Below are 57,671 nucleotides of genomic sequence, written 5' to 3'. Positions count from 1 at the left end.
TCCGTGCTATAGGCCATAAACATCTTTTTCCCTTTTTCGTCGGTATAAGATGTCATTTGATGTTTGGTATCATAACCATAGGCTGTGTTTTGGATTACGGCACGGTTTTTGTCTGTTTCTGCAAGGCCGGTCAAGTTTTCGTTTGAATCATAAGAATACTTATATTCTCGGTTTGCAGGGTCTACAATGGAGCTTACTTTCCCATTTGTGCCGTAGCTGATTGTCAGTTTTCGCCCGGATGGATCCGCTACAGAGGTGAGCTTCCCTCCTGTGTAGGCGTAGACAGTTTTATTATTATTTGAATCGGTTTCCGAAACCACCTTCCCGGCGGCATCAAAGGTTGTAAATGACTGATCTTTATCAATTAATTTAAATGTTCCGTCTGCATTTTTCTCTAACTCTAAATACACCCCGCTAGGAGATTCATATCCCCCTGATGTATTTTTGGAGAAATAATGTTCGGTACCATCTGCATCACGGTAAACGACTAGTTCATCTGTAGCAAATGTCAGTTTTTCATCGAGATTGGAACTCCAACCGTATCCAAAGATCCCTGAATCAGCTGAACGGCTATTGTACGTCCGATTAACCGTGATCGGCAAGCCTCTTCCGTTAATCGTAAAATCCGTTTCCTGAGTATAGAAGTTTCCATTATACGTATTGACGTTAGAACTAGCAGAGGTCCAGAAACTTTCAACCCCAATCGGTTCAATCGTGTATACAACAGTAAATTTTGGCTTTTTTAATGGATCAGAGGAGTAATCACTAGACCAGAACATTTTCCGGTTCACAGTTTCGTCCGTATGTTTTAACATGAAACCATAATTGGCTTTTTTACCGCTATACCAATCTTTAACGAGATTAGTAATATAGAACGTATAGTCACCGTCTTTTGTTACTTTTAGACTTGAAACTTGTGATTCTATAGTTGGTTGGTTGTTCCAATTCACCGTTTTGGTATTCCAAGCTTTGGATATTGGATAAACTCCAATACTGGCAGAATGATCATATCCATTTGTATTGGAATGTGAACTTAATCTAAAATTGGCTGAGGTAATTTTGGCTCCGCTTAACAGGTTCTTCAAATTAAATTTCATGAGTGTACGGGTCGTTCCATAGTACACCTGCTTCCCTGTATAAAGGGAAGGATCCAGCCAATAATTTGAAGTTGGATAAGCCGAAGAAATCATGTTGTCTTCCGTGGTGGCATCGTGAATGACGACACTAGGATCCAGGACAACCGGATATTTACGATCGGCTGATTTTAGCCATTCTTCATCTACTTCAACATCTACGAACGTTTTTCCTTTTTCTTCACGAAGCTTCATCGTTACATCATGAGATACAGCTTCAGATGCATCATAGAGGAAGGGTTTTGTCAGGATGAAAAATGATTTTCCTTTTTCGTCCTCAAAGACGATTTCACTGTTTTTTGTTTCCTTTGCTTTAAGTCCTTTTGTCTCTATTTGGTAAGAAAACTGGCTTTGTTCCGGTTGTTTATGAAAGACAAGCTCTTCTTTTACGGCATTATTATCGGAATAAAAAATCAAGTCGGTATTTGGAAATACCCCTGGATAGGTAACACGATTCTTTTCAGTTGTACCAAGTACCTTGTTCGCTCCAACTAGTCCTAAATCAATCTGCTTCTCCTTCCATTTTAGGCGGATGGTCCGCTTTTCCTTACTTTTCTTCGAAAATTTCACCTTGAATTTATTTGCTTTATTTTCGAGCGAAAGATCAGGATCATCGCTTCCCGCTTCTCCATTCACAATCGTATTCACAATATTTTCCCATTTTTTGTTTTTCTTAAAATGAATCGGTTCTGTGTATTCTTCCAATACATATTCACGTGTCTTGGTATCTAGATATGTTTTTGACTTTTCTGTCCTCAAGTCCGTCAATTCTTTTAATTCTTTTACATTTTTCGGTTCCTGTTTTTTCTCGGCAAAGGCTGTGTTCCCCTTTAAAGGAGGAATCAGTGTAAAGATTAACGTAAAGACTATGGTCCAAATAACAGATTTAATAAACAGGATTTTTCTTCGTCTCTTTATTTTTTTCAATGGTTTCTTCCCCCTAATTAATTAAGAATGATGGTACTAACTTTTCCTGCTTCGATGGTGACGTTATAAGATTTGTTATGGATCTTGACGTTATAACTTCCCGGTGTGAGATCAAGTAATTGAAAATCCCCGCTGCCATCTGTATAAACCTTCCGAACTTCCGGTCCGCTGACTTCAACAAGTTGATGATCTATTGCATTTGAAGTTGCAGATAAATGTCCCTTAGTCGGAGCTGTTTTCCATGGTAGTTCCGATACCGATACATATGATGGAAAGACAGGATTTTGACTGTGTGCAGAAGCAGAGCTTAAAGATTGATAAAACTCGCTGTTGGAAGCATTGTCCTTGTTCGTCACTGCGTAGCTGTAAATGCTAATACCGCCCAGTTTATTTCCAGTTAATGAAGTCTCCTGGGCCTTTCGAATTTGAGCCACACTATCTTGAATAGAGTTTAAATAAACACCCACCCCAGAAAGCGTCATTCTTTTCCCTTGGTTATTTTTCTGCCATTCAATCCAATGTTCATAATAGCTTTTTTGATTAGCATCATATTCTCTGAAATAATTCATGGGGACGGCCAAATCGATAGAACCTTCTTCTAACCAGCTCTTCCAATCCTGAAAGGCACTATTCATCGTTGAAGATTGATTCCAATCGTCCACAGTTTTCGGACCATCCCCCCATGCAATTGTTGCAGCAGAAACCGTAATGGACGGATTAACAGTTTGAACCGCTGTATAGATTTTTCGGACCATATTACTTACTTGGTCTCTTCTCCATTGTTTCCAGGTTGGATCGGAAGGTTGAGGCAATCCCGTTTTGTCATAAGCTCGGTTGTAACGTTGCACACTAATATCGTTATAGCCCCAATCTTCTCCCATATAACGGACAAGATCCATATGGACACCGTCCACATCATAATTACGGGCAACATGCTTAATGACGTCCCTTGTATAATTCACCGCATCTGGATGGCCGGGATCAATGACATAATCCGAACCACTTACATAACTCCCCGTATAAGTCTTACTTAACCAGTTAGCTTCACTCGGCTGTGTCATACCGTGTGCATTAAAAATGTGATTAGGATCTTTTGGCGGCGTTGTTTTATTCCAGATTGGCATCATTGCGAACCAGGCATGAACTTGAATTTTTGGATTTGCTGCATGTGCTTTTTGAATTAAATCTTTAAGTGGATCGTATCCACTTTGAAGGTATGGATCCTCCGTTTTTGGTTCAATTGAATTGGAGTAAAATGCATCCCCACGCCTCCTTATCTGAAGAAAGATGGTGTTTGCGTTACTTCTTTTAACATCTTTTATCAATTGATCGACTTGAGCAGGTGATTTCGCACCATCATGAAACATATCTACCCAGTATGCTCGGTATTCTTTCGGCGCTTCTTCCGGAATCGAATAGGTAATCGTTAACTTGGGTTTCAACTCTTCATATGTCAGATGATCATTCGAATAAAAGATCTTCGTTGCATTGGTTTCATCCCGAAATTGAACGACTACTCCATTATTTTCAGAACCGTTATACCAGCTCTTTACTAGATTCGTAATATAAAACTCATACCATCCGGGCTTTTGGACTGTTTGATTGGAAACACTGCTGCCTACCAGAGGTTTATTATTCCATGTAAGTGTTGCAGCATTCCATGGACTGTTTATAGGCCTTATATCAATGGTGACTTGATTCGTAGTATTGTAATATTGGTATAAACTTATTTTTGCAGAACTAATAATAGCGTTTTTGGGAATGTTAGGTAACTGAAATTTCAGAAAACTACGAGTAGTACCAAATGTATTATGATTACCTGTAACTAGATACTGGCTTTTAGAATAATTCGTTGATGGGCTTTGACTACTTATGAACGTATCTTCTAGTGTTGGGGAAGTGCTAACTTGGGTGTTAGATACAGAATTCGCTGCCCAAACAGTCTGGTTGAACACCCCCCATCCTAAAATGCTAGAAACGACAACTATCACAACTGCTACCGACATAATTATCCTCTTACCCATAAAATTCCCCCTTTTTCCCTATATTTCAATTAATTTTTACAAATTCATTATACAATGGGCAGTGTTGGAAGGAATGGGTATTAACTACTAAATAACTACTAGGAGCAAAGTAATAATTTTTTATTCCAAATCAGGAATAGGGTATACAAGGAGAAAGGAAATCACTTAAAGTAATTTCCCTTGTTGTATGAAAATGTATGGACGATCTTATTAATCTGATTGCTACAGCAATTCCATTCGCAACTTCTTCAGGTGATTATTTTCCTTTTATAAAGCCGGTATTGATAAAGATACGATGACCAGGATGTACTGCCACAACCAGATGAGAATTCCAAATGAAAGCAAAATGCGGTATGTGAATGTTTAATCAGTGGGAAGAAAGGGAAGTTATTCGGAAGGAATATGTGATGTTTGAAAAAGTATACTAAAAATGGTTAAAAAGGCAGGAAATAAGGTTGATACACATCCGTAAATAAATGACTAATTTTTTTGTTAAAAAGAACCAAAAGAAATACATATGACTAAGCTTTCGAAAACCGTAATTCCCTCACCCCCTTTCCTTTAAATCAAAAGGGAGTGAGCACCACCCGTTACACATTAAAAAACCCCTTCCCGAGAAGTCGAGAAGGGGTTTTAGACGTTGATATATAAATAATATTAACGTTTTGAGAACTGAGGTGCACGACGAGCGCCTTTAAGACCGTATTTCTTACGTTCTTTCATACGAGCGTCACGAGTTAATAGTCCTGCACGTTTTAAAGTTGTACGGTATTCAGGATCAGCTAGCAATAATGCACGAGCGATACCATGACGGATTGCTCCAGCTTGACCTGTGAAACCACCACCATTAACGTTTACTAAAACATCATAGTTACCAAGAGTTTCAGTAGCGTTTAATGGTTGTTTAATTACTTCGATTAAAGCCGCAAATGGAATATAGTCTTCTACTTCACGACCATTAATAACGATACGACCGTTACCAGGAACTAAGCGTACACGAGCTACAGAGCTTTTACGACGTCCTGTTCCGTAATATTGAACTTGTGTCAAAATAATACCCTCCCTTAATGATTATCCGCGAAGTTCATACACTTCTGGTTTTTGTGCTTCATGTTTATGTTCTGCTCCAGCATAAACATGTAATTTTTTAAACATTTGACGTCCTAAAGAACCTTTTGGAAGCATGCCTTTAATAGCAAGTTCTAACATTCTTTCAGGATATTTTGTACGCATTTCGTTTGCTGTACGAGTTTTTAAACCACCTGCATATTGTGTATGACGGTAGTAAATTTTGTCAGTTAATTTCTTACCAGTTAATTCAATCTTAGATGCATTAATGATGATGACATAGTCACCTGTATCAACATGTGGTGTGAATGTTGGTTTGTGTTTACCGCGTAGAATAGATGCTACTTCACTTGATAAACGACCTAAAGTTTTACCTTCAGCATCCACAACGTACCATTTACGTTCTATATTATTTGCATTAGCCATATACGTAGTACGCATTAGTTACCCTCCTATAAATAAAAAATTCAATTGTTACGTATTTATTATTATCACGAATAAGTTTCCGGGGCTTATTTGTGGGGTTAAATAACATACCATAGGTAATAATATCTTTTTATGACGTCAATGTCAAGACAATGTTACACCTGGATTAGTTGTTATGATAAAAATAAAGCGACAAGTTCACTCTGACAATACAAAATACACTAGTCATAATATACCTTCCATAAATACAACCCTTCAGCAGGAGCTGTTTTTCCAGCATTTATACGATTTCTTTGTTCCAAAATCGAAGGGATCTCCTCGGATTTCCTTTTTCCAATACCTACCTCTAATAATGTCCCCATTAAAATGCGAACCATATTATATAAAAATCCGTTTCCAATAAACTGAACTTCTAGTTCGTCATTGCTTTTCACAAAACGAATATCCTCAATCGTACGAACTTTGTCTGCTACTTCTGTTTTCGCAGAACAAAAACTGGTAAAGTCATGTGTCCCGATGAAATGTTTGCTTGCTTTCTCCATCTCGTCTAGGTTCAATGGGTATGGGTAGTGATAAGCATAAACATGTTTAAAGGGATCTCGATATGGACTCGTATATACCTTGTAACGATACTCCTTTTTCACAACAGAAAAACGCGCATGAAAGTTTGCATCGACTAGTTCAGTTTGTTTAATAGATATATCATTTGGCAGCATGCTATTTAAAACAATCGGCCAGCGGTTAAGTGGAATATGTAGTGGTGTATCGAAATGGATGACCTGTCCTGTCGCATGTACACCTGCGTCTGTTCTTCCCGACCCTACAACTTTCACTTCCTCACCTTTGTGTATCTTTTTAAGAGCAGCTTCAAGTTCTCCTTGTACTGTTCGGCCATTCGGCTGTACCTGATAACCGGAAAAGTTTGAGCCATCGTATGCGACGACGCATTTATATCGAAACATGTTTAGTCCCTCACGCTTTAAAAAGTATTAAAAGAATGGTTATACATAATAAAAAAATGAGTGCAATCGTATCAGCCGTTTTCCAATCTAATAGTCGATATTTCGTCCTTCCTTCTCCCCCGCGGTAGCCTCTCGCTTCCATCGCAATGGCTAGTTCTTCCGCCCGTTTAAATGAGCTAATAAACAAAGGGATAAGTAAAGGGATAATTGCCTTGATTCGATCTTTAATCGGACCACCGGAAAAATCGACCCCTCTAGCCATCTGAGCCTTCATAATTTTATCCGTCTCATCCATTAAGGTAGGAATAAAACGCAAGGAAATCGACATCATCAAAGCTAATTCATGGACAGGAAATTTAAGTTTCATTAACGGCTTTAATAATGTTTCTAAGCCATCCGTTAATGAAATAGGTGTCGTTGTTAATGTCATAAGGGATGTCACAAAAATAAGCAATAGAAATCTTAACGATATAAAAATTCCTTGTCTTAGTCCCTCTTCATATATTTTCACAAAACCTAAATGGAATATTAAACTCCCTTGTTTCGTAAAAAACAAATGTAAAACTAATGTAAATAAAATTAACCATAAAATCGGTTTTAAACCATTTATAAAAAAGCGAAAAGGGATTTTCGAAATGAACACTAGTGATAAGGTGAAAATCGCTAATATACCATAAGTAATTGTATTATTAGCCAAAAAGACAATACAAATAAAAGCAAAGACGAATATTAGCTTTGAACGCGGGTCTAACCGATGTATAACAGAATCAGTCGGAACATATCGTCCAAAAATCATTTTCTCCATCATGTCCCTTCACCCACTGTCTGCAGTTCCATTATAGCTTCTGAAAGTTCATCAATCGTTAAACATGTTTTCCCAATCGGTTCACCCATTTTTTCTTCCAATAAATATTGAAAATTCACGACATCGGGAACATTTAATCCTAGTTCAAGTAGTTCTTTCGGCTCCGAAAAGATTTCCCTTGGCGTACCCTTCCTCTTAATCTCACCTTCATGCATGATAATAATTTCATCAGCATATATCGCAGCATCTTCCATACTATGTGTGACAAGAATCGTTGTTAAGCCTTTTTCTTTATGAAGACGATAAAACATATCCATCACTTCTCTTCGTCCTCTAGGATCCAATCCAGCGGTCGGTTCGTCTAAAACGAGCACCTCTGGTTCCATTGCTAATACGCCAGCAATAGCTACCCGTCTCATCTGTCCACCGGATAAATCAAATGGTGACTTGTCCAATACCTCTTCTGATAAACCTACTTGAAGTACGAGTTCTTTTGCACGTTTCTTTGCTTCTTCCTTATTGACGCCAAAGTTCATCGGCCCAAAGCATACATCTTTCTCAACCGTTTCCTCAAAAAGCTGATGCTCAGGAAATTGAAAAACAATTCCTACCTTCTGACGAACTTTTCGTAAATTCTTTTCCTTTTTATCTGAATCAATTGTAAAATCGCCAATATGAACTTGCCCTTTTGTCGGCTGAAGCAAGGCATTTAGGTGTTGGAGCAATGTTGATTTCCCTGAACCCGTATGACCTATAATAGCAATAAATTTCCCCGAAGGAATGATTAAATCAATATTTTGTATAGCTAATCTTTCAAAAGGGGTATTTGCCTGGTATCGATATTCTACTTGTTTAAGTGTAATGTCCATAATGCATCCACCAATTCTTCTTCTGTTATGTACGTATTTGGAAAATTAAACCCTAATTGTGTAAGTTTTTTCGTCATTTTTATCGTAAAAGGAATATCTAGACCTAGTTCAACTAATTCATCTTCCAATTGAAAAATCTCAATGGGCTTACCTTCTTTGAAAACTTCGCCTTTATTTAATACAATCATTCGATCTGCTCTTGATGCTTCTTCTAAATCATGAGTAATAGAAATCACGGTCAAACCAAGTTTATCTTTTAATTCTCTTATTGTTTCTAAAACCTCTTGACGACCTTTTGGATCTAACATTGATGTTGCCTCATCCAAAATAATAACTTTCGGCATGATTGCAATTATACCCGCGATGGCAACTCTTTGCTTTTGACCTCCGGATAAATGGTGCGGCTCTTGATCGAGAAACGAGAGCATATTCACTCTTTCCAAGGCATCTTTCACACGCTCAGCCATAATTTCTTGTGGGACTCCGCTATTTTCCAAACCAAAAGCCACATCATCTTGTACGGTTGTTCCTACAAACTGATTATCAGGGTTTTGGAAGACCATTCCTATTCTTTTTCTAATCTCCCAAACAGTCTCTTCCGATAATGGAAGTTGGTCAACCGTTACATTCCCCTTTTCCGGATAATGTAGACCATTTAACATTTTTGCTAAAGTGGATTTCCCTGAACCATTGTGACCAACAATGGCAAGCCACTCCCCTTTTTGAACCGATAACGAAATATCATTTAAGACATATGGATCTTGTCCCGGATAACGAAAATATACATGCTCTATCGAAATAATCTCCTCCGGCATCTCCAAGCCTCCTCTATGCAAAGCGAGTAATCATGCTACTTTTCAACAAACGTATAAAACAAAAAAGCCTGCACCCCTCTCCTGGGGAAGTAAGTACGTTCCCTGGTCACAAAATCCTCTAGTCATTAGAGTTGGAGAGGGATGCAAGGAGCTAGACGGGATAGATAATAATATACTACCCATCGTAACACTCTATTAGCTTCAATACATCACATATATAAAAATTTCAATTGCGCTTACGCTGGCCTTACATTTATAAATGATGGCCTGTATTTACAAAAAAAGGGCATAGAAGCAGTTATAACTAACTGTCCTGCCCTCATTGTAAATACCTATTAAACTAATTCAATAATTACTACCGGTGCACCGTCACCACGACGAGGTCCAAGTTTCATGATACGAGTATATCCACCTTGGCGCTCTTGATAACGAGTAGCGATGTCAGAGAATAATTTTTGAACAGCATCTTGTTTCGTTTCAGCATCAGCAATTTCATGACGGATGAATGCAGCTGCTTGACGACGTGCGTGTAAATCACCACGTTTACCTAGAGTGATCATTTTTTCAACAACTGAACGTAACTCTTTCGCACGAGCTTCAGTAGTTTCGATGCGCTCATTGATGATAAGGTCAGTTGCTAAGTCACGAAGCAACGCTTTACGTTGGGCACTAGTACGTCCTAGTTTTCTGTATCCCATGAAGTTTCCCTCCCTTGTTGAATATTATTAAGTTTTATAATCAATCGTCTTTTCTTAAGCCTAAGCCAAGTTCTTCTAACTTCGCTTTAACTTCTTCTAAAGACTTACGACCTAAATTACGAACTTTCATCATATCTTCTTCAGTCTTATTCGCTAATTCCTGAACAGTGTTGATTCCGGCACGTTTTAGGCAATTATAAGAACGAACGGAGAGATCTAGTTCTTCAATCGTCATTTCAAGAACTTTTTCCTTCTGATCTTCTTCTTTTTCAACCATGATTTCAGCATTTTGTGCTTCATCAGTTAAACCTACGAATATATTTAAGTGCTCTGTTAGAATCTTTGCACCTAGAGAAATAGCTTCCTTTGGTCCAATACTTCCATCAGTCCATACATCTAGTGATAGCTTATCAAAGTTTGATACTTGACCAACACGAGTATTTTCAACTTGATAGTTTACACGTTGAACCGGTGTATAAATAGAATCAATTGGAATAACCCCAATCGGAAGATCTTCACGTTTATTCTGTTCAGCAGGTGTATAGCCACGACCTGTTACAGCTGACATACGCATACGGAAGTGAGCATTTTTCCCTAATGTTGCGATGTAAAGATCTGGATTAAGAATTTCCACGTCGCTGTCATGTGTTATGTCAGCAGCAGTGACAACTCCTTCTCCTTGCACATCAATTTCTAACGTTTTTTCTTCGTCAGAGTAGATTTTCAATGCTAGCTTTTTAATATTAAGAATAATTGATGTTACATCTTCTACGACGCCTTCAATTGTTGAGAACTCATGCATGACCCCATCTATTTGTATAGAAGTGACAGCTGCACCTGGAAGTGAGGATAATAGGATACGACGTAAGGAGTTACCCAAAGTTGTACCATATCCACGCTCTAGTGGTTCTACGACGAACTTTCCGAAACTTGCGTCATCGTTGACCTCAACCGTTTCAATTTTTGGCTTTTCGATTTCAATCATTCAAATTTACCCTCCTTCAAAACGTCGAAACCCCGGTAGAAAATTTAATCGATCTAACCGAAATTCCCCATGTTTACATTCCCATTTGTGCACAACAACTGGATTAATCATTTCTGTCTTGTATTTGTTGTCATATCATATCCCATTATTGACATGGATACAAATTCTATACAGAAAAAATTAAACACGACGGCGTTTAGGTGGGCGGCAACCATTATGTGGTACCGGTGTAACATCTTTAATAGCTGTTACTTCTAGACCAGCAGCTTGAAGCGCACGAATAGCAGCTTCACGACCTGCACCAGGTCCTTTAACAGTTACTTCAAGAGTTTTCATTCCATGTTCCATAGATGCTTTAGCTGCAGTTTCTGCCGCCATTTGCGCTGCAAATGGAGTAGATTTACGTGAGCCTTTGAAACCAAGAGCACCGGCACTAGACCATGCAAGAGCATTACCATGAGAATCTGTAATCGTTACAATTGTATTATTGAATGTAGAACGAATGTGTGCAATACCTGTTTCTATATTCTTTTTCACACGACGTTTACGAGTGTTTGTTTTACGTGCCATACTACTATGAAACCTCCTTTACTAATTATTTCTTTTTACCTGCTACAGTCTTACGAGGACCTTTGCGTGTACGAGCATTGTTCTTTGTATTTTGACCGCGAACTGGTAAACCACGACGATGACGAAGACCACGGAATGATCCAATTTCCATTAAACGTTTAATGTTTAAAGAAACTTCACGGCGAAGGTCACCTTCAACCTTTAATTTGTCAATGATATCACGGATTTTATTTAATTCATCCTCAGTTAAGTCGCGAACACGAGTATCTTCAGATACGCCTGCTTCAGCTAAAATCTTTTGGGCTGTTGGCTTTCCAATCCCAAAGATATATGTTAAAGAGATCACTACACGTTTATCACGTGGAATGTCTACACCTGCAATACGTGCCATATTAAGAGCGCACCTCCTTTAAAGATTATCCTTGTTTTTGTTTATGTTTTGGGTTTTCACAAATAACCATTACTTTACCATTTCTGCGAATGATTTTGCATTTCTCACAAATTGGTTTTACTGATGGTCTGACTTTCATCTCTTTTACCTCCTTAATAGTACGGAGTGCATTATTATTTGAAACGATACGTAATTCTTCCGCGCGTTAAATCATATGGAGAAAGTTCAACTGTTACTTTATCCCCCGGTAAAATACGAATGAAATGCATTCTAATTTTTCCGGAAACATGTGCAAGAACAGTATGGCCATTCTCTAATTCTACCTTAAACATTGCATTAGGCAATGTTTCACTAACAGTACCTTCAACCTCGATAACATCGTCTTTCGCCACCTGTACCCATCTCCCTTCTTCTTACATTTATGGACTACAAACTTATACCACTTTTACGCGAGTGCCTATGGTAGGCGGTCCATAATGAGATATTAGTGGGTCTTCATGTAATTCTTGACCAATCCCATGTCCTGCATACTCGCGAACGATAGAAAAGCCATGATTTTTTTCAAAGATTTGAATCGCATGAGAGATGTTCGAAAGACGCACACCAGGCCTTCAATCATTTCAGCCATGATAGAGAGAGATCTCTTTCACATCCGCGAGCCTTTTCGCGTCTCTTCATATATTTTAACAATAAAATATAAATATCTATTGTTAAAATGTTCCCTTCATCTTATGGTAGATTTCCGAGAATTACTTTAATGACAAAAGCCACGAAATCCATTATACCCTTAATATGAAGGAATTGCATCAAACTTGCGAATAAATTTTTCAGTAATTACATCCAATTCTTAAGAGTACTAGAAGTAATTTCAATTAGTGCTTGATTGTAGCAAGCAATTTATCGATATCAGCAAACACTTTGTTAATATCTTGTTCACCATCAATCGTTTGTAAATAGCCTTTTCCTGCATAAAAATCAAGAAGGGGTTTTGTTTGTTTGATGTTAACATCTAAACGATTTTGAACCGTTTCTTCATTATCATCGGCACGTTGATATAGCTCACCGCCACATCGATCACAAGTACCGGCTTCTTTAGGTGGATTAAATACGAGATGATACGTTGCCCCACAATTTTTACAAATGCGGCGTCCAGTAAGTCTTCCCATCAAAATTTCTTTATCCACATTAATGTTTATACAGTAGTCAATTTTTTTATTCAGATCGCTAAGGATTGCTTCAAGCGCTTCTGCTTGTGGAACTGTTCTTGGGAAACCGTCCAATAAGAACCCCTTCTCGCAATCGTCTTTGCTTAAACGTTCACGAACAATACCAATTGTCACTTCATCAGGGACAAGTTCGCCTTTATCCATAAACGATTTCGCCTTTAAGCCGAGTTCTGTTCCTTCTTTCATAGCAGCACGGAACATATCTCCAGTTGAGATATGAGGGATTGCATACTTATCTACGATTCGTTCGGCTTGTGTTCCTTTACCGGCACCGGGAAGGCCCATTAAGACTAAATTCATTAGTACTTCCCCCTCAAGACTCATTTTAGTTTTAGGAACAAATTGACTGTCCCTAAAACTAACAATTATTTAATAAAACCTTTATAATGACGTTTCACAAGTTGTGATTCTAATTGTTTCATCGTATCAAGTGCAACCCCCACAACAACTAGCAAGCTAGTTCCACCAATTTGTGCAGATGGTGGTAACCCAGCTAAATTCGTAAACAACACTGGAAGAATAGAAATAACGGCTAAGAAAATTGAACCAACAAATGTTAATCGATACAGAACAGATGTTAAGTATTCCTTAGTATTTTTACCAGGTCGAATTCCAGGAATATAACCACCTTGTTTCTTGAGGTTATCAGCCATTTGTTCGGGATTTACTTGTACAAACGCATAGAAATATGTGAAAGCTATAATTAATGCAACATAAATGATCATTCCAACTGGTTTCGTATAATCAAAGATCCAAGTGATCGTGTCTGTGACACTATTTGATCCAAAGAAGGATGCAATTGTTCTTGGAGCGATAATAAACGATACAGCAAAGATAACCGGAATAACACCTGCTGCATTTACTTTTAATGGTAAGTGTGTTGATTGGCCGCCAACAGGATTTTTTCCTGCTAAACGTTGTGCATATTGAATAGGAATTTTTCTTAATGCTTGTTGAATAAATACGACAGCAACAACAATTGCAATTACCACTAATACAATCAGTAATAAGATAACAATTTTAATAAATAATTGTTGACCCGCATTTTTTAATTGTTGTTCAAAAATTTGTCCAACGATCGTTGGAATTCGAGCAACAATCCCAGCCATGATAAGAATTGAGATACCGTTTCCTACACCTTTAGCAGTAATTTCTTCACCAACCCACATTAAAAATGCGGTACCTGCTGTCAACACGATAGCAATGGTTAAATAAGTACCGATCCCTGGATTTTGTATCAGCTGACCTTGTGTCATTGAGTTAAAACCATATGACATTCCAATCGCTTCTATAAAACCAAGAACGATTGTGAAGTATCTAGTAAATTGTGCTAACTTACGTCGACCAACTTCACCTTGCTTCGACCATTCTGTGAATTTCGGAACTACATCCATTTGCAATAACTGGATAATAATTGATGCGGTGATATAAGGCATAATTCCCATTGCAAAAATAGAGAATTGATAAAGTGCGCCACCACCAAATGTATTTAGAATACTAAAGAAACCAGATTGATCATTTGCTTCTAATGCACGAGCATCAACGCCAGGAACAGGAATGTAAGCTCCTATTCTAAACACAATTAACATTAATAGGGTGAATATAATCTTTTTTCTTATATCACCCACACGCATAAAATTGGAGATTGTCTTAATCATTAAATCACCTCAATAGATCCGCCAGCAGCTTCGATAGCTTCTTTAGCAGCAGAGGAGAATTTGTGAGCTTTGACAGATAATTTTTTCTCAAGCTTACCTTTTGCAAGAACTTTAATTCCTGCTTTCTCTTTGCTAATTACTCCTGTTTCAATAAGAAGGACCGGAGTAATTTCAGTACCATCTTCAAAACGATTTAATGCATCAAGATTTACGATCGCATAGTCTTTACGGTTAATGTTTGTAAAACCGCGTTTTGGTAGACGACGGAATAAAGGTGTTTGACCACCTTCAAAACCAGGTCGTACGCCACCGCCAGAACGAGCGTTTTGACCTTTATGACCTTTACCAGCAGTTTTACCGTTACCGGAACCAATACCACGACCTACACGATTTCGTTCTTTTCGTGATCCTTCAGCAGGTTTTAATTCATGAAGTTTCATTGTCGGCACCTCCTTGTATTAGTAAGTTCTATTACTGTTCTTTTACTGTTACGAGATGAGCAACTTTATTGACCATACCACGGATTGCAGCATTATCTTCATGCTCAACAGTTTGATTCACTTTACGCAAACCAAGAGCTTTAACTGTTTCACGTTGATTTTCCGGACGTCCAATCAAACTGCGAGTGAGGGTAATTGCTAATTTGTTTGCCATTAAAATTCCCTCCTTATCCTAACAGTTCTTCTACTGATTTATTACGTAATTTAGCAACATCTTCCGCACGCTTTAATTGCTTAATACCATCGATAGTTGCACGAATCATATTAATTGGTGTATTAGAACCAAGTGATTTAGATGTAATATCAGCTACTCCACCTAATTCTAGTACCGCACGTACAGGACCACCGGCAATTACTCCAGTACCTGGAGAACCTGGCTTCATAAGAATTTGGCCAGCTCCGAATCGACCAATTACTTCATGTGGAATTGTAGTTCCGACAATCGCTATTTCTACTAAGTTTTTCTTCGCATCTTCTACTGCTTTGCGGATCGCATCAGGTACCTCTTGAGCTTTACCAGTACCGAAGCCAACATGACCATTTCTATCACCTACAACTACAAGTGCAGAGAAACGGAAACGACGTCCACCTTTAACAACCTTCGCAACACGGTTAACAGTAACAACGCGTTCTTCTAATTCAAGTTTGTTAGGATCAATGTGACGCATGTATATGTCCCTCCTTTTTTATTAAAATTCTAAGCCGTTTTCACGGGCAGCATCAGCAAGTGCTTTAATACGTCCATGGTAAAGATATCCACCACGGTCAAATACTACAGCTTTAATGCCTTTTTCGACCGCACGTTTTGCGATTAATTCGCCAACTTTTTGCGCTGCATCAATGTTGCTGTTTGATTCAAGGTTAAGTTCTTTATCTAATGTAGAAGCACTAGCTAAAGTTACACCATTTAAATCATCGATCAACTGAGCATAAATGTTTTTATTAGAACGATATACGTTTAAACGAGGACGTGTCGTTGTACCACTTAATTTAGCACGTACACGAGCATGTCTTTTTTTACGTACTTTATTTTTATCTGGCTTAGTGATCACCCGAGGTCACTCCTTTCTATTAGCCTTAAGCCGCATTATTTACCAGTTTTACCTTCTTTTCTACGTACATATTCGCCTTCATAACGAATCCCTTTACCTTTATAAGGTTCAGGTGGACGAACACCACGAATATTGGCAGCTAATGCACCAACGCGCTCTTTGCTAGTACCTTTTACAATAACTTTTGTATTTGAAGGAACTTCGATTTCAAGTCCTTCTTCTGCTTCGAATTCAACCGGATGTGAATAACCTACGTTAAGAACAAGTTTGCTTCCTTGTTTTTGAGCACGATATCCAACCCCGATTAATTCTAGAGATTTTTCAAATCCTTTAGAAACACCTTCAACCATATTAGCTAATAATGCACGAGTTGTACCGTGTAACGCACGGTGTTCTTTTGCATCAGATGGACGAGTGATGTTAATTACGTTCTCTTCAATATTAATTGTAATGTCAGGGCTGAAGCTGCGAGTAAGTTCGCCTTTAGGTCCCTTAACAGTAACGTTGTTTCCATCTAATGTAACAGTTACACCAGAAGGAATTTCAATAGGTTTTTTACCTACACGTGACATTCTATTGCACCTCCATTCATACCTTAGTATTACCAAACGTACGCTAGTACTTCTCCGCCAACTTGTTTGTTACGAGCGTCTTTATCAGTAAGAACGCCTTGAGAAGTAGAAACGATTGCGATTCCAAGACCGTTTAATACTTTTGGAACTTCGTTTGCTTTTGCATATACACGTAAACCTGGTTTACTAATACGTTTAATACCAGTGATTACACGTTCATTGTTCGCACCATATTTCAAAAAGATCCGAATGATACCTTGTTTATTATCTTCGATGAATTCAACATCACGAATAAAACCTTCGCGCTTAAGAATTTCAGCAACTTCTTTCTTGATTTTAGAAGCAGGAACTTCTAGTTTTTCGTGACGCACCATGTTTGCATTACGAATACGAGTAAGCAAATCTGCAATTGGATCTGTCATTACCATTATATTAACCTCCTTCCCAATTTCGGGGTTTACCAGCTAGCTTTTTTAACGCCAGGAATTTGACCCTTATATGCAAGTTCACGGAAACAAATACGGCAAAGTTTGAATTTGCGAATGACTGAATGTGGACGGCCACAACGTTCGCAACGTGTATAAGCTTGCACTTCAAACTTTGGTGTGCGCTTTTGTTTCACGATCATAGATTTTTTAGCCACGTTTTCGCCTCCCTTTTTTAGCGATTACTTTTGGAATGGCATTCCGAGTTGAGTTAATAATTCACGAGCTTCTTCGTCTGTGTTTGCAGTTGTTACGATAACGATATCCATACCACGTACTTTGCTCACTTTATCGTAATCAATTTCAGGGAAGATAAGCTGTTCTTTTACACCAAGTGTATAGTTTCCACGACCATCAAATGCTTTCTTTGAAATACCGCGGAAGTCACGTACACGTGGAAGAGAAACTGAAATTAGTTTATCTAAGAATTGATACATGCGTTCGCCGCGAAGTGTAACTTTCGCACCGATAGGCATTCCTTCACGAAGACGGAATCCTGCAATAGAATTTTTCGCTTTTGTTACAACCGGTTTTTGTCCAGTGATGATTGCTAGTTCTTCAACCGCATTGTCTAAAACTTTAGCATTTTGAACAGCATCACCAACACCCATGTTGATAACAATTTTTTCAATTTTTGGTACTTGCATTACAGATTTATAATTGAATTTGCTCACTAATGCAGGAGCTAATTCTTTTTCAAATTTTTCCTTTAGGCGGTTCATGTCGTGTACCTCCCTTCTTCTAAAAACTATTTATCTAAAACTTCACCAGATTTTTTTGCTACACGTACTTTTTTACCATTAACTTCTTGATAACCAACACGAGTCGGTTCGTTTGTTTTAGGATCTAATAACATAACATTAGATACGTGAATAGCTGCTTCAAAGTTAACAATTCCACCTTGTGGATTAGCTTGTGATGGCTTTGAGTGTTTTTTCACGATGTTAACACCTTCAACGATTACACGGTCTTTTTTAGGAAAAGCTGCTAAAATAACACCTGTTTTCCCTTTATCTTTACCAGTGATAACCATTACTTTATCGCCTTTTTTAACATGCATCTTAATCGCACCTCCTTGGTTTACGAATCAATTATAATTAAAGAACTTCCGGAGCTAAGGATACGATTTTCATAAAATTGTTATTACGAAGTTCACGAGCAACTGGTCCGAAGATACGAGTTCCACGAGGGCTCTTATCATCACGGATAATTACACATGCATTCTCATCAAAACGAATATATGATCCATCCGGACGGCGGACACCACTCTTAGTACGAACAACTACAGCTTTAACAACTTCACCTTTTTTAACAACGCCTCCTGGTGTTGCTTGTTTCACTGTACAAACGATAACATCACCGATGTTAGCTGTTTTACGACCAGATCCACCTAAAACTTTAATTGTTAAAACTTCTCTTGCACCAGAGTTGTCAGCAACTTTTAAACGAGATTCTTGTTGAATCATTATGGTTTACCTCCCTTCGGAAAAACTAATCCGAAACATTCTATTAGATAATAACGGCCTTTTCAACGACTTCAACAAGACGGAAACGTTTTGTCGCTGATAATGGGCGTGTTTCCATAATGCGAACGATATCGCCGATTTTTGCTTCATTCTGCTCATCGTGTGCTTTAAACTTCTTAGAGTATTTCACGCGTTTGCCGTAAAGTGAGTGTTTTTTATATGTTTCTACAAGAACTGTAACTGTTTTATCCATTTTGTCTGAAACAACACGTCCTGTATAAACTTTACGTTGGTTCCGTTCACTCATTTTCGCAAGACCTCCTATCGTTATCGATTATTTACGCCGATCTCTCTTTCACGGATCACCGTTTTCATACGAGCAATCGCTTTACGTACTTCACGGATGCGAGCTGTATTTTCAAGTTGTCCAGTAGCTAACTGGAAACGTAGGTTAAATAATTCTTCTTTTAAAGACTTTACTTTTTGTTCAATTTCGGCAGTGGTTAAATCACGAATTTCATTAGCCTTCATTTGTTTCACCACCAATTTCTTCTCGTTTTACAAATTTACATTTGATTGGAAGTTTATGTGCTGCAAGACGAAGTGCTTCACGTGCTACTTCTTCAGACACACCAGCAATTTCAAACATAATTTTACCAGGTTTTACAACTGCTACCCAACCTTCTGGCGCCCCTTTACCGGAACCCATCCGTACTTCTAATGGCTTAGCAGTATATGGCTTGTGAGGGAAGATTTTAATCCACACTTTACCACCACGTTTCATATAACGTGTCATGGCGATACGTGCAGCTTCGATCTGACGGTTTGTAATCCAAGATGCCTCAACAGCTTGTAAACCGTATTCACCAAATGCAACTTCAGTGCCACCTTTTGCACGTCCACGCATTTTTCCGCGATGTTCACGGCGATATTTAACGCGTTTAGGTAATAACATGATTATTTTCCTCCTTCCTCAGATTTTTTCTTCGCTGGAAGAACCTCTCCACGGTAAATCCATACTTTTACGCCAAGTTTACCGTAAGTTGTATCTGCTTCTGCATGAGCATAATCGATATCTGCACGCAAAGTATGAAGCGGAACTGTTCCTTCACTATAGTGTTCAGCACGGGCAATATCTGCTCCGCCTAGACGTCCAGAAACTTGTGTTTTAATACCTTTTGCACCTGCACGCATAGCACGTTGGATCGCTTGTTTTTGTGCACGACGGAAAGATACACGATTTTCTAATTGACGAGCAATGTTTTCAGCTACTAACTTCGCATCGATATCAGCTTTTTTAATTTCAACAATATTGATGTGTACGCGTTTGCCTGTTAAAGAATTCAATGCTTTGCGTAGTGCTTCAACTTCAGTACCACCTTTACCGATAACCATTCCTGGTTTTGCAGTACGGATAGTAATGTTGATGCGATTCGCAGCACGTTCGATTTCTACGCCAGATACAGATGCATCAATAAGGCGCTTTGCGATGTATTCACGTACTTTTAAGTCTTCGTGTAAAAGATCTGCATAGTCTTTTTCAGCGTACCATTTAGATTCCCAGTCACGAATAACTCCGATACGTAAACCTATTGGATGTACTTTTTGACCCACGAATTATCCCTCCTTCTTTTCTGATACCACGATTGTAATGTGGCTAGTACGTTTAAGGATTTGGCTTGCACGTCCTTGCGCACGAGGACGGAAACGTTTAAGTGTTGGTCCTTCGTTCACATAAGCCTCAGTTACAACTAAGTTATTAATATCCATATCATAATTATGTTCTGCATTAGCAATGGCAGATTTTAAAACTTTTTCTACAACTGGTGAAGCAGCTTTTGGTGTTAAGTTTAAAATTGCTACTGCTTCTCCTGCTTGCTTACCTCGTATTAGATCGACAACTAGGCGTACTTTACGAGGAGCAATACGAACTGTTCTTGCAACAGCTTTAGCTTGCATCAGGATGCCCTCCTCTCATTAACGTCTTGTTTTCTTGTCATCACTAGCGTGACCTTTATAAGTACGAGTTGGTGCAAATTCACCAAGCTTGTGACCTACCATATCTTCTGTAATGTATACAGGCACGTGTTTACGTCCATCATAAACAGCAATCGTATTTCCGATAAATGCTGGGAAGATTGTAGAACGGCGAGACCAAGTTTTAATTACTTGTTTTTTTTCAGACTCGTTTTGAACTTCAACCTTTTTCATTAAATGTTCATCAACAAAAGGTCCTTTTTTTAAGCTGCGACCCATGGTCGAACCTCCTTTCGTGATTGTGCTACGGCCCTTAACGTGAACCGTAGTTCAACCGCGTTATTTTTTGCGACGACGCACAATAAATTTATCAGATTTATTATTCTTCTTACGAGTTTTGTAACCGAGTGTCGGTTTACCCCATGGAGTCATTGGTGATTTACGTCCGATTGGAGCGCGTCCTTCACCACCACCATGTGGATGGTCATTAGGGTTCATTACAGATCCACGAACAGTTGGGCGTTTGCCTAACCAACGAGAACGACCTGCTTTACCGATATTGATTAATTCGTGTTGTTCATTACCAACTTGACCGACAGTAGCACGGCAAGTAGCAAGAATCATACGAACTTCACCAGAGTTCAAACGAACAAGTACATATTTACCCTCTTTACCAAGTACTTGTGCAGAAGTACCAGCAGAACGAACTAATTGTCCACCTTTACCAGGTTTTAATTCGATATTGTGGATAACTGTACCTACAGGAATGTTAGCTAAAGGAAGTGCATTACCTACTTTAATATCTGATTCAGGACCAGATTCAACTTCCATTCCAACTTTTAAATTTTTCGGTGCTAAGATATAGCGCTTTTCTCCATCAACATAATTGATTAAAGCAATGTTTGATGAACGGTTTGGATCATACTCAATTGTAGCAACGCGTCCTGGTATACCATCTTTGTCGCGTTTGAAGTCGATAATGCGGTATTGACGCTTATGACCGCCACCTTGATGACGAACTGTTAACTTACCTTGGTTGTTACGGCCGCCTTTTCTTTTAACTGGTGCAAGTAATGATTTTTCCGGTTGATCAGTTGTGATTTCCGCAAAATCAGATACAGTCATACCACGACGTCCGTTAGAGGTAGGTTTGTATTTTTTGATCGCCATTTTTTTCCCTCCTCTTCAATTTACGTTAGTTTTGTGAATTAAACTTCGAAGAATTCGATTTCTTTGCTGTCAGCAGTTAATGTAACAATAGCTTTACGGCGCTTGTTAGTATAACCAGCATGACGACCCATGCGTTTGAATTTACCTTTGTAGTTCATAACATTTACTTTCGCTACTTTTACATCAAAGATTTCTTCAACAGCATCTTTAACTTGCGTTTTGTTTGCTCTTACGTCAACTTCAAAAGTGTATTTTTTATCAGCCATTACGTCCGTTGAACGTTCAGTGATGACAGGGCGCTTAATGATATCACGTACATCCATTAACCAAGCACCTCCTCTACTTTTTCAACAGCGGCTTTTGTAATGATCAATTGATCATGTGAAACCACATCTAATACATTTACTCCGTTTGCATCTACAACAGTAATACCAGGGATATTACGAGCAGATAGAGCAACGTTTACGTCTGAACCATCTGTAACTACAAGAGCTTTCTTGCCTACAGAAAGGTTTTTTAATACAGCAGCAAATTCTTTTGTTTTCGGTGCATCGAAAGTTAAAGTTTCTAATACTAGAATTTTCTCTTCAAGCACTTTATTAGATAATGCTGACTTAATTGCTAAGCGACGAACTTTCTTAGGTAATTTATAGCTATAGCTACGTGGAACCGGACCAAATACAGTACCACCGCCACGCCATTGTGGTGAACGGATAGAACCTTGACGAGCACGACCAGTACCTTTTTGACGCCATGGCTTACGACCACCACCGCGTACTTCGGAGCGATTTTTCACTTTGCTTGTTCCTTGACGTAATGATGCTCTTTGCATAACTACAGCGTCAAAGATTACATTGTTATTTGGTTCAATACCAAATACGGAGTCATTAAGTTCGATATCACCAACTTGAGATCCGTTTTGGTTATATAGAGCTACTTTCGGCATTCCTGTTTCCTCCTTTCTTTCTAATTAAATTACTTTGCTTTAATCGCAGATTTGATTTTAAGCAATGCTTTTTTAGGACCAGGAACATTACCCTTAATAAGGATAAGATTACGTTCTGCATCTACTTTAACAACTTCTAGGTTTTGAATCGTAATTTGCTCTCCACCCATACGGCCAGGCAACGCTTTTTGCTTGAAAACGCGGTTTGGAGCTACAGGACCCATTGATCCTGGGCGACGATGATAACGGGAACCGTGAGCCATTGGACCACGAGATTGTCCGTGGCGTTTAATAACACCTTGGAAACCTTTACCTTTAGAAATTCCAGTTACATCAATGATGTCACCTTCTGCAAAAATATCAACCTTGACTTCTTGACCAATTTCATACTCATTAGAGTTTACTGCGTCGAATTCGCGAATGAAGCGCTTAGGAGCAGTATTTGCTTTTGATACATGACCTTTTTCCGGTTTGTTTGATAACTGTTCACGTTTGTCTTCGAAACCTAATTGGATCGCTTCGTAGCCATCATTTTCAATTGTTTTCTTTTGAAGAACAACGTTTGGAGTTGCTTCAACAACAGTTACTGGGATAAGATCACCATTTTCAGCAAATATTTGCGTCATACCGATTTTTCTTCCTAAGATTCCTTTGGTCATGAGTCACACCTCCTAATATTAATTAACTATTTTATTTATTAAAGTTTAATTTCGATATCTACACCAGATGGCAAGTCCAAACGCATCAATGAATCTACTGTTTGTGGAGTAGGATTTACGATGTCGATTAGACGCTTATGTGTGCGCATTTCGAATTGTTCACGAGAATCTTTATATTTGTGCACCGCACGTAAGATTGTGTATACAGATTTTTCAGTTGGAAGCGGAATCGGACCAGATACGCTAGCACCAGATCTTTTCGCTGTTTCAACAATTTTCTCTGCAGATTGATCAAGGATTCTGTGATCATAAGCCTTTAAACGAATACGAATTTTTTGTTTTGCCATTATTTTCCCTCCTTTATCGCCTATTTTTAGAATAGACATTCTCCGTGGAAATTTCCCACACACGCGCCATGGCAAAGCGGCCGGGTGTGTCAGCAACCTCCCACATCATCGCAGTCAAAGACCAACATTCTCTATTATACATAAAACATAGAAACTATGCAATACTATAATAGTTATTTGTTTGGTTTTTAACACTTTTTACATTATACATACTTATTTCATGTTGTTCAAGTGTATCTGTAATTGTTGTAAAATAATGATTGTTTCGATTCACTAGAACACAGAAAAAAGCAGGCGATCGTCACCGCCTGCTTTATCTATCTTTTGAAATTATTATTTAATGATTGTAGTTACAACACCTGAACCAACTGTACGTCCACCTTCACGGATTGAGAAACGAGTTCCTTCTTCAATCGCGATTGGAGAGATAAGTTCAACGTTCATTTCTGTGTTATCACCAGGCATTACCATTTCAGTACCTTCGTTAAGATGAACGATACCAGTTACATCTGTAGTACGGAAATAAAATTGTGGGCGATAGTTAGAAAAGAATGGAGTGTGACGTCCACCTTCTTCTTTAGATAAAACGTAAACTTCAGCTTTGAACTCAGTATGTGGTGTAATTGTTCCTGGTTTAGCAAGAACTTGACCACGTTGAATTTCTTCACGAGCAACCCCACGAAGAAGTGCACCGATGTTATCTCCAGCTTCTGCATAGTCAAGAAGCTTACGGAACATTTCAACACCTGTTACAGTAGTAGATTTTGCTTCTTCAGCTAAACCGATGATTTCAACTACATCACCAACTTTAACTTGGCCACGTTCTACACGGCCTGTAGCAACAGTACCACGACCTGTGATTGAGAATACATCCTCAACAGGCATCATAAATGGTTTTTCATTGTCACGTTCTGGAGTTGGAATGAATTCGTCAACTGCAGCCATTAACTCAGTGATTTTTTCTTCCCAAACTGGGTCTCCTTCAAGTGCTTTAAGAGCAGAACCTTTGATTACTGGAACATCGTCTCCAGGGTAACCATATTCAGAAAGAAGGTCACGAACTTCCATTTCTACTAATTCTAATAATTCTTCGTCATCTACCATATCACATTTGTTTAAGAATACAACTAGGTATGGTACACCTACGTTACGAGAAAGTAGGATATGCTCACGAGTTTGTGGCATTGGACCATCAGCAGCAGATACTACTAAAATACCGCCATCCATTTGTGCAGCACCAGTGATCATGTTTTTAACATAGTCAGCATGTCCTGGGCAGTCAACGTGTGCATAGTGACGAGTAGCAGTTTCATATTCTACGTGTGAAGTATTGATTGTAATACCACGTTCACGTTCTTCTGGAGCACCATCGATTTGATCATATCCACGTGCTTCAGCACCACCAGATTTTGCAAGAACAGTAGTGATTGCAGCAGTTAAAGTTGTTTTACCATGGTCAACGTGTCCGATTGTACCAATGTTAGCATGTGTTTTAGAACGGTCGAATTTAGCTTTAGCCATTAGGAAAATCCTCCTCAATTTTTAATTTTATTTAAGTATATATATGACGCTTTAAAGATGAGCGCTCATCTTTAAAGCAATCATTTCATATAATGTAGTTATACTTTATAAAGGATCAGAAATCAATTATTCACCTTTATTTTTTTTGATAATTTCTTCAGCAATTGCTTTTGGTACTTCTTCGTAATGATCAAAGTGCATTGTGAACACACCGCGACCTTGTGTACTAGAACGAAGTGCTGTTGCATAACCAAACATTTCTGAAAGTGGAACCATCGCGCGAACTACTTGTGCATTTCCGCGAGCTTCCATACCTTCAACACGGCCACGACGAGCTGTAATTTGACCCATAATATCACCTAGGTATTCTTCAGGGATTACAACTTCAACTCTCATAGTCGGTTCAAGGATTACTGGGTTACATTTTGATGCTGCATTTTTAAGTGCTAGAGATGCAGCAATTTTGAACGCCATTTCACTTGAGTCAACATCATGGTAAGAACCATCATAAAGTTTTGCTTTGATATCAACTAATGGATAGCCTGCTAGTACACCGCGTTCTAGTGCGTCTACTAGTCCAGCTTCAACAGCCGGGATGTATTCACGTGGAACAACACCACCAACAATTGCGTTTTCAAATTCAAAACCTTTTCCTTCTTCGTTTGGAGAGAATTCGATCCAAACGTCACCATATTGACCGCGTCCACCAGATTGACGAGCAAACTTACCTTGTACTTGCGCGCTTGAACGGAAAGTTTCACGGTAAGCAACTTGAGGTGCACCAACATTCGCTTCAACTTTGAATTCACGTTTCATACGATCAACTAGAATGTCTAAGTGAAGCTCACCCATACCCGCAATGATAACTTGTCCAGTTTCTTGGTCAGTATGTGCACGGAATGTAGGATCTTCCTCCTGAAGTTTTTGTAATGCTGTCGTCATTTTATCTTGGTCAGCTTTAGATTTCGGCTCTACAGATAATTGAATAACTGGTTCAGGGAATTCCATTGATTCTAAGATAACTAGATCTTTTTCATCACATAGAGTGTCCCCTGTTGTCGTATCTTTAAGACCAACAGCAGCTGCGATATCCCCAGCATGAACTTCAGTAATTTCAGCACGGTGATTTGCGTGCATTTGAAGAATACGACCAACACGTTCACGTTTTCCTTTAGTAGAGTTCTGTACATAAGAACCAGAGCTTAATGTACCAGAATATACACGGAAGAACGTTAACTTACCAACATAAGGGTCAGTCATTACTTTAAATGCTAACGCCGCAAATGGTTCATCATCGCTTGAATGCTTTTCGATTACTTCATCTGAATCAGGTGCAGTACCTTTAATAGCAGGCACATCTAACGGAGATGGAAGATAGTCAATAACCGCATCAAGCATTAATTGAACACCTTTGTTTTTAAATGCTGATCCACAGATAACTGGGTAGAATTCTACATTAACAGTACCTTTACGAATAGCCGCTTTTAGCTCTTCAACAGTGATTTCTTCACCGCCAAGGTATTTTTCCATCAATTCTTCATCAAGTTCAGCAACCGCTTCGATTAATTTTTCACGATATTCTTCAGCTTGATCCTTGTATTCAGCAGGGATTTCAGTTTCTTCAATCTCAGTCCCTAAATCATTACCATACATAATAGCCTTCATTTCAACGAGGTCAATAATACCTTCGAATTGATCTTCGGCTCCAATTGGTAATTGGATCGCATGAGCGTTTGCTTGTAAACGGTCATGTAAAGTGCCTACAGAATATAAGAAATCCGCACCGATTTTATCCATTTTATTAACGAATACAACACGTGGTACTCCATATGTTGTTGCTTGGCGCCAAACAGTTTCTGTTTGAGGTTCAACCCCGGATTGGGCATCAAGAACAGCTACCGCACCATCTAGTACACGAAGTGAACGTTCAACTTCAACTGTGAAGTCTACGTGTCCTGGTGTATCGATAATGTTTACGCGGTGACCTTTCCATTGTGCAGTTGTTGCAGCAGATGTAATTGTGATACCACGTTCTTGTTCTTGCTCCATCCAGTCCATTTGAGATGCACCTTCATGTGTTTCACCGATTTTATGAATTTTACCAGTGTAATAAAGGACACGCTCAGTTGTTGTCGTTTTACCAGCATCGATGTGTGCCATGATACCGATATTGCGAGTATTTTCTAAGGAGAACTCTCTTGCCATTGGTTTTTTCTCCTTCCTAATATGAGAATAGTATTTTTTGATTGAAGGTTAGATTACCAACGATAGTGAGCAAACGCTTTGTTTGCTTCTGCCATCTTATGAGTATCTTCACGCTTTTTAACAGCAGCACCAGTATTATTAGCTGCATCTAAAATTTCGTTAGCTAAACGCTCTTCCATCGTTTTTTCTCCACGAAGACGAGCGTAGTTTACTAACCAACGTAAACCTAATGTAGTACGACGTTCAGGACGAACTTCTACAGGAACTTGATAGTTAGCACCACCTACACGACGCGCTCTAACTTCAAGTACAGGCATGATGTTTTTAAGTGCTTGATCAAACACTTCCATTGGATCTTTACCAGTACGTTCACGAATGATATCAAAAGATGAATAAAGAATAGTTTGAGACTTACCTCTCTTACCATCTACCATCATTTTGTTAATTAAACGTGTAACTAATTTTGATTTATAAATCGGATCTGGTAATACATCTCTTTTTGCAACAGGGCCTTTACGTGGCATTGTATTTCCTCCTTTCAGAAAGGTTTATAGTTAAATGTTATTATTTTTTCTCTTTCGGACGCTTAGTACCGTATTTTGAACGGCCTTGTCTACGGCTGTCAACACCAGCTGTATCTAGCGCACCACGTACGATATGATAACGTACCCCCGGTAAGTCTTTTACACGTCCACCGCGAATTAATACAACGCTGTGTTCTTGTAAGTTATGGCCAATACCAGGAATATAAGCAGTTACCTCAATACCGTTTGTTAAACGAACACGGGCATATTTACGAAGCGCTGAGTTCGGTTTTTTCGGTGTCATTGTACCGACACGTGTACATACACCACGTTTTTGTGGTGAAGTTATGTCTGTGTTCACTTTTTTAAAGCTATTATAACCTTTATTAAGTGCTGGAGACTTAGACTTTGTAATTTTTGATTTACGAGGTTTACGTACTAATTGATTAATAGTAGGCATTAATATATCCTCCCTTCCGATTTTGTTTAAGCCCACACATCCAGGTGGTTCATTTTAAAGCAAAAACAAAGTTTCTGCAGTTTGTTCTGCAAAAACAGTTTTAATAAATAACCGCAACAGCAGCAGCCCCAACTTCTATTCCGCATACCTTTCCGAGTTTCTTCATTGAATCAACCATCGTAATCGGTACGTTCATATCGTTTGCAACCTGAATTACATTTTTAACAACTGCAGGATCAGCGTCCTCAGCTACAAGCAGTTCATCCATGTTGTTATTTTTAAGAGCTTTTACTGTTTGTTTTGTTCCTACAACAATTTGTTTAGCCTGCTTTACTTTTTCATAAGACATTTATCATATCCTCCAAAGCAACAGGTGTATGATAGGAGCACCTTGAATATAGTATCATTTTCAAATATTAATGTCAACACAGTTAAAAAATAAAAATCAAACGTGCGCCAGTAATTTCTACCGGCAGCACAATCTGAGTTCATAGAAAGGACTACTACTATTGAAAGATATCAGGAATATATACCTTTCTTCCAATTTTGCCATCCTACTTACCTTTATTATTCTACGATAGCATGTTCATCTTCTTCTAAAGGAACAACGGGTTCTGCTCTACGGTAACGTTGCATACCAGTACCTGCAGGAACAAGTTTTCCGATAATAACATTTTCCTTTAATCCAAGTAGTTCATCACGTTTTCCTTTAATCGCTGCATCTGTTAGTACACGTGTTGTCTCTTGGAATGACGCCGCTGAAAGGAAGGAATCCGTTTCAAGCGATGCTTTCGTAATACCAAGTAATACAGGACGACCTGTAGCTGGTAATTTCCCTTCTAAAATAACCTTTTCGTTTGCATCGGTAAACTGATGGATATCAAGTAATGATCCTGGTAATACATCTGTATCTCCAGCGTTGATTACTCTTACTTTACGAAGCATTTGGCGAACCATTACTTCGATATGCTTATCGCCAATTTCTACCCCTTGCATACGATAAACCTTCTGTACCTCTTTAAGGAGATACTCTTGAACAGAATTAACATCACGAACTTTAAGTAATTCTTTCGGATCAATTGAACCTTCTGTTAATTCTTGTCCGCGTTCTACTTTACTATTTACAGCCACTTTTAGGCGTGAAGTATATGGAGCATTGTATGTCCTCGTTTCGACATCACCTTGAACTGAAATTTCTTGTTGTCGGTCTCTTCCTTCAGTAATCGAAACGACAACACCATCAATTTCTGAAATAATCGACTGTCCTTTTGGATTACGAGCTTCAAATAGCTCTTGAATACGAGGCAGACCTTGTGTAATATCGTCTCCGGCAACCCCACCAGTATGGAATGTACGCATCGTTAACTGTGTACCTGGTTCCCCGATCGATTGCGCGGCGATAATACCAACCGCTTCACCTACTTCAACTTCCTGACCAGTCGCTAAGTTACGTCCATAACATTTTTTACAAACACCGTGACGTGTATTACATGTAAATGCTGAACGAATCCATACTTCTTCAATTCCCGCATTAACAATTTCTTTCGATAAGTCTTCCGTAATTAAACCATTTTCAGCAACAAGTACTTCCCCAGTTTCAGGATGTTTAATCGCTTTTCTTGCATAGCGACCAATTAATCGTTCTTCTAATGTTTCGATTATTTCTGTACCTTCTTTTAGTGAACCAACTAATAATCCCCTATCGGTACCACAATCATCTTCACGAACAATTACATCCTGTGCAACATCAACAAGACGACGTGTTAAGTAACCTGAGTCAGCTGTTTTTAATGCTGTATCAGCAAGACCTTTACGCGCACCGTGAGTGGAGATAAAGTATTCCAATACAGTTAATCCTTCACGGAAACTTGATTTAATTGGCAACTCAATGATACGACCTGCCGGGTTGGCCATCAATCCACGCATACCCGCTAACTGTGTAAAGTTAGATGCGTTACCACGGGCACCTGAGTCACTCATCATGAAGATTGGATTTCGTTTATCGAGTGATTCCATTAGTTTTCCTTGAATAGTATCCTTCGCAGCACTCCAAATAGAGATAACTCGATCATAACGTTCATCTTCAGTAATTAGACCACGTCTGAATTGTTTCATAACATTATCAACTTTGCTTTGAGCATCTGCTAAAATATGCTCTTTTTCGCCTAATACAACGATATCAGCGACACCAACCGTGATCCCGGCTTTGGTAGAATATTTAAATCCTAAATCCTTCATACGGTCAAGCATTTTTGATGTTTCAGTTATTTGGAAACGTTTAAAGACTTCCGCGATGATATTTCCAAGAAACTTTTTAATAAATGGCTTGATAATTGGTTGTTTACTAATATGTTCTTTCACATCGACATCTGTATCAACAAAGTATTTCTCCGGAGTTTTTTCTTCCAAATTCATTTTTGTTGGTTCATTCATATAAGGGAATGACTCAGGTAATATTTCATTGAAAATTAATTTACCTACAGTTGTGATAAGAAGTTTCGATTTTTGTTCTTCAGTAAATGTTTGATTATTCACCGAACTTGCAAGTACGGCAATACGCGTATGCAAATGAACGTACCCATTTTGATAAGCAAGTAAAGCCTCATTTATATCTTTGAAGATTTTACCTTCTCCAACCGCACCTTCACGTTCTAATGTTAGATAGTAGTTACCTAATACCATATCTTGAGAAGGTGTTACAACCGGCTTACCATCTTTCGGGTTAAGAATGTTTTGAGCAGCCAGCATTAATAGTCGTGCTTCTGCTTGTGCTTCAGCAGAAAGAGGTACGTGAACCGCCATTTGGTCTCCATCAAAGTCTGCATTATATGCAGTACAAACAAGTGGATGCAGGCGAATTGCGCGACCCTCAACAAGTGTTGGTTCAAACGCTTGAATACCTAATCTATGCAGAGTTGGTGCACGGTTCAATAATACCGGGTGTTCTTTGATTACTTCCTCTAAAACGTCCCAAACTTCAGGTTGAACACGTTCAATTTTTCGTTTTGCACTTTTAATATTATGAGCCAAACCTTTTTCAACAAGCTCTTTCATTACAAAAGGCTTGAATAATTCAAGGGCCATTTCTTTTGGAAGACCACATTGATACATTTTCAAACTTGGTCCAACGACGATTACAGAACGACCAGAGTAATCTACACGTTTACCAAGAAGGTTTTGACGGAAACGTCCTTGCTTTCCTTTTAACATATGTGAAAGAGATTTAAGCGGGCGATTTCCCGGCCCTGTTACAGGACGACCACGACGTCCATTATCAATTAAGGCATCTACAGCTTCTTGAAGCATACGTTTTTCGTTTTGCACAATAATGCTAGGAGCACCTAAATCTAAAAGTCGTTTTAAGCGATTATTACGATTAATCACTCGACGATATAAATCATTTAAATCGGAAGTAGCGAAACGTCCACCTTCTAATTGAACCATCGGTCTTAATTCAGGTGGAATAACAGGTAGAACGTCTAAAATCATCCAGTCAGGTTCGTTTCCGGAGTGACGGAATGCTTCTAAAACTTCTAGTCGTTTAATCGCTCTTGTACGACGTTGTCCTTGAGCTGTTTTAAGCTCCTCTTTTAGCATATCTACTTCTTTGTTTACATCAATATCTTGGAGTAGTTTTTTCACAGCCTCCGCACCCATTGATGCTTGGAACTTATTACCGTATTTTTCGCGATATGCACGATATTCTTTTTCAGAAAGAAGTTGTTTCTTTTCTAATGGTGTATCTCCTGTTTCAGTTACTACATAGGAAGCGAAATAGATGACTTCTTCTAATGCGCGTGGGGACATGTCTAATACAAGACCCATACGACTTGGAATTCCTTTGAAATACCAAATATGCGAAACTGGTGCAGCAAGTTCAATATGACCCATACGTTCACGACGGACTTTTGAACGAGTAACTTCAACACCACAGCGGTCACATACTACGCCTTTATATCGTACACGTTTATACTTTCCGCAATGACATTCCCAGTCCTTTTGTGGACCAAATATACGTTCACAAAATAGACCGTCTTTTTCAGGCTTCAAAGTTCTATAATTGATTGTTTCTGGTTTTTTTACTTCGCCAAAAGACCAAGAGCGGATTTTATCTGGTGAAGCAAGACCAATTTTCATATACTCAAAATTATTTACATCTATCAAGGGTCTACCTCCCTTTTCGTCTACAAGTTTTACCCGAAGAAATACAACTAGCGCCTTTTCGCTTAGGCCTACCTCCATGAGACGAAACCTAAGGGGCTTGGCGCTAGAGCAACATTAATCAATTGAATATATATTTCTAACTGTCTAAAAGGACTTATTCCTTTGAGGCAACAATTTCTGATTCTTCTCTAGACTCAGGTGCGATGTTTAAAGTGTCAGCTTGATTTACATCATCTTCATCTTCTAAGTCTCGCATTTCAATTTCTTGATCATCGCTAGATAGAATCTTGACATCCATACCTAAACTTTGTAATTCCTTGATCAATACTTTAAATGATTCAGGAACACCCGGTTCAGGAACATTTTCACCTTTTACAATAGCCTCATAAGTTTTCACACGTCCTACAACGTCATCAGACTTAACTGTTAGGATTTCTTGTAGTGTATATGCAGCACCATATGCTTCAAGTGCCCATACCTCCATCTCACCAAAACGTTGTCCACCGAATTGTGCTTTACCACCGAGCGGCTGTTGAGTTACAAGTGAGTATGGTCCTGTTGAACGAGCATGGAGCTTGTCGTCTACCATGTGTGCCAATTTAATCATATACATGATACCAACTGATACACGATTATCAAACGGTTCCCCTGTACGACCATCATAGAGGATTGTTTTCGCATCGTTCGCCATACCGGCTTCTTCAATTGTTTCCCAAACATCTTCTTCTGTTGCACCGTCAAAAACTGGTGTTGCTACATGTATACCAAGATACCTTGCTGCCATACCTAAATGTAATTCAAGAACCTGACCGATATTCATACGAGAAGGAACCCCTAGTGGATTTAACATAATATCTACCGGTGTACCATCAGGTAAGAATGGCATATCTTCTTCAGGGAGAATACGGGAAATTACCCCTTTGTTACCGTGGCGTCCCGCCATTTTATCCCCTTGGTGAATTTTACGTTTTTGCACAATGTATACACGTACGAGTTGATTAACACCCGGCGGAAGTTCATCTCCATCTTCACGGTTAAAGACTTTAACATCTAAGACAATTCCTTCACCGCCATGTGGTACTCGTAGTGAAGTATCACGGACTTCACGCGCTTTTTCACCAAAGATTGCATGCAACAAACGTTCTTCAGCTGTAAGTTCTGTCACACCTTTTGGCGTTACTTTACCGACAAGCAGATCTCCGTCTTTTACTTCTGCACCAACACGGATTATTCCACGCTCATCTAAGTTACGTAGAGCATCTTCCCCAACATTCGGGATATCACGTGTCATTTCTTCTGGCCCTAGTTTTGTATCTCGGGCTTCCGATTCATATTCTTCTATATGGATAGATGTGTAAACATCATCTTTAACAAGTCTTTCGCTCATAATAATGGCATCTTCATAGTTATAGCCATCCCAAGTCATAAATGCTACTAGTACATTTCGACCTAGTGCTAGTTCCGCTTTCTCCATGGAAGGTCCATCACCAAGTACTTCACCTTTTACAACACGATCGCCAACACTAACAATTGGACGTTGATTGTAGCATGTTCCTTGGTTTGAACGAATAAATTTTTGTAGGCGATATTTATTTAAATCACCTTTAACTTCTTGGCCATCAATATTTTTAACTTGACGCACCCAAATTTCTCGCGCTTCAACATGCTCAACAATTCCATCATGTTTACAAATTACCGCTGCTCCGGAGTCTTTAGCTGAAACATGTTCCATACCTGTTCCAACAATTGGAGCTTCCGGCTGCATTAGAGGTACTGCTTGACGTTGCATGTTCGCTCCCATTAATGCACGGTTTGAATCGTCATTTTCTAAGAATGGAATACATGCAGTTGCGGCAGAAACTACTTGCTTAGGTGATACATCCATATAGTCGATGCGGTCACGCTTAAACGCAGTATTTTCACCTCTAAAACGAGCAATAACTTCTTCATCGGCAAATGAACCATCTTCAGCAATTCTAGAATTTGCCTGTGCTACAACGTAATTATCTTCTTCATCTGCAGTCAAATAATCAATCTGATCTGTTAACTTACCAGTTTCAGGATCAACGCGGCGATAAGGTGTTTCAATAAATCCATATGGATTTACTTTCGCATATGACGAAAGTGAGTTAATCAACCCAATGTTTGGACCCTCTGGCGTTTCAATCGGACACATACGACCATAATGCGAATAGTGAACGTCACGTACTTCCATTCCTGCACGTTCACGAGTTAAACCACCAGGTCCTAATGCAGAAAGTCTTCGTTTATGCGTTAATTCTGCTAGCGGATTGGTTTGGTCCATAAACTGTGAAAGCTGCGAGCTACCAAAGAATTCTTTAATAGCAGCAATGACTGGGCGAATGTTAATTAATTGCTGTGGTGTTATCGTGTTTATGTCTTGGATGGACATTCTTTCACGAACAACTCTTTCCATACGCGATAATCCGATACGGAATTGATTTTGCAACAATTCGCCAACAGAGCGTAGTCGACGGTTTCCTAAATGGTCAATATCATCAGTAATACCAACCCCGTGTAGTAAATTAAAGAAATAACTAATGGAAGAAATAATATCTGCAGGTGTAATGTTTTTTACACTTGCATCTACGTTAGCATTACCTATTACATTTATTACCTTTTCTCCATCGTCAATCGGAGCATAAATTTTTATGGATTGAAGAACGATATCATCTTCTACCACACCACCAACTTGTGGGTAGACTTTAAAACCAGTTCCATTTTCCAAATTAGGTAAGATTTTATCTAATGTACGGCGGTCAAGAGTAGTTCCCTCTTCTGCGATAATTTCACCTGTTTCAGGATCCGCTAGCGTTTCTGCTAATCTCTGACCGAAAAGACGATTTTTTAAATGTAGCTTTTTATTAATTTTATAGCGTCCAACATTTGCTAAATCATAGCGTTTTGGATCAAAGAAACGTGATATTAATAAACTTTTTGCATTTTCTACTGTAGGAGGTTCACCTGGGCGTAAACGTTCATAGATTTCTAACAACGCCTTTTCCGTACTCTCCGTATTATCTTTTTCAAGAGTATTACGAATGTACTCGTTGTCTCCTAATAGATCGATGATTTCTTGATCAGAGCCGAACCCGAGAGCACGCAAAAGAACAGTTACAGGTAATTTTCTTGTACGATCAATACGTACATAAACTACATCTTTTGCATCTGTTTCGTATTCGAGCCAAGCACCACGGTTTGGAATAACAGTCGCACCAAAACCTTGCTTTCCGTTTTTATCCATTTTTCCGTTAAAATACACACTCGGTGATCGAACAAGCTGTGATACAATAACTCGTTCTGCACCATTAATGATAAACGTACCTGTTTCTGTCATTAATGGGAAATCACCCATAAATACATCTTGATCTTTCACTTCACCAGTCTCTTTATTTACAAGACGAACTTTTACACGAAGAGATGCAGAATACGTAACATCACGTTCTTTACACTCTTCCACAGAGTATTTTGGTTCGCCGAGACTATAATCAATAAATTCTAAAGATAGATTTCCAGCGAAATCTTCAATAGGCGAAATGTCTTGGAACATTTCTCTCAAACCCTCATCAAGAAACCATTGATACGAAGAGGTTTGAATTTCAATAAGATTTGGTAATTCTAGAACTTCGCTAATACGCGCAAAACTTCTGCGTTGGCGGTGTCGTCCATACTGAACAAGTTGACCTGTCAACTAAATTCACCCCTCAAATCAAGCGTTTTGGTTGCATCTATTATGTCTAATGGCAGGACAACCAGACTGACATAAGACAAAAAGAAAAAGGGTTTTCTATAAAAACCACAATTTCCACATGACGAGCTATTATTTTATAAGTATTTTCCATAATAGCCAAAAAATATTCTTAACATATTGAATTTGGATATAATTATAGAAAATATCATATTGGCATTTTTTAATGCTAACACATACAAAACTACTCGTCAAGCCTTTTCGCTTTTAATATATAATATCCTTTATTTTTACCTACAACTTCAACTTCTTCAAAAATTTCTTCTAATTTAGCCTTGGCTGACGGAGCACCTTGTTTTTTTTGGATGACGACCCAAAGCTCACCACCTGCTTTTAGATGCTTGTAGCTGTTTGTTAAAATATCATGTACAACATTTTTCCCGGCTCGTATAGGCGGGTTTGTTACAATCGCAGCAAATTCTGTTTCCTTTACATTTTCAAATCTATCACTTTCGTATATTTCAACATTTGTAATGGAATTAGACTTCGCATTTTCCGTTGCCAAGTTTAGTGCACGTTGATTTACATCGATCATATGAACAGTACGATTCACTGACATTTTTGCAATCGCTAAACCAATTGGACCGTATCCACATCCTACATCAAGGATTGGACCAGTAATATCAGGCATGTCGAACACATCAATTAAAAACCTCGAACCAAAATCTACTTCTTTTTTTGAAAAAACACCTTGGTCTGTTTTAAATCCAAATGTTTGTCCACGAAGACGAAACTCCCAATATACCGGATTACTTTCTGTTTCTGGATTACGGGAATAATAATGATTCATCATCACATCACATCCCTATAGTAGTTTTGTAACTATGGTGTATTACAAAAATAGACAAAAAAAGCCCGCTTTATACAGCGAGCTTTTTTTCATCACAATGATTACTTAACTTCAACGCTAGCTCCAACTTCTTCAAGTTTAGCTTTGATTTCTTCAGCTTCTTCTTTAGCAACGCCTTCTTTAAGTGGTTTTGGAGCGTTGTCAACAACTTCTTTCGCTTCTTTAAGTCCAAGACCTGTGATTTCGCGAACAACTTTAATAACTTTGATTTTTTGTGCACCCGCACTAGTTAGAACTATATCAAATTCAGTTTTTTCTGCAGCAGCTTCGCCACCAGCAGCACCTACAACTGCAACTGGAGCAGCAGCAGTTACACCAAATTCTTCTTCGATAGCTTTAACAAGGTCATTTAGTTCAAGAACTGTCATTTCTTTGACAGCTTCAATGATTTGTTCTTTAGTCATTATTATATCCTCCTAGTTTTTCACAAATTATTTATTTTTACTTTTTTGAGTTCAAAAGACATTACGCAAAAATATTAATATATTTATGCGCCTTGTTCTTCTTTTTGATCTGCAACAGCTTTTGTAGCAAGAGCCAAATTGCGGATTGGCGCTTGAAGAACGCTAAGCAACATAGAAAGTAAACCTTCGCGAGATGGTAGGTCTGCAAGAGCTTTAATTTCTTCAACTGATGCAGTATTTCCTTCAATCACACCTGCTTTAATTTCTAGAGCTTCATTATTTTTTGCAAATTCATTTAAGATCTTTGCTGGCGCAACTACATCTTCATTACTGAACGCAATTGCGTTAGGACCTGTTAGAGAATCTTCCAAACCAGTTAATCCAGCCGCTTCGACAGCACGGCGAGTTAAAGTATTTTTATAAACTTTAAACTCAATACCCGCATCACGAAGTTGTTTACGTAATTCAGTTACTTGGGCAACATTTAACCCACGATAGTCTACAATTACTGTAGAGACGCTTGATTTTAATTTACCAGCAATCTCGTCTACAATTAGTTTCTTTTGATCAACTGCACTGCTCATCTTTACACCTCCTGAAAATTACTAGATGATTTAAAAGCAAGTTTTAAATCACGACCACTTATACCGAAATATGAAAACCTCCATATCTCTAAGTAGACATGGAGGTTTAATGCATATAGCTTTTAAACTATAATATATATCGCATTACCTCGGTAGGAAATTAAGCTATTAATAGCACCTACTGTCTACGGTACAAATGTATTTATTTTTAACACAGCGTTGATTATAGCAAAAGTTTTTTGTGATGTCAACTTAGTTTTTTACAGTGAAAGATGAAGCATCAACTTTTACACCAGGTCCCATTGTTGAAGTAACAGAAATGTTCTTCATGTAAGTACCTTTTGCAGCTGCTGGTTTTGCTTTTAATAATGTATCAAAAATTGTTGTAAAGTTTTCAACTAGTTTGTCGTTATCAAACGATACTTTACCAATTGGAACATGAACGTTACCAGCTTTGTCAACACGGTATTCAACTTTACCAGCTTTGATTTCATTAATAGCTTTAGTCACATCAAATGTAACTGTGCCAGTTTTAGGGTTTGGCATTAAACCTTTAGGTCCAAGAACACGACCAAGTTTACCAACTTCACCCATCATATCAGGTGTTGCAACAATAACATCAAATTCGAACCAACCTTGGTTGATTTTATTGATATAATCGCTATCGCCTACATAGTCTGCTCCAGCAGCTTCAGCTTCTTTCGCTTTTTCACCTTTAGCAAATACTAATACGCGTTGTGTTTTACCAGTTCCGTTAGGAAGTACAACTGCACCACGAATTTGTTGATCTGCTTTCTTAGGATCTACTCCAAGACGAAATGCAACTTCAACTGTTGCGTCAAACTTTGCAAAGTTTGTTTTCTTTACTAATTCAATTGCTTCGTTCACAGAATAAGCATTTGTACGATCTACTAATTTTAAAGCTTCAACGTACTTTTTACCTTTTTTAGCCATTCTAATTTTCCTCCTCGAATGTGGTTTTAGCGGATTTACCTCCCACGAATAAAGGTTGCGAGCAAATATTTTTTAGCCTCGCAACCCCGTCGGACGAAAAACCATTTTTTACATGGATTAATCTTCGATAGTGATACCCATGCTACGTGCAGTACCTTCAACCATACGCATTGCTGATTCAACGCTAGCTGCGTTTAAGTCAGGCATTTTAGTTTCAGCGATTTCACGTACTTTGTCACGCTTCACAGTTGCTACCTTTTTACGGTTAGGCTCACCAGAACCTGTTTCGATTCCGGCTGCTTTTTTAAGTAAAACTGCAGCAGGTGGGGTTTTTGTGATAAATGTAAATGAACGGTCTTCAAACACCGTAATTTCAACAGGGATAATTAATCCAGCTTGATCAGCTGTACGAGCATTAAACTCCTTACAGAATCCCATGATATTCACACCAGCTTGACCAAGTGCAGGACCAACCGGTGGAGCTGGGTTTGCTTTACCAGCAGGAATTTGTAATTTTACAATTTTAACTACTTTTTTAGCCACGAGACACACCTCCTTAAAGTCCGTGATGTGGTAATAGGGAAATTTCCCTCCCACTCATTTAGAAAAATCTTTATTTTAATAAAGAATATATATTTTTGTTCAGTAGAACATACTGACCTAAAGAATGTTACCATTTTTAATGATAAATATCAAGTTGTTTCAAATTATATTTTATCAATTTGCGCAAAGACAAGATCAACAGGCGTTTCTCTACCGAACATACTAACCATAACTTTAGCTCTGCCTTTATCATGATCAATTTCTTCGATTTTCCCTGTAAAGTTAGCAAATGGGCCCTCTTTTACTGTTACCGTTTCACCAACTTCAAAGTCCACATCTACTCGTTTTTCTTCCATACCCATATGTTTTAAAATGACCTTCACTTCGTCAGGAAGAAGTGGTGTAGGTTTTGAACCTGATCCAGCAGATCCGACGAAACCTGTTACCCCAGGCGTATTACGAACAACATACCAGGAATCGTCCGTCATAATAATTTCCACTAACACATAACCTGGAAACACTTTCCGCTTAGTAACTTTTTTCTTACCATTTTTAATTTCCGTTTCTTCTTCTTCCGGAACAACTACCCGAAATATTTTATCTTGCATCGCCATTGATTCCACTCGCTTTTCAAGGTTTGCTTTTACTTTGTTTTCATAACCAGAATACGTATGAACAACATACCAATTCTTTTCCATTCATAAGGACTTAAACGTCCGTCCCTCCCCGGCTTATTAATAATTAGATATCTTTTTAAAAATTGAAAAAACCCGTTAACCGGGCTAAAAATTGCACTTATTTATTTCCATTATACCATGTAGAGATAGATGTTATTCAATACAAAGATTTAAAAATCTATTTATATTATTTTAAAATCCATTTAATTAATGATGAAATGCCTAAATCAACGACCATGAAGAATACCGCAAGTATAACAACTGTAGATATTACTGTAATTGTATAACTAGTAAGCTCTTTCTTTTTTGGCCAACTAACTTTTCTCATTTCTGATGCTATATTTCGAAAGAATTTCGCAATAGACATGTTTGTAACCTCCGGTATATAAGTTCAATCTTCAATAATTCTAGTAAATAACGATATTACTTCGTTTCACGATGAATATGATGGGCATTGCAATGTTTACAAAACTTTTTCACTTCTAATCGCTCAGCATCTGATTGTTTATTATGAAATGTCGAGTAATTTCTCGAACCACATTGTGCGCATGCTAGTACTATTTTTCTCTGCATAAAAAACACCTACTACTTACGTTAACATAATTTATTATAAAATAATCTACTAATTCTTATTTCTGTTTAAAAAGTAACATGCAAAATCTAAATTTGTCAATAATAGGCTTATTATGAACTAAACTCTCTGACTTCCAAATAACGTTCGAGCTTTCTCTTTACTCGTTGTAGTGCATTATCAATCGATTTAACATGACGATTTAATTCTTCGGAAATTTCCTGATACGATTGGCCATCTAAATATAATGCCAATACTTTTCTTTCCAAGTCACTTAATAATTCGGAAATTTTCTCTTCTATATTTCCATATTTTTCGCGATTAATAATTAGTTCCTCTGGGTTCATTATTTTTGCACCTGATATTACATCCATTAAGGTCCGATCAGATTCCTCATCATATATAGGTTTATCAAGAGAAACATACGAGTTCAGTGGAATATGCTTCTGACGGGTGGCAGTTTTTATTGCAGTTATTATTTGGCGGGTTATACATAACTCTGCAAACGCTTTAAACGAGGTAAGCTTGTCCTCTTTATAATCACGAATGGCCTTGTACAAACCAATCATCCCCTCTTGGACAATATCCTCTTTATCTGCACCAATTAAAAAATACGAACGTGCCTTAGCTCTGACGAAATTACGATACTTTTGAATTAGATAATCTAAAGCATCACTATCACCTTTGTGCACCAACTCTATCAATTGCTCATCTTCCATCATCACATAATTTTCATTATGCATTACCTTCATGTTTAGGTTCACACAAATCCCCCTGACCGCTCGGAAGCAATAGATAGAAATATTATACATTACAGAATTTTCAAGCGTCAATACTCATTGTTTTCCTCTACGGAGTTTTTCGAACATTTCCGCAACATCTTTACTCAACTCAATTCTAGAAAAAGGCTTATCCTGATGTGTATTCCGTACGTTCCTTTCTATTTGTTGATTAATTAAATTTACTTCGTTAAGTAACTCTCGGGCTGATATTCTTAGCGCCCCTTGTCCGAAAATAGCCCATTGCTCCGTGAAATCGGAAGTAGCTACATGAATTTGTGTTTTTCTATTGCTCAATTGAATGGCCATTTTTTCAATGCGTTCATCAGCGGATTCATTTTCTTTTGTAAAAATAACTTCCACTTTATGTTGTCGATATTGTTTTTCCAGCCCTTTTACATAAAGCGCATCAAAAACAATAATGACCCTATATCCTGTGAATCCTTGGTATTCAGCCATTCTTTCAATTAATCGGTCTCTTGCATGACTTAAATTCACATTCTTTAACTGTCTAAGTTCTGGCCAAGCACCTATAATGTTGTAGCCATCCACTAGCAAAATGTCCATTTTTATTCACCTTGAGGATGACGTTTTCGATAAACCTCATATATTAATAAGCTTGCCGCTACCGAGGCATTAAGAGAAGTAACATGACCAACCATTGGTAAATGAACGAGAAAATCACAATTTTCTTTAATCAATCGACTAATTCCTTTACCTTCACTCCCAATAACAATTGCCAAAGGCATCGACCCATCCATAGAACGGTAGTCCTGACTGCCTTTTGCATCCGTACCAAAAATCCATACTCCCCGTTCCTTTAGTTCCGAAATTGTTCTTGCTATATTAGTAACTCTTACAACAGGGACATATTCAATTGCTCCTGTTGACGCTTTTGCTACTGTAGCCGTAAGTCCCACCGCTCTGCGCTTTGGAATAATCACACCATGTACTCCGGCCGCATCAGCAGTTCTCAATATTGATCCTAAGTTATGCGGATCTTCTAATTCATCCAAAATTAAGAAGAAAGGATCTTCATTTTTTTGTTCCGCTCGTTTAAATAAGTCGTCTAATTCCGCATATTGATAAGCGGCTACAAGGGCCACTACCCCTTGATGATTTTCTTTTACCATTTGATCAATTTTCTGTTTAGGGACATATTGAACCAATACTCTTGACTGCTTGGCCAACTGTATTATTTGCTGCATCTGTCCTTTAGCTGAACCTTCCGCAATCCAGATTTTGTTAATATCACGACTGGACTTTAGCGCTTCAATAACGGGATTCTTTCCGGCAATATAATCTTGTTCCATCTCTTGAAACCTCCTGACTTCTTTTTATAGTCCGATTTATCATTTCTCTACGGTTTGAATAGCAATTGCAATAATTTTTTCTAATCGCACAAAATCCTTATTTAAATATAAATGTCCAATTAAAGCTTCGAATCCAGTACTATGGTTATATGTTTGGACATCCGTATTCTTCGGAATTGATCCGGATTTCGCATTTCTTCCACGTTTTACTATGACTTGTTCTTCTTCAGTTAAAACATTTTGTTCGTGAAACGTTTTTAATATACTCGCTTGCGCTTTAGCAGAAACATATTTCGTAGCTTCCTTGTGAAGATGATGCGGCTTCGTCTTTCCCAAATGGAGGAGGTGATGCCGTATATAAACTTCGTATACTGCATCCCCCATATAAGCAAGAGCAAGACTATTTAGCTGCATTACATCAACATTTTTCTCTATTTCTATCATTGCTTACCCTCTTCTCCATCGAATTCCTTGTGGGGTATCCTCTAGGATAATATTCATTTCCTTTAATTGATCACGGATTGCATCCGCTAAGGCGAAATCTCTATCTTTTCTTGCTTGATTTCGTTTCTGAATTAATTCTTCAATATCTTCATCCAGTAGCTCTTCCGATTCAAGTTTTAAACCTAATACTTCAAATAAGCTTTTGAATTCATCCATAAATGCATGTAGCACTTTTTCTGATGTATTTTTTTCTCTTAAATAGTAATTCGCCTGTTTAGAAAGCTCAAATAAAACGGAAATTCCGTTTGCTGTATTAAAATCATCGTCCATCTCATTTATAAATTCATTATGATAATGATCGATTTTTTCAAGCCATTGTTGGTCATTTTCCGTCAGATTGTTACTGCTTTGTAAACGATGTTTAATATTTTGATATGAGGTTTTTAACCGTTCTAATCCGCTCCCGGCATTCTCCAGTAGTTCTTCGCTATAGTTAATCGGATTGCGATAATGTACGGCTAGCATAAAGAAACGAAGTACTTGCGGGTCATAATGTTTAATAATATCATGCACTAACACAAAGTTTCCTAGAGATTTAGACATTTTCTCATTATCAATATTAATATAACCATTATGCATCCAATAGCGAGAGAATAATTTTCCTGTTAAAGCTTCCGATTGAGCAATTTCATTTTCATGGTGAGGGAAAGTCAAATCTTGCCCACCTGCGTGAATATCAATTGTATCACCTAAATATTTCCGTGCCATCGCCGAGCATTCAATATGCCAGCCTGGTCGCCCTTTTCCCCAAGGACTCTCCCAATAGATTTCTCCTTCTTTCGCGGCTTTCCAAAGTGCAAAATCTAAGGCGTCTTCCTTCTTTTCTCCTACCTCAATACGAGCACCAGATTTGAGATCATCAATGGATTGATGAGATAGCTTTCCGTATTCATTGAAACTTCTTGTTCGATAATAAACATCACCATGGGATTCATATGCGTGACCTTTACTAATTAGAGTCTCAATAAATTCAATGATAATATCCATATTCTCCGTTACTCGCGGGTGAACGTCAGCTGTATGGCACCCTAGAGCTGAAACATCTTCAAAATACGCATCGATAAAACGGTCAGCTATCGTCGGCACATCTTCACCTAGCTCTTTAGCTGCTTTAATGAGCTTATCATCAACATCTGTAAAATTTGATACAAAATTCACATCAAATCCGCGATACTCTAAATATCTTCTTACCGTATCAAAAACAATGGCAGGTCTGGCATTTCCGATATGAATGTAATTATAAACAGTAGGACCACAAACATACATTTTTACTTTTCCTTCTTCAAGCGGGATAAACGGTTCCTTTTTTCGAGTTAATGTATTATAAAGTTGAATTGACATTTTCTTTTTCGACTCCTTCCGTTTTTAACCGAACGATCTCTGCTTCTAATAAGTGAATTTTTTCTTCAATAGCGGAACATCGATCCGCTACTGGATCCGGTAAATCACTGTGATTCAAATCCTTTTTGATTTTTACCCCATCTTGAATAACGACACGTCCAGGAATTCCAACAACTGTTGAGTTTGATGGTACATCTCTTAAAACGACTGATCCTGCACCTATTTTAGAATTTTCCCCAACTGTTATCGATCCTAAAACTTTAGCCCCGGTAGCAATTAATGCATTATCCTTAATTGTCGGATGACGTTTGCCTTTTTCTTTGCCTGTTCCCCCTAATGTCACCCCTTGGTAGACAGTTACATTATCTCCAATTTCACATGTTTCACCAATAACGACGCCCATTCCATGGTCGATAAAAAAGCGGCGACCGATTGTAGCACCTGGATGTATCTCAATACCCGTAAAAAAGCGGCTTACTTGTGAAATAACTCTAGCGATAAAAAATAATTTCTTTTTATAAAAACTGTGGGCCACTCGATGTGCCCATATTGCATGAAGCCCGGAGTAAGTAAGAATAACTTCTACATAGCTTCGAGCCGCCGGATCCTGTTCGAATACTACTTCAATATCTTCCTTCATTCGTTTAAACATACTAACTCCCCCCTTTTCGGTGTAACGATTGGAACACAATATTTTTAGAAATAGAAAAAACGCCTCTGAAAAGACAGAGACGTGTTCTACGCGGTTCCACTCTGTTTGAATATAATAAGTCAAACGAACTTATTACATCCCAACTTAAGCCCCTTTAACGGTAGGTAACCGCCTTATCCTACTAAACCTTGTCTTTCGGAAAAAGATTCAGAGGTGCATTTCAAAAAACGAGGGGCTTAAACCACTTTCAGCCGGTGATGGTTCTCTCTTTCCATGAAGTTCACAAAAAGGAACTTCATTTTGAAGCAATCGTTTTTTTACTTCTCCTCTTCCACACTTTAATTTATATAATTTTCATTATCATTAGGTACCCATTTATTAATCTTACTATATTACATTTTTTAAAAAATGTTAACCAATAACAGCTTCAAGTCGTTTAATAATTTTTTCCTTGCCTAAAAGTTCTATCGCCTTCGGCAAATCCGGACCATGAGCTTGCCCAGTTACAGCTACTCTAATCGGCATAAATAGTTTTTTCCCTTTATGTCCAGTCGATTTTTGAACACTTTTAATGGACTTTTGGATTTCTTCAGCTTTAAATTCTTCTAAACCATTAACCTCATTTAAAAAGGCTTGGAGCACTTCGGGAACTTGTTCTTCACCGAGAATTTCCTTCGCTTCCTCATCATACTCAATTGAATCAGTAAAAAACAGCTTCGATAATTCGACTATTTCAGCCCCATAACTCATTTGATCTTGGTATAGAGCAATTAAATGCCGGACCCAATTATATTCTTGTTCTGATAAGTCCTCACTTACTAGTTTAGCTTTAATAAGATGTGGAAGTGAAATTTCTACAGCACGATCTAAATCAAGTTTTTTCACATATTGGTTATTCATCCATGTGAGCTTTTGCTTGTCAAACAAAGCAGGAGATTTAGATAACCGTTCAGCATCAAAAATCTTGATAAACTCTTCTTTTGTAAATAATTCTTCTTCTCCTTGTGGAGACCAGCCCAATAAAGCAATAAAATTGAATAAAGCTTCCGGCAAATAACCAAGTTCTTCATATTGTTCAATAAATTGAATAATACTCTCATCACGTTTACTTAATTTTTTACGACTTTCGTTAACAATTAATGTCATATGGCCAAACACTGGTGGTTCCCATCCAAATGCTTCATAAATCATTAATTGTTTCGGAGTATTAGAAATATGATCATCTCCACGAAGCACATGCGATATTTTCATTAAATGATCATCCACAGCTACTGCAAAGTTATATGTTGGAATTCCGTCTTTTTTAATAATAACGAAATCACCAATACCTTCTGCCTCAAATGATACTTCGTCTTTTACCATATCCTTAAATGAATATACATGTCCTTCTGGAACGGCAAAGCGAATGCTTGGTTTCCTGCCTTCATTTTCAAGTCGCTCTTGTTCTTCTTTAGAGAGATGACGACATTTTCGTGAGTATTTTGGCGTTTCCCCACGAGCAAGTTGTTCTTCACGTTCAGCTTCTAATTCTTCTTCTGTACAGTAACATTTATAAGCTAAATCTCTTTTTAGTAAATCATTGTAATACTTTTGATAAATTGCCCCACGTTCAGATTGACGATATGGAGCATATTCTCCTTCTTTATCGATGCTCTCATCCCAATCGATCCCTAACCATTTTAAATATTTTAGTTGGCTTTCCTCTCCACCTGCAATATTTCGCTTTTGGTCGGTATCCTCAATTCGGATAATAAACTTTCCCCCTTGACTGCGAGCAAACAAGTAATTAAAAAGAGCCGTTCTGGCATTTCCTATATGTAAATGGCCAGTTGGACTTGGTGCATATCGAACACGTATATCGGCTGACATGAATTTTTCCTCCTAAATGATATTTCTATTTTTTATATACTGGTTTATTTTATCACCAGCTCATGTAAGTTAAAAGGAACCTCTTGAAACTTTATTTAAATCATCGCGAAATATTTCCCGTTTACTTTCGTTCCAAAAGAATGACTGCCATTGCGGCAATCCCTTCCCCTCTGCCGGTAAACCCTAATTTTTCAGTTGTTGTAGCTTTTACATTGACCTGCTCAATTTCCCCTTCTAAAAGTTCAGCTATTTTTTGGCGAATTTCTTCTATATGTGGGACCATTTTAGGTTGCTGAGCAATAATCGTACAATCAATATTTCCCAAACAATAACCCTTTTGTTTCACTAACTTCCATACATGCTTTAAAAGAGCGGCTGAATCAGCGTCCTTGAAGCGGGGGTCTGTATCCGGAAAATGCTTTCCAATATCGCCTTCACCAATTGCACCTAGGCTCGCATCAGCGACCGTGTGTAACAATACATCCGCGTCAGAATGGCCTAATAACCCCTTTTCATAAGGTATCCGTACTCCTCCAATAATGAGTGGCCTACCTTCTACTAATTGATGGACATCATATCCTTGACCTATTCGAAACATCTTCAAGTATTCTCCTTTTTATTCTGTTTTTTTCTTTAAATTATAGTTGTTATTTCATAACAGACCTTTTCTTTAGTATTGCTTCAGCAAAATAAAGATCCTCTGGAGTTGTTAACTTAATATTATCATAATCTCCAGTAACAATATTGACAGGATAACCGAGTCGTTCCACGAGGGAAGATTCGTCCGTTCCTAGAAATTTTTCTAGATGAGCCTGTTGATGAGCGTGAAAAAGAATCGAAAAGCGAAAAGCTTGTGGAGTTTGAACCTGCCACAAGCTTGAACGCTCTACTGTCTCCATTACTTGATTTTGCGTGACCTTCTTAATCGTGTCTTTTACAGGCACAGCAGCAATCGCAGCACCATGCATATGCGCATCATTCACTAATTGATGAATGATACTTAATTTAATAAAAGGTCTGGCACCATCATGGACAAGTACAATTTCTGTATCTTTGACTGCCTGCAGTCCATTGTAAACACTAAACTGCCTCTCTGTACCGCCATAAACGGTTTTTATTTTCTCTTCCATAGGATTTAATAATTCTTTAAACATCAGCTCATCATCAGGTTGAATCACTAAAATAATTCCTTTGCAGTTTTGGTCATGAAGAAAAACATTTAGTGTGTGAAGAATTACCGGCTGTTCTTGTAACTCTAACAATAATTTATTCTTCCCAGCACCCATTCTTTTTCCTTGCCCTGCCGCAGGAATAATCACCTGATAATCCATATAGTATACTCCTAATATTATAATGCTTTCTCTAATAACTTCGGCTTAGCGAATATCATTCTACCCGCTGATGTTTGCAATACACTAGTAACTAAAACATCAATTCGTTTACCAATATAGTTTCTTCCTTCTTCAACTACAATCATCGTACCATCATCCAAATAAGCGATTCCTTGATGATATTCTTTCCCGTCTTTAATTAGTTGAACGTTTAACTCTTCACCCGGAAGAACAACCGGCTTCACTGCATTCGCTAAATCGTTAATATTTAAAACTTGTACACCTTGAAGATCGCAAACTTTGTTAAGATTAAAATCATTCGTAACAACGATTCCGTTTGTTAACTTTGCAAGTTTGATTAACTTACTATCCACTTCTTGAATATCTTCAAAATCGCCCTCATAAATCTGAACCTCGATTGGGAGCTCCTTTTGAATACGTTTTAAAATATCTAGGCCACGGCGCCCTCTGTTGCGTTTAAGCGCATCGGATGAATCCGCGATATGCTGCAGCTCTTCTAATACAAACTGAGGAATAACAATAATGCCATCTAAAAACCCCGTTTGACAAATATCTGCAATTCTCCCATCTATAATGACACTTGTATCTAAAAGTTTCAATGATTTTGATTCCTTAATTTCCTCTTCTGTTTCTATTGCATTTTTCTTTTTTTGACGGGTAGTAATAGTAAATATGCTCATAAGTTCTTCCCGCTTTTTAAAACCTACCTGAAAACCAACATAACCAAAAATTAATGTTAATAGAATCGGTATTACTGTATTTAAAATAGGAATTTCCATATGATTAAAAGGAATTCCGATTAAATACGCGACAAAAAGACCGAAAATTAAACCGAGACTCCCAGATATTATTTCCGAAATCGGAGCATTAACAATTGAATCCTCAAACCATTTTACAAAACCAACAACATAATCTACAGCCCAAAAAGAAATAAAATAAAAGATAATAGCGCCCAAAATAGCTGTAACATATGGATTATTAATAGCAACTTGATGAGATAAATTCAATAGTTTCAGAAGCTCGGGTAACAGAAATATCCCAAGTGTCCCACCAATTATAATAAAGCAAGCTTGAACAATACGTTTTAACATTTCTTCACCTCCTTTATTCATTATAAACAATTTCTAAAGTTTAAAACGTTAGATTCAGCATTATTTTTTGAATGTAATCTTTTAGACATGTTTTCGTTATATTGATAAAATTTTATACACATTTATTTTTAACTCCTCATAGTTTTTACAATTGACGATCTGCAAATGTTTGTTCTCTAAATAGTTTTAAACCTTCTTTAATTTTCCTAGCCCTTACTTCGCCAATTCCCTCTACCTCATCAAGATCATCAACAGATGCCTTTAATACATTGGGCAAAGTTTTAAACTGGTTTATGAGATTTTCTAAAATGGAAATAGGGAGTCTTGGTATTTTATTCAACACTCGATATCCTCTAGGACATACATGATCATCTGGATGAATATAGTTGTTAAAACCAAGTAACTTCATGATGACGTTATCATCTAACACCTCTGAACTAACTAAATCCTGAAAACGCAGCAGCATTTCAACAGGTTTTTGTTGATTTACATATGCGTAATCGCGAATAATGAGCATCGCCTCTTCTTCAATATCAGTTACCAATTCTTTCATCTGTAAACGAACAAGTCTACCTTCTGTTCCTAATTCATTTAAATAGGTTATTAACTCCTTTTTTATTCTAAAAACCATCTCTACCCTGTGCAGTACTTGTAATAAATCACCATACGTGACTAATTCTTCAAATTCCAGCACCGACAGATTCGCGATGCTTTGGTTGAAAACTAGCTTATACTTTTCTAGCGTTTGGATTGCTTGATTAGCTTTCGTTAATATTACGCTAATATCCTTTAAGGCGTATCGGAAATTACCTTGATATAAGGTAATGACATTACGTCTTTGTGAAATAGCGATAACTAGAGACTTTGTTTGCTTCGCTACCCTTTCAGCGGTTCTATGCCGCATACCCGTTTCAGAGGAAGAGATAGACGGATCAGGTGCAAGCTGAGCATTTGCAATTAATATTTTATTTCCTGATTCGTTCAGTATGATCGCACCATCCATTTTAGCTAGTTCATACAAATAACTAGGACTGAACATACAATTAATTGTAAACCCACCATCAACAATCGCTTTTATTCGATCATTATATCCAAGAACGATCAATCCACCTGTGTTTGCACGTAAAACATTATCGATTCCTTCACGTATTGGTGTGCCAGGGGCAATTAACTGTAAGATTTCAGACATGGACTTTTGTTGTAGCTTTTTATCATCCATTCAGTCATCCTCCTAGTGCATGTTGTAACGCTTCCTGGACAGTTGAAACTCCTATCACTTTAATTCCTTGAGGAACTTTCCATCCGCCAAGATTATTTTTTGGCAAAATAATTCTACTAAATCCTAATTTTGCTGCCTCCTGGACACGTTGTTCAATCCGAGAAACTCTTCTTACTTCTCCTGTAAGACCAACTTCTCCAACGATACAATCATCCGCATTAGTTGGCTGATCACGGAAACTCGATGCAATACTAATAATAATTCCCAGATCAATCGCTGGTTCATCCAACTTTATTCCCCCGGCAACTTTTAAGTAAGCGTCATGGTTTTGCAATAATAGTCCAACCCTTTTTTCTAATACAGCCATTAATAATGTCACACGATTATGGTCCACGCCTGTTCCCATTCTTCTTGGCATCCCATATATAGAAGGAGATATGAGTGCTTGAATTTCTACGAGCACGGGCCTCGTTCCTTCCATTGAGGCAACTACAGTTGACCCCGATGCTCCTTTTGATCGTTCCTCCAAAAAGATTTCGGAAGGATTATTAACTTCCGTAAGCCCGAATTCCTTCATTTCGAAAATCGCCATTTCATTCGTGGAACCGAAACGGTTTTTAACCGCCCGTAATATTCTGTAAGAATGATGCCGCTCACCTTCAAAGTAAAGTACTGAATCTACCATATGCTCTAAAAGTCTTGGACCGGCAATTGATCCCTCTTTTGTAACATGCCCAACAATAAAAATCGCGATACCTTTTGTTTTTGCAATTCTCATTAATTCAGCTGTACACTCTCTAACCTGTGAGACACTTCCAGGTGCAGAAGTTACCTCTGGATGGTAAACTGTTTGGATGGAATCAATTACAACAAATTGCGGAGTAATTTCTTGAATGGTTTGATGAATCGCTTCAAGATTGGTTTCGGAAAATACATAAAGAGTTTCTGATGAAATATTAAGACGATCCGCTCGGAGTTTTGTTTGTTTGACGGATTCCTCGCCTGAAATATATAAAACTTTATGATTATACTTAGATAGTTGAGATGATACTTGTAGAAGGAGTGTAGACTTTCCAATTCCGGGGTCTCCGCCAATTAATACAAGTGATCCGGGAACTACTCCTCCTCCCAATACTCTATTAAGCTCTTTTAATTCAGTAAGAACTCTTTCTTCTTGTTCAGAGACAATTGTAGTTATAGGAGTTGCTTTTGATAAACCTCCACCAGGAGAATGCAAAAATGCCCCTTTGCGAGGTTTCCCGGTGATTTCAACTTCTTCAACCATCTTGTTCCATTCATTACATCCCGGACATCTTCCCATCCATTTTGCAGATTCATATCCGCATGACTGGCAAATAAATTTTGTTGTCTTTTTTGCCATATTTTACTTCCTCTCTATATATCTATGCTTTTCTGACATAGTAATTACCTTCACTAGTAAAAAAGCACATGCGAAACGTTTTTATTGAAACTTAATATTCAAGCATACTTGTCTAATTTCTCTTACAAAAAAAGTTATTATACTTATAGACGAATTAATCATGCATATAGTTTCATTTATTAGCGAGTTCCATTACAAAAAATGGAACTCGCTTAATATCAACGTTCTTCATGTACTTATCATTATTATATAATTGTTTCGGTTACTTCAGATGGTTTAACTATGAATTCCCCATCGTGTATGTCAATCATTACCTTTTGGCCTTCTAATATAACTCCTTTTAATAGCTCTTCTGACAAACGATCCTCAACATGCTTCTGTATAGCCCGTTTCAATGGGCGAGCGCCATATTCCGGATCGTACCCTTCCTCCGCTATTTTTTCTTTTGCTGCTTCGGTTAGTTCCAATTCTATATCTTTTTCCTTTAATCGTTTAACTAATTGATCTGATAATAATGAAACAATATTTCTTAAATGCTCTTTTTCAAGTGCATGGAAAACAATAATTTCATCAATACGGTTTAAAAATTCAGGACGAAAGGCTCTTTTAAGTTCGTCCATTACTTTACTTTTCATATCTTTATAATCTTGGTTTCCATCTTGAATGTTGAAACCAACATATTTGTTCCGTTTTAACGATTCAGCACCAACATTTGAAGTCATAATAAGCACTGTATTTCTAAAGTCAACCGTACGTCCTTTAGAGTCTGTTAGACGACCATCTTCTAACACTTGCAAAAGAATGTTAAATACATCTGGATGCGCCTTCTCAATTTCATCAAGTAAGATGACTGAATATGGTTTTCTGCGGACTTTTTCTGTTAATTGTCCACCTTCTTCATATCCAACATATCCGGGAGGGGAACCGACAAGTCTTGATGTAGAATGTTTCTCCATATATTCTGACATGTCGATACGAATCATTGAATCTTCATCACCAAACATAGCCTCTGCCAATGCTCTAGCTAATTCAGTTTTACCAACCCCCGTTGGACCTAGGAATATAAAAGATCCTATTGGTCGTTTCGGATCTTTCAACCCTGCCCTCGCACGGCGAACAGCTTTAGAAACAGCCTTCACTGCTTCTTCCTGACCAATTACTCGTGAGTGTAAAATTTCTTCAAGCTTTAATAATTTATCGGTTTCGGTTTGTGCTAATCTAGATACAGGGACACCAGTCCAATTAGATACAACTGTTGCAATATCTTCGACCGTTACCTCGCTATTTTCTTGACCTTGTTTTTCTTTCCATGATTTCTTAGTTTCTTCTAATTTTTCTCGAAGTCGTTGTTCAGAGTCCCTTAACGAAGCTGCTTTTTCAAATTCCTGACTTTGTACTGCAGCATCCTTTTCTTTCCTAATTTCCTCTAATTTAATTTCTAATTCCTTTAAGTTAGGTGGAGTTGTATAGGAGCGTAATCTCACCTTTGATCCTGCTTCATCAATTAAATCGATAGCTTTGTCTGGTAAAAATCGGTCGGAAATATAACGATCTGATAACTTCACCGCAGCTTCTATTGCTTCGTCTGTAATCGATACACGATGATGAGCTTCATATCGATCCCTTAAACCTTTTAAAATTTGAATAGACTCTTCAGCGGAAGGTTCATCTACTTGAATTGGCTGGAATCTCCGTTCTAAAGCGGCATCTTTCTCGATGTATTTACGGTACTCATCTAAAGTCGTAGCACCAATACATTGCAATTCACCTCTTGCTAACGATGGTTTCAAAATATTTGAAGCATCGATCGCACCTTCTGCACCACCAGCTCCAATTAAAGTATGGAGTTCATCGATAAACAGAATAATATTTCCGGCTTGGCGGATCTCATCCATCACCTTTTTTAAACGGTCTTCGAATTCCCCACGATATTTCGTCCCAGCAACTACAGTACCCATATCCAATGTCATGACTCTTTTATCACGAAGTGTTTCGGGTACTTCGTTATTAACGATTTGTTGAGCGAGTCCTTCTGCAATAGCCGTTTTACCAACTCCGGGCTCACCAATTAAAACAGGATTGTTTTTTGTACGTCTGCTAAGAACTTCAATAACACGTTGAATTTCTTTGCTTCGGCCAATCACAGGATCTAACGTCTCTTCTCTTGCAATAGCTGTCAAATCACGTGCGAGGCTATCCAAGGTAGGTGTATTTGCATTTGCTGTACTTCCTCCTTGATGATTTCCCGCTTCACTACTTCCCAATAATTGAAGAACTTGTTGTCTCGCTTTATTCAAGCTAACACCTAAATTGTTCAAAACCCGTGCGGCGACGCCTTCCCCTTCACGAATAAGACCAAGCAAGATATGCTCTGTGCCAACATATGAATGACCTAATTTTCTTGCCTCATCCATTGATAGTTCGATTACCTTTTTGGCACGAGGTGTATAATGAACGGTTTGTCCGGAATCCTTTCCTTTGCCAATTAAATTTTCAACCTCAATTTGAATTTTTTCCGGGCTTAATCCAAGTCCATATAATGCTTTTGCTGCAATTCCTTCTCCTTCTTGAACTAAACCAAGAAGAATATGTTCTGTACCGATATTATTATGTTTTAATCGTATTGCTTCTTCCTGTGACAGGGCCAATACCTTTTGAGCCCTTTCAGTAAATCGTCCAAACATCATTACGATCTCCTCCTAGCCATTATTTACTTCTTCAAGTTTTAATCGCTCACGAATTAGCGTTGCACGACGTATATCTCTTTCATGGGGACGAAGAGGTCCACCTGCATATTGTTGTAAAAAACCAGGTTGAGTTAATATCATTAATTCATTAAGTATATTTTTAGATACATTTTTGATATATCCCATATCTATTCCTAATCGTAGATCAGATAAGCACTGTGCTGCCTCTTTTGACTCAATAATTCGGCTATTTGCTAATACACCAAAGGAACGAAATACTTTATCTTCTAATTGTATGTTTGAGGTTTTAATCAATGCTTCTCTGGCTGACCTTTCTTGTGCAATTATTTGTTGCACCACACTCATCAAATCTTCGACAATATCGATTTCAGTTTTACCGAGAGTAATCTGATTTGATATTTGGAATATGTTTCCTAACGCTTCGCTTCCTTCCCCGTAGATTCCTCTGACAACTAATCCTAATTGGCTAATTGCAGGAATGACCCGGTTCATTTGTTGTGTTAAAACTAAACCAGGCAAATGAACCATAACCGATGCTCTCAGACCTGTACCAACATTTGTTGGGCAACTTGTGAGATATCCCAATTTTTCACTAAAAGCATAATCGATATGTTCTTCCATTAAATCATCGATTTTACTTGCTTTTTCTAACGCTTCCTTCAATTGTAGGCCAGGAAACAAGCATTGAATTCGAATATGATCCTCTTCATTAATCATAATGCTTACATCCTCTTCACTAGTTAAAATAACGGCACCATGTGAAGATTCATCTGCCAAATTTGGACTGATAAGATGTTTTTCAACTAAAACCTTTTTTTGTAAAGTTTGTAAGTCTTCCATTCTCAATAATTCCATATTATTCTCGGGGAACGATTTAGATTGTAAAGCAGCCTCTACTTTAGAGATTATTTCCCTTGCTTCCTCATTACTAAACAAGGTTGGAAAATTAAATTGTTTAAAATTCCTCGCTAAGCGTACTCTAGAACTTAAAACAATATCAGAATTTGGTCCTTCTTGATTCATCCACGAACTTACAGCTTGATTAACGAACTTTTCCAAGCTCATGAAGTTTCTCTCCCTTCATTAAGAAGTGAGCTCTCCAAAGAACGAACTCGATCCCGAATTTCAGCAGCTTTTTCAAATTCCTCACTTTTTATTGCTTGTTGTAAATCAAGTTTCAATTGTTGAATCTGTCTTTTAATATGAACGGTTCCTCCTATTCTTTTAGGAAGCTTTCCGTGATGTTCTAGATTTCCCGCATGAAGCCGTTTGATGATTGGCTCTAAACGATTGCTAAAAGCATCATAACAATGCGCACATCCGAATCTTCCTATATTCACAAATTGTTTAAATGTCATTTTACAATTCGGACATTGCAGTATTTCATTTTTTTGAATTGTTTCATGTTTTGCTTGTTGGAACACTGGGTCAAAATTCAATAGACCTGCTAATATATTATTAATTGAAAATCCTGGTTCCCCTTCAAACATAAACATCTCACCTTTTTCTTGAGCACATTTTTCACAATAATGGATTTCAGTCTTTTCTCCATTAATGATTTTGGTGAAGTGTAGGGTTGCCGGTCTTTCATTACATTCCTGACAGATCATTACATTCACCTCGGTAATTATTTATATTTCAATGACATCAGCATTGCACTCAGCATTCGTGATCTAAGTTGATCTCTTTCTGGAAGTTCTATATAGAGGACTGATCGGTCCATCACACTCAACATAATTTTAGCTTCCCTCTCAGTTATAACCTCTTCTTCCACTAAACGCATAATGACATCTTCTGCATTTGCTTGAGATATTCTTGTTTTTACTAATCGTAATAAATGGTCAATTAAATGTGCCTGGTCATGGGGTCTCACTTTTATAATTCGTATATACCCGCCACCGCCCCTTTTACTCTCAACTAAATAACCTCTTTCTATAGTAAATCTTGTATTGATTACATAATTAATTTGGGAGGGAACACATTGGAATTTATCAGCTACTTCACTTCTTTTAATTTCAACAATTTCACTACCATTCATTTCCAATACTTGTTTCAAATAACCTTCAATTATATCTGAAATGTTCTTCATCAAGCCCACCTCCTTCTCCGAGTTGACTTTGACTATATTTGACTTTAATTATACATGAATTATTAAAAAAAATGCAATTAGAATGTTTATAAAAATTAGTTTTGCCAAGAAGATGAGTATTAAAACTGAAATTTTAAATAATAATGGAAGGGCCCTTTTACTAAGGTGCGATAAATCGTAGGTAGGAGTAGTTTTAAATGGTTTGTTCATTTTTTTGATCGGTTACTCTGTATTTGATTAGTTGCCGAATTTTTTTGAGTGGTTATTTCATTTTTTGGATTGATCTTTTTGCTTTTTTAATTAGTCTTTTGCTTTTTTTAATGGCTTGATCTTTGTTTGAATGATCTCTTTTTAATTCTAAAGAAAAAAAACACAGAGCATACACTCTGTGTTTATCATTTGCCTGGCAACGTCCT

Annotated in this window: 68 protein-coding genes, 1 pseudogene and 1 other annotated feature (1 of these 70 running past the window's edge); all 69 genes and pseudogenes read right to left on the bottom strand. The window is 37.8% G+C overall.

Annotated elements, in window-relative coordinates:
• Positions 1-2,060: the 5' end (the start) of a DNRLRE domain-containing protein gene (locus tag B5V89_RS13450; RefSeq protein WP_108072420.1), read on the bottom strand. 3,646 nt of this gene lie to the left of the window's left edge; only the first 2,060 of its 5,706 coding nucleotides appear in the window; its start codon is at positions 2,058-2,060; its stop codon lies off the left edge, out of view.
• Positions 2,061-2,077: 17 nt separating this feature from the next.
• On the bottom strand, positions 2,078-4,084 hold the full coding sequence (locus tag B5V89_RS13445; RefSeq protein WP_108072419.1) for a family 10 glycosylhydrolase: 2,007 nt from the start codon (positions 4,082-4,084) through the stop codon (positions 2,078-2,080).
• A 657-nt stretch (positions 4,085-4,741) separates the two neighbouring features.
• Complete coding sequence (gene rpsI, locus B5V89_RS13440; RefSeq protein ID WP_066226734.1) at positions 4,742-5,134, bottom strand: 30S ribosomal protein S9; 393 nt, start codon at positions 5,132-5,134, stop codon at positions 4,742-4,744.
• Between the two features lie 21 nt (positions 5,135-5,155).
• On the bottom strand, positions 5,156-5,593 hold the full coding sequence (gene rplM, locus B5V89_RS13435) for a 50S ribosomal protein L13 (protein WP_066226732.1): 438 nt from the start codon (positions 5,591-5,593) through the stop codon (positions 5,156-5,158).
• Between the two features lie 206 nt (positions 5,594-5,799).
• Entirely contained in the window at positions 5,800-6,540 is a 741-nt protein-coding gene (gene truA, locus B5V89_RS13430) for a tRNA pseudouridine(38-40) synthase TruA (RefSeq protein WP_108072418.1), read from the bottom strand.
• 10 nt (positions 6,541-6,550) lie between these two features.
• Complete coding sequence (locus B5V89_RS13425; RefSeq protein ID WP_066226726.1) at positions 6,551-7,348, bottom strand: energy-coupling factor transporter transmembrane component T family protein; 798 nt, start codon at positions 7,346-7,348, stop codon at positions 6,551-6,553.
• Positions 7,345-8,214, bottom strand: coding sequence for an energy-coupling factor ABC transporter ATP-binding protein (locus tag B5V89_RS13420; RefSeq protein WP_066226724.1), 870 nt, complete (start codon positions 8,212-8,214; stop codon positions 7,345-7,347). The genes B5V89_RS13425 and B5V89_RS13420 overlap by 4 nt, the downstream gene beginning before the upstream one ends.
• Positions 8,190-9,029 carry an energy-coupling factor ABC transporter ATP-binding protein gene (locus B5V89_RS13415; protein WP_108072416.1) on the bottom strand — a complete coding sequence of 280 codons (840 nt, stop codon included), beginning with the start codon at positions 9,027-9,029 and terminating at the stop codon, positions 8,190-8,192. The genes B5V89_RS13420 and B5V89_RS13415 overlap by 25 nt, the downstream gene beginning before the upstream one ends.
• A 335-nt stretch (positions 9,030-9,364) precedes the next feature.
• Positions 9,365-9,727 (bottom strand): 50S ribosomal protein L17, encoded by a 363-nt coding sequence (rplQ, locus tag B5V89_RS13410; protein ID WP_066226718.1) that lies wholly within the window; start codon positions 9,725-9,727, stop codon positions 9,365-9,367.
• Positions 9,728-9,767: 40 nt separating this feature from the next.
• Complete coding sequence (locus B5V89_RS13405) at positions 9,768-10,712, bottom strand: DNA-directed RNA polymerase subunit alpha (RefSeq protein ID WP_066226716.1); 945 nt, start codon at positions 10,710-10,712, stop codon at positions 9,768-9,770.
• A 180-nt stretch (positions 10,713-10,892) separates the two neighbouring features.
• Positions 10,893-11,282, bottom strand: coding sequence for a 30S ribosomal protein S11 (rpsK, locus tag B5V89_RS13400; RefSeq protein ID WP_066226714.1), 390 nt, complete (start codon positions 11,280-11,282; stop codon positions 10,893-10,895).
• 25 nt (positions 11,283-11,307) lie between these two features.
• A complete protein-coding gene (gene rpsM, locus B5V89_RS13395) occupies positions 11,308-11,673 on the bottom strand; it encodes a 30S ribosomal protein S13 (RefSeq protein WP_066226712.1) in 366 nt (121 codons plus the stop codon).
• Positions 11,674-11,698: 25 nt separating this feature from the next.
• Complete coding sequence (rpmJ, locus tag B5V89_RS13390) at positions 11,699-11,812, bottom strand: 50S ribosomal protein L36 (protein ID WP_058005985.1); 114 nt, start codon at positions 11,810-11,812, stop codon at positions 11,699-11,701.
• Positions 11,813-11,846: 34 nt separating this feature from the next.
• Entirely contained in the window at positions 11,847-12,065 is a 219-nt protein-coding gene (gene infA / locus B5V89_RS13385) for a translation initiation factor IF-1 (protein WP_058005984.1), read from the bottom strand.
• A gap of 51 nt (positions 12,066-12,116) precedes the next feature.
• Positions 12,117-12,520 (bottom strand): annotated as a pseudogene (locus tag B5V89_RS20725) (M24 family metallopeptidase); the annotation flags it as partial.
• A gap of 25 nt (positions 12,521-12,545) precedes the next feature.
• Positions 12,546-13,199: an adenylate kinase gene (locus B5V89_RS13375; protein ID WP_066226710.1), complete on the bottom strand. Its 654-nt coding sequence runs from the start codon at positions 13,197-13,199 to the stop codon at positions 12,546-12,548.
• Between the two features lie 65 nt (positions 13,200-13,264).
• Entirely contained in the window at positions 13,265-14,557 is a 1,293-nt protein-coding gene (gene secY / locus B5V89_RS13370) for a preprotein translocase subunit SecY (protein WP_066226708.1), read from the bottom strand.
• Positions 14,557-14,997, bottom strand: a complete 441-nt coding sequence (gene rplO, locus B5V89_RS13365; protein ID WP_066226705.1) for a 50S ribosomal protein L15 — start codon at positions 14,995-14,997, stop codon at positions 14,557-14,559. The genes secY and rplO overlap by 1 nt, the downstream gene beginning before the upstream one ends.
• A 31-nt stretch (positions 14,998-15,028) precedes the next feature.
• Positions 15,029-15,211 (bottom strand): 50S ribosomal protein L30, encoded by a 183-nt coding sequence (rpmD, locus tag B5V89_RS13360; RefSeq protein WP_066226703.1) that lies wholly within the window; start codon positions 15,209-15,211, stop codon positions 15,029-15,031.
• 13 nt (positions 15,212-15,224) lie between these two features.
• Complete coding sequence (rpsE, locus tag B5V89_RS13355) at positions 15,225-15,725, bottom strand: 30S ribosomal protein S5 (protein ID WP_066226700.1); 501 nt, start codon at positions 15,723-15,725, stop codon at positions 15,225-15,227.
• A gap of 21 nt (positions 15,726-15,746) precedes the next feature.
• Positions 15,747-16,109 carry a 50S ribosomal protein L18 gene (rplR, locus tag B5V89_RS13350; protein WP_066226698.1) on the bottom strand — a complete coding sequence of 121 codons (363 nt, stop codon included), beginning with the start codon at positions 16,107-16,109 and terminating at the stop codon, positions 15,747-15,749.
• Positions 16,110-16,144: 35 nt separating this feature from the next.
• A complete protein-coding gene (gene rplF, locus B5V89_RS13345) occupies positions 16,145-16,681 on the bottom strand; it encodes a 50S ribosomal protein L6 (RefSeq protein ID WP_066226696.1) in 537 nt (178 codons plus the stop codon).
• 29 nt (positions 16,682-16,710) lie between these two features.
• Positions 16,711-17,109 (bottom strand): 30S ribosomal protein S8, encoded by a 399-nt coding sequence (gene rpsH, locus B5V89_RS13340; RefSeq protein ID WP_066226694.1) that lies wholly within the window; start codon positions 17,107-17,109, stop codon positions 16,711-16,713.
• A 29-nt stretch (positions 17,110-17,138) separates the two neighbouring features.
• Positions 17,139-17,324, bottom strand: a complete 186-nt coding sequence (locus B5V89_RS13335; RefSeq protein ID WP_055737812.1) for a type Z 30S ribosomal protein S14 — start codon at positions 17,322-17,324, stop codon at positions 17,139-17,141.
• 24 nt (positions 17,325-17,348) lie between these two features.
• On the bottom strand, positions 17,349-17,888 hold the full coding sequence (gene rplE / locus B5V89_RS13330; protein WP_066226691.1) for a 50S ribosomal protein L5: 540 nt from the start codon (positions 17,886-17,888) through the stop codon (positions 17,349-17,351).
• A gap of 26 nt (positions 17,889-17,914) precedes the next feature.
• On the bottom strand, positions 17,915-18,226 hold the full coding sequence (rplX, locus tag B5V89_RS13325) for a 50S ribosomal protein L24 (protein WP_058005974.1): 312 nt from the start codon (positions 18,224-18,226) through the stop codon (positions 17,915-17,917).
• A gap of 37 nt (positions 18,227-18,263) precedes the next feature.
• A complete protein-coding gene (rplN, locus tag B5V89_RS13320; protein ID WP_066226690.1) occupies positions 18,264-18,632 on the bottom strand; it encodes a 50S ribosomal protein L14 in 369 nt (122 codons plus the stop codon).
• A gap of 43 nt (positions 18,633-18,675) precedes the next feature.
• On the bottom strand, positions 18,676-18,939 hold the full coding sequence (gene rpsQ / locus B5V89_RS13315; protein ID WP_066226688.1) for a 30S ribosomal protein S17: 264 nt from the start codon (positions 18,937-18,939) through the stop codon (positions 18,676-18,678).
• A 20-nt stretch (positions 18,940-18,959) separates the two neighbouring features.
• Complete coding sequence (rpmC, locus tag B5V89_RS13310; protein ID WP_003351417.1) at positions 18,960-19,163, bottom strand: 50S ribosomal protein L29; 204 nt, start codon at positions 19,161-19,163, stop codon at positions 18,960-18,962.
• Positions 19,153-19,587, bottom strand: coding sequence for a 50S ribosomal protein L16 (rplP, locus tag B5V89_RS13305; RefSeq protein WP_066226686.1), 435 nt, complete (start codon positions 19,585-19,587; stop codon positions 19,153-19,155). Before rplP ends, rpmC begins: the two co-directional genes overlap by 11 nt.
• A 2-nt stretch (positions 19,588-19,589) precedes the next feature.
• Entirely contained in the window at positions 19,590-20,246 is a 657-nt protein-coding gene (gene rpsC, locus B5V89_RS13300) for a 30S ribosomal protein S3 (RefSeq protein ID WP_066226684.1), read from the bottom strand.
• A 3-nt stretch (positions 20,247-20,249) separates the two neighbouring features.
• Complete coding sequence (gene rplV / locus B5V89_RS13295; protein ID WP_066226682.1) at positions 20,250-20,591, bottom strand: 50S ribosomal protein L22; 342 nt, start codon at positions 20,589-20,591, stop codon at positions 20,250-20,252.
• 18 nt (positions 20,592-20,609) lie between these two features.
• Entirely contained in the window at positions 20,610-20,888 is a 279-nt protein-coding gene (gene rpsS, locus B5V89_RS13290; protein WP_066226680.1) for a 30S ribosomal protein S19, read from the bottom strand.
• Between the two features lie 60 nt (positions 20,889-20,948).
• The gene (gene rplB, locus B5V89_RS13285; protein ID WP_066226678.1) at positions 20,949-21,779 is read right to left on the bottom strand and encodes a 50S ribosomal protein L2; all 831 of its coding nucleotides are present in this window, start codon (positions 21,777-21,779) and stop codon (positions 20,949-20,951) included.
• Between the two features lie 38 nt (positions 21,780-21,817).
• Positions 21,818-22,102 (bottom strand): 50S ribosomal protein L23, encoded by a 285-nt coding sequence (gene rplW, locus B5V89_RS13280; RefSeq protein ID WP_107919876.1) that lies wholly within the window; start codon positions 22,100-22,102, stop codon positions 21,818-21,820.
• Positions 22,102-22,725 (bottom strand): 50S ribosomal protein L4, encoded by a 624-nt coding sequence (gene rplD / locus B5V89_RS13275; RefSeq protein WP_066226675.1) that lies wholly within the window; start codon positions 22,723-22,725, stop codon positions 22,102-22,104. The genes rplW and rplD overlap by 1 nt, the downstream gene beginning before the upstream one ends.
• Before the next feature lie 29 nt (positions 22,726-22,754).
• On the bottom strand, positions 22,755-23,384 hold the full coding sequence (gene rplC / locus B5V89_RS13270; RefSeq protein ID WP_066226672.1) for a 50S ribosomal protein L3: 630 nt from the start codon (positions 23,382-23,384) through the stop codon (positions 22,755-22,757).
• Between the two features lie 38 nt (positions 23,385-23,422).
• Positions 23,423-23,731 (bottom strand): 30S ribosomal protein S10, encoded by a 309-nt coding sequence (gene rpsJ / locus B5V89_RS13265; RefSeq protein ID WP_025729837.1) that lies wholly within the window; start codon positions 23,729-23,731, stop codon positions 23,423-23,425.
• A gap of 333 nt (positions 23,732-24,064) precedes the next feature.
• Entirely contained in the window at positions 24,065-25,252 is a 1,188-nt protein-coding gene (gene tuf, locus B5V89_RS13260) for an elongation factor Tu (RefSeq protein WP_108072414.1), read from the bottom strand.
• Positions 25,253-25,378: 126 nt separating this feature from the next.
• Positions 25,379-27,457, bottom strand: a complete 2,079-nt coding sequence (fusA, locus tag B5V89_RS13255) for an elongation factor G (RefSeq protein WP_108072413.1) — start codon at positions 27,455-27,457, stop codon at positions 25,379-25,381.
• 53 nt (positions 27,458-27,510) lie between these two features.
• Complete coding sequence (gene rpsG, locus B5V89_RS13250) at positions 27,511-27,981, bottom strand: 30S ribosomal protein S7 (RefSeq protein ID WP_066226665.1); 471 nt, start codon at positions 27,979-27,981, stop codon at positions 27,511-27,513.
• Between the two features lie 40 nt (positions 27,982-28,021).
• Positions 28,022-28,441, bottom strand: a complete 420-nt coding sequence (rpsL, locus tag B5V89_RS13245) for a 30S ribosomal protein S12 (protein WP_066226663.1) — start codon at positions 28,439-28,441, stop codon at positions 28,022-28,024.
• Positions 28,442-28,541: 100 nt separating this feature from the next.
• The gene (locus B5V89_RS13240; protein WP_066226661.1) at positions 28,542-28,790 is read right to left on the bottom strand and encodes a 50S ribosomal protein L7ae-like protein; all 249 of its coding nucleotides are present in this window, start codon (positions 28,788-28,790) and stop codon (positions 28,542-28,544) included.
• A gap of 218 nt (positions 28,791-29,008) precedes the next feature.
• Positions 29,009-32,605, bottom strand: a complete 3,597-nt coding sequence (gene rpoC, locus B5V89_RS13235; protein WP_066226659.1) for a DNA-directed RNA polymerase subunit beta' — start codon at positions 32,603-32,605, stop codon at positions 29,009-29,011.
• A 154-nt stretch (positions 32,606-32,759) separates the two neighbouring features.
• Positions 32,760-36,317: a DNA-directed RNA polymerase subunit beta gene (gene rpoB, locus B5V89_RS13230; RefSeq protein WP_066226657.1), complete on the bottom strand. Its 3,558-nt coding sequence runs from the start codon at positions 36,315-36,317 to the stop codon at positions 32,760-32,762.
• A gap of 241 nt (positions 36,318-36,558) precedes the next feature.
• A complete protein-coding gene (locus B5V89_RS13225) occupies positions 36,559-37,167 on the bottom strand; it encodes a class I SAM-dependent methyltransferase (protein ID WP_066226654.1) in 609 nt (202 codons plus the stop codon).
• 98 nt (positions 37,168-37,265) lie between these two features.
• Complete coding sequence (gene rplL / locus B5V89_RS13220; protein ID WP_244913498.1) at positions 37,266-37,631, bottom strand: 50S ribosomal protein L7/L12; 366 nt, start codon at positions 37,629-37,631, stop codon at positions 37,266-37,268.
• 80 nt (positions 37,632-37,711) lie between these two features.
• A complete protein-coding gene (gene rplJ, locus B5V89_RS13215; protein ID WP_066226650.1) occupies positions 37,712-38,212 on the bottom strand; it encodes a 50S ribosomal protein L10 in 501 nt (166 codons plus the stop codon).
• A gap of 62 nt (positions 38,213-38,274) precedes the next feature.
• Positions 38,275-38,421, bottom strand: a sequence feature (ribosomal protein L10 leader region).
• A 43-nt stretch (positions 38,422-38,464) separates the two neighbouring features.
• Positions 38,465-39,166: a 50S ribosomal protein L1 gene (gene rplA, locus B5V89_RS13210; RefSeq protein WP_066226648.1), complete on the bottom strand. Its 702-nt coding sequence runs from the start codon at positions 39,164-39,166 to the stop codon at positions 38,465-38,467.
• A gap of 117 nt (positions 39,167-39,283) precedes the next feature.
• Positions 39,284-39,709 (bottom strand): 50S ribosomal protein L11, encoded by a 426-nt coding sequence (gene rplK / locus B5V89_RS13205; protein ID WP_107919879.1) that lies wholly within the window; start codon positions 39,707-39,709, stop codon positions 39,284-39,286.
• A gap of 164 nt (positions 39,710-39,873) precedes the next feature.
• A complete protein-coding gene (nusG, locus tag B5V89_RS13200; protein WP_066226644.1) occupies positions 39,874-40,407 on the bottom strand; it encodes a transcription termination/antitermination protein NusG in 534 nt (177 codons plus the stop codon).
• Between the two features lie 166 nt (positions 40,408-40,573).
• Positions 40,574-40,753 (bottom strand): preprotein translocase subunit SecE, encoded by a 180-nt coding sequence (gene secE / locus B5V89_RS13195; protein WP_066226641.1) that lies wholly within the window; start codon positions 40,751-40,753, stop codon positions 40,574-40,576.
• A gap of 56 nt (positions 40,754-40,809) precedes the next feature.
• Positions 40,810-40,959 carry a 50S ribosomal protein L33 gene (rpmG, locus tag B5V89_RS13190; protein WP_084347384.1) on the bottom strand — a complete coding sequence of 50 codons (150 nt, stop codon included), beginning with the start codon at positions 40,957-40,959 and terminating at the stop codon, positions 40,810-40,812.
• Positions 40,960-41,070: 111 nt separating this feature from the next.
• Positions 41,071-41,790, bottom strand: a complete 720-nt coding sequence (gene sigH / locus B5V89_RS13185) for an RNA polymerase sporulation sigma factor SigH (RefSeq protein ID WP_213083705.1) — start codon at positions 41,788-41,790, stop codon at positions 41,071-41,073.
• A gap of 3 nt (positions 41,791-41,793) precedes the next feature.
• A complete protein-coding gene (locus B5V89_RS13180; protein ID WP_066226637.1) occupies positions 41,794-42,303 on the bottom strand; it encodes an NYN domain-containing protein in 510 nt (169 codons plus the stop codon).
• Positions 42,304-42,305: 2 nt separating this feature from the next.
• Positions 42,306-43,049, bottom strand: coding sequence for a 23S rRNA (guanosine(2251)-2'-O)-methyltransferase RlmB (rlmB, locus tag B5V89_RS13175; RefSeq protein ID WP_066226636.1), 744 nt, complete (start codon positions 43,047-43,049; stop codon positions 42,306-42,308).
• Between the two features lie 39 nt (positions 43,050-43,088).
• Complete coding sequence (locus B5V89_RS13170) at positions 43,089-43,493, bottom strand: Mini-ribonuclease 3 (RefSeq protein WP_066226635.1); 405 nt, start codon at positions 43,491-43,493, stop codon at positions 43,089-43,091.
• A gap of 3 nt (positions 43,494-43,496) precedes the next feature.
• Positions 43,497-44,894 carry a cysteine--tRNA ligase gene (cysS, locus tag B5V89_RS13165; protein WP_107919880.1) on the bottom strand — a complete coding sequence of 466 codons (1,398 nt, stop codon included), beginning with the start codon at positions 44,892-44,894 and terminating at the stop codon, positions 43,497-43,499.
• Complete coding sequence (gene cysE, locus B5V89_RS13160) at positions 44,875-45,546, bottom strand: serine O-acetyltransferase (protein ID WP_066226629.1); 672 nt, start codon at positions 45,544-45,546, stop codon at positions 44,875-44,877. Before cysE ends, cysS begins: the two co-directional genes overlap by 20 nt.
• A gap of 411 nt (positions 45,547-45,957) precedes the next feature.
• The gene (gltX, locus tag B5V89_RS13155) at positions 45,958-47,415 is read right to left on the bottom strand and encodes a glutamate--tRNA ligase (RefSeq protein WP_108072409.1); all 1,458 of its coding nucleotides are present in this window, start codon (positions 47,413-47,415) and stop codon (positions 45,958-45,960) included.
• A gap of 121 nt (positions 47,416-47,536) precedes the next feature.
• On the bottom strand, positions 47,537-48,013 hold the full coding sequence (ispF, locus tag B5V89_RS13150) for a 2-C-methyl-D-erythritol 2,4-cyclodiphosphate synthase (protein ID WP_066226625.1): 477 nt from the start codon (positions 48,011-48,013) through the stop codon (positions 47,537-47,539).
• 49 nt (positions 48,014-48,062) lie between these two features.
• Positions 48,063-48,746 (bottom strand): 2-C-methyl-D-erythritol 4-phosphate cytidylyltransferase, encoded by a 684-nt coding sequence (gene ispD, locus B5V89_RS13145; RefSeq protein WP_108072407.1) that lies wholly within the window; start codon positions 48,744-48,746, stop codon positions 48,063-48,065.
• A 17-nt stretch (positions 48,747-48,763) separates the two neighbouring features.
• Complete coding sequence (locus B5V89_RS13140; protein ID WP_108072405.1) at positions 48,764-49,858, bottom strand: PIN/TRAM domain-containing protein; 1,095 nt, start codon at positions 49,856-49,858, stop codon at positions 48,764-48,766.
• Positions 49,859-50,003: 145 nt separating this feature from the next.
• A complete protein-coding gene (gene disA, locus B5V89_RS13135) occupies positions 50,004-51,077 on the bottom strand; it encodes a DNA integrity scanning diadenylate cyclase DisA (RefSeq protein WP_108072403.1) in 1,074 nt (357 codons plus the stop codon).
• Positions 51,078-51,081: 4 nt separating this feature from the next.
• A complete protein-coding gene (gene radA, locus B5V89_RS13130) occupies positions 51,082-52,458 on the bottom strand; it encodes a DNA repair protein RadA (RefSeq protein WP_108072401.1) in 1,377 nt (458 codons plus the stop codon).
• 245 nt (positions 52,459-52,703) lie between these two features.
• Positions 52,704-55,145: an ATP-dependent protease ATP-binding subunit ClpC gene (gene clpC / locus B5V89_RS13125; RefSeq protein WP_066226618.1), complete on the bottom strand. Its 2,442-nt coding sequence runs from the start codon at positions 55,143-55,145 to the stop codon at positions 52,704-52,706.
• Positions 55,146-55,157: 12 nt separating this feature from the next.
• Positions 55,158-56,231: a protein-arginine kinase McsB gene (gene mcsB / locus B5V89_RS13120; RefSeq protein ID WP_107919887.1), complete on the bottom strand. Its 1,074-nt coding sequence runs from the start codon at positions 56,229-56,231 to the stop codon at positions 55,158-55,160.
• Complete coding sequence (gene mcsA, locus B5V89_RS13115) at positions 56,228-56,776, bottom strand: protein-arginine kinase activator protein McsA (protein ID WP_066226616.1); 549 nt, start codon at positions 56,774-56,776, stop codon at positions 56,228-56,230. Before mcsA ends, mcsB begins: the two co-directional genes overlap by 4 nt.
• A 17-nt stretch (positions 56,777-56,793) precedes the next feature.
• Entirely contained in the window at positions 56,794-57,255 is a 462-nt protein-coding gene (locus B5V89_RS13110; RefSeq protein ID WP_066226614.1) for a CtsR family transcriptional regulator, read from the bottom strand.
• Positions 57,256-57,671: the final 416 nt, after the last annotated feature.

This window comes from Heyndrickxia sporothermodurans (assembly GCF_003055045.1).
In the GTDB taxonomy this organism is placed as follows: Bacteria; Bacillota; Bacilli; order Bacillales; family Bacillaceae_C; genus Heyndrickxia; species Heyndrickxia sporothermodurans.
This window is presented reverse-complemented; position numbering and strand designations above follow the sequence as displayed.

Excerpts from the sequence above, each read along its gene's own strand:
- tuf (WP_108072414.1), bottom strand. The coding sequence starts at position 25,252 with ATGGCTAAAGCTAAATTCGACCGTTCTAAAACACATGCTAACATTGGT.
- B5V89_RS13180 (WP_066226637.1), bottom strand. The coding sequence starts at position 42,303 with ATGGACATTTTGCTAGTGGATGGCTACAACATTATAGGTGCTTGGCCA.
- cysS (WP_107919880.1), bottom strand. The coding sequence starts at position 44,894 with ATGTCAATTCAACTTTATAATACATTAACTCGAAAAAAGGAACCGTTT.
- secY (WP_066226708.1), bottom strand. The coding sequence starts at position 14,557 with ATGATTAAGACAATCTCCAATTTTATGCGTGTGGGTGATATAAGAAAA.
- rpmD (WP_066226703.1), bottom strand. The coding sequence starts at position 15,211 with ATGGCAAACAAATTAGCAATTACCCTCACTCGCAGTTTGATTGGACGT.
- secE (WP_066226641.1), bottom strand. The coding sequence starts at position 40,753 with ATGTCTATTGCGAAATTCTTTCGAAATATAGCATCAGAAATGAGAAAA.
- rpsL (WP_066226663.1), bottom strand. The coding sequence starts at position 28,441 with ATGCCTACTATTAATCAATTAGTACGTAAACCTCGTAAATCAAAAATT.
- B5V89_RS13170 (WP_066226635.1), bottom strand. The coding sequence starts at position 43,493 with ATGATAGAAATAGAGAAAAATGTTGATGTAATGCAGCTAAATAGTCTT.
- ispF (WP_066226625.1), bottom strand. The coding sequence starts at position 48,013 with ATGTTTCGAATAGGTCAAGGATATGATGTCCATCAATTAGTAGAAGGT.
- B5V89_RS13240 (WP_066226661.1), bottom strand. The coding sequence starts at position 28,790 with ATGTCTTATGAAAAAGTAAAGCAGGCTAAACAAATTGTTGTAGGAACA.
- rpsQ (WP_066226688.1), bottom strand. The coding sequence starts at position 18,939 with ATGAGTGAACGGAACCAACGTAAAGTTTATACAGGACGTGTTGTTTCA.
- rplO (WP_066226705.1), bottom strand. The coding sequence starts at position 14,997 with ATGAAACTTCATGAATTAAAACCTGCTGAAGGATCACGAAAAGAACGA.
- B5V89_RS13420 (WP_066226724.1), bottom strand. The coding sequence starts at position 8,214 with ATGGACATTACACTTAAACAAGTAGAATATCGATACCAGGCAAATACC.
- B5V89_RS13225 (WP_066226654.1), bottom strand. The coding sequence starts at position 37,167 with ATGATGAATCATTATTATTCCCGTAATCCAGAAACAGAAAGTAATCCG.
- B5V89_RS13415 (WP_108072416.1), bottom strand. The coding sequence starts at position 9,029 with ATGCCGGAGGAGATTATTTCGATAGAGCATGTATATTTTCGTTATCCG.
- rpsK (WP_066226714.1), bottom strand. The coding sequence starts at position 11,282 with ATGGCACGTAAAACAAACACTCGTAAACGTCGTGTGAAAAAGAATATA.
- nusG (WP_066226644.1), bottom strand. The coding sequence starts at position 40,407 with ATGGAAAAGAATTGGTATGTTGTTCATACGTATTCTGGTTATGAAAAC.
- rpsS (WP_066226680.1), bottom strand. The coding sequence starts at position 20,888 with ATGGGTCGCAGCTTAAAAAAAGGACCTTTTGTTGATGAACATTTAATG.
- rplQ (WP_066226718.1), bottom strand. The coding sequence starts at position 9,727 with ATGGGATACAGAAAACTAGGACGTACTAGTGCCCAACGTAAAGCGTTG.
- gltX (WP_108072409.1), bottom strand. The coding sequence starts at position 47,415 with ATGTCAGCCGATATACGTGTTCGATATGCACCAAGTCCAACTGGCCAT.
- rpmC (WP_003351417.1), bottom strand. The coding sequence starts at position 19,163 with ATGAAGGCTAATGAAATTCGTGATTTAACCACTGCCGAAATTGAACAA.
- rplV (WP_066226682.1), bottom strand. The coding sequence starts at position 20,591 with ATGCAAGCTAAAGCTGTTGCAAGAACAGTTCGTATTGCTCCTCGTAAA.
- rpsE (WP_066226700.1), bottom strand. The coding sequence starts at position 15,725 with ATGCGTCACATTGATCCTAACAAACTTGAATTAGAAGAACGCGTTGTT.
- rplD (WP_066226675.1), bottom strand. The coding sequence starts at position 22,725 with ATGCCGAAAGTAGCTCTATATAACCAAAACGGATCTCAAGTTGGTGAT.
- truA (WP_108072418.1), bottom strand. The coding sequence starts at position 6,540 with ATGTTTCGATATAAATGCGTCGTCGCATACGATGGCTCAAACTTTTCC.
- rplN (WP_066226690.1), bottom strand. The coding sequence starts at position 18,632 with ATGATTCAACAAGAATCTCGTTTAAAAGTTGCTGACAACTCTGGTGCA.
- disA (WP_108072403.1), bottom strand. The coding sequence starts at position 51,077 with ATGGATGATAAAAAGCTACAACAAAAGTCCATGTCTGAAATCTTACAG.
- rplF (WP_066226696.1), bottom strand. The coding sequence starts at position 16,681 with ATGTCACGTGTAGGTAAAAAACCTATTGAAATTCCTTCTGGTGTAACT.
- rplJ (WP_066226650.1), bottom strand. The coding sequence starts at position 38,212 with ATGAGCAGTGCAGTTGATCAAAAGAAACTAATTGTAGACGAGATTGCT.
- B5V89_RS13425 (WP_066226726.1), bottom strand. The coding sequence starts at position 7,348 with ATGATGGAGAAAATGATTTTTGGACGATATGTTCCGACTGATTCTGTT.
- B5V89_RS13375 (WP_066226710.1), bottom strand. The coding sequence starts at position 13,199 with ATGAATTTAGTCTTAATGGGCCTTCCCGGTGCCGGTAAAGGAACACAA.
- clpC (WP_066226618.1), bottom strand. The coding sequence starts at position 55,145 with ATGATGTTTGGACGATTTACTGAAAGGGCTCAAAAGGTATTGGCCCTG.
- rpsH (WP_066226694.1), bottom strand. The coding sequence starts at position 17,109 with ATGGTAATGACAGATCCAATTGCAGATTTGCTTACTCGTATTCGTAAT.
- rplX (WP_058005974.1), bottom strand. The coding sequence starts at position 18,226 with ATGCATGTTAAAAAAGGCGATAAAGTAATGGTTATCACTGGTAAAGAT.
- rplA (WP_066226648.1), bottom strand. The coding sequence starts at position 39,166 with ATGGCTAAAAAAGGTAAAAAGTACGTTGAAGCTTTAAAATTAGTAGAT.
- rplC (WP_066226672.1), bottom strand. The coding sequence starts at position 23,384 with ATGACCAAAGGAATCTTAGGAAGAAAAATCGGTATGACGCAAATATTT.
- rlmB (WP_066226636.1), bottom strand. The coding sequence starts at position 43,049 with ATGGAACAAGATTATATTGCCGGAAAGAATCCCGTTATTGAAGCGCTA.
- rpsJ (WP_025729837.1), bottom strand. The coding sequence starts at position 23,731 with ATGGCAAAACAAAAAATTCGTATTCGTTTAAAGGCTTATGATCACAGA.
- B5V89_RS13110 (WP_066226614.1), bottom strand. The coding sequence starts at position 57,255 with ATGAAGAACATTTCAGATATAATTGAAGGTTATTTGAAACAAGTATTG.
- rplE (WP_066226691.1), bottom strand. The coding sequence starts at position 17,888 with ATGAACCGCCTAAAGGAAAAATTTGAAAAAGAATTAGCTCCTGCATTA.
- rplM (WP_066226732.1), bottom strand. The coding sequence starts at position 5,593 with ATGCGTACTACGTATATGGCTAATGCAAATAATATAGAACGTAAATGG.
- radA (WP_108072401.1), bottom strand. The coding sequence starts at position 52,458 with ATGGCAAAAAAGACAACAAAATTTATTTGCCAGTCATGCGGATATGAA.
- mcsB (WP_107919887.1), bottom strand. The coding sequence starts at position 56,231 with ATGAGCTTGGAAAAGTTCGTTAATCAAGCTGTAAGTTCGTGGATGAAT.
- cysE (WP_066226629.1), bottom strand. The coding sequence starts at position 45,546 with ATGTTTAAACGAATGAAGGAAGATATTGAAGTAGTATTCGAACAGGAT.
- ispD (WP_108072407.1), bottom strand. The coding sequence starts at position 48,746 with ATGGATTATCAGGTGATTATTCCTGCGGCAGGGCAAGGAAAAAGAATG.
- B5V89_RS13445 (WP_108072419.1), bottom strand. The coding sequence starts at position 4,084 with ATGGGTAAGAGGATAATTATGTCGGTAGCAGTTGTGATAGTTGTCGTT.
- rpmG (WP_084347384.1), bottom strand. The coding sequence starts at position 40,959 with ATGCAGAGAAAAATAGTACTAGCATGCGCACAATGTGGTTCGAGAAAT.
- rplP (WP_066226686.1), bottom strand. The coding sequence starts at position 19,587 with ATGTTATTACCTAAACGCGTTAAATATCGCCGTGAACATCGCGGAAAA.
- rplW (WP_107919876.1), bottom strand. The coding sequence starts at position 22,102 with ATGGATGTACGTGATATCATTAAGCGCCCTGTCATCACTGAACGTTCA.
- rpsG (WP_066226665.1), bottom strand. The coding sequence starts at position 27,981 with ATGCCACGTAAAGGCCCTGTTGCAAAAAGAGATGTATTACCAGATCCG.
- mcsA (WP_066226616.1), bottom strand. The coding sequence starts at position 56,776 with ATGATCTGTCAGGAATGTAATGAAAGACCGGCAACCCTACACTTCACC.
- rplB (WP_066226678.1), bottom strand. The coding sequence starts at position 21,779 with ATGGCGATCAAAAAATACAAACCTACCTCTAACGGACGTCGTGGTATG.
- B5V89_RS13140 (WP_108072405.1), bottom strand. The coding sequence starts at position 49,858 with ATGTTAAAACGTATTGTTCAAGCTTGCTTTATTATAATTGGTGGGACA.
- rpsM (WP_066226712.1), bottom strand. The coding sequence starts at position 11,673 with ATGGCACGTATTGCAGGTGTAGACATTCCACGTGATAAACGTGTAGTG.
- B5V89_RS13405 (WP_066226716.1), bottom strand. The coding sequence starts at position 10,712 with ATGATTGAAATCGAAAAGCCAAAAATTGAAACGGTTGAGGTCAACGAT.
- rpmJ (WP_058005985.1), bottom strand. The coding sequence starts at position 11,812 with ATGAAAGTCAGACCATCAGTAAAACCAATTTGTGAGAAATGCAAAATC.
- fusA (WP_108072413.1), bottom strand. The coding sequence starts at position 27,457 with ATGGCAAGAGAGTTCTCCTTAGAAAATACTCGCAATATCGGTATCATG.